Annotated in this window: 52 protein-coding genes, 2 tRNA genes and 1 riboswitch (1 of these 55 running past the window's edge); of the genes, 16 read left to right on the forward strand and 38 right to left on the reverse strand. The window is 69.6% G+C overall.

Annotated elements, in window-relative coordinates; translation table 11 throughout:
• Window positions 1-60 precede the first annotated feature (60 nt).
• Window positions 61-660, reverse strand: a complete 600-nt coding sequence (gene leuD, locus BWI15_RS03630) for a 3-isopropylmalate dehydratase small subunit (RefSeq protein ID WP_077012835.1) — start codon at window positions 658-660, stop codon at window positions 61-63.
• Window positions 661-673: 13 nt separating this feature from the next.
• Window positions 674-2116 (reverse strand): 3-isopropylmalate dehydratase large subunit, encoded by a 1443-nt coding sequence (gene leuC, locus BWI15_RS03635; RefSeq protein ID WP_077012836.1) that lies wholly within the window; start codon window positions 2114-2116, stop codon window positions 674-676.
• Between the two features lie 109 nt (window positions 2117-2225).
• Here leuC and BWI15_RS03640 point away from each other — a divergent pair, with 109 nt between their 5' ends.
• The gene (locus BWI15_RS03640) at window positions 2226-2945 is read left to right on the forward strand and encodes an IclR family transcriptional regulator (protein WP_012922430.1); all 720 of its coding nucleotides are present in this window, start codon (window positions 2226-2228) and stop codon (window positions 2943-2945) included.
• 123 nt (window positions 2946-3068) lie between these two features.
• On the opposite strand, the gene BWI15_RS03645 is transcribed toward BWI15_RS03640, so the two are convergent.
• From BWI15_RS03645 to BWI15_RS03665, 5 genes are all read right to left on the reverse strand, one after another.
• Window positions 3069-3144, reverse strand: a tRNA-Glu gene (locus tag BWI15_RS03645).
• An 81-nt stretch (window positions 3145-3225) separates the two neighbouring features.
• A tRNA-Gln gene (locus BWI15_RS03650) sits at window positions 3226-3297 on the reverse strand.
• A gap of 118 nt (window positions 3298-3415) precedes the next feature.
• Window positions 3416-4372 carry a CPBP family intramembrane glutamic endopeptidase gene (locus BWI15_RS03655; RefSeq protein WP_077012837.1) on the reverse strand — a complete coding sequence of 319 codons (957 nt, stop codon included), beginning with the start codon at window positions 4370-4372 and terminating at the stop codon, window positions 3416-3418.
• A gap of 4 nt (window positions 4373-4376) precedes the next feature.
• Window positions 4377-5921 (reverse strand): glutamate--tRNA ligase, encoded by a 1545-nt coding sequence (gene gltX / locus BWI15_RS03660; protein WP_077012838.1) that lies wholly within the window; start codon window positions 5919-5921, stop codon window positions 4377-4379.
• Window positions 5914-6702 carry a fumarylacetoacetate hydrolase family protein gene (locus tag BWI15_RS03665; RefSeq protein WP_077012839.1) on the reverse strand — a complete coding sequence of 263 codons (789 nt, stop codon included), beginning with the start codon at window positions 6700-6702 and terminating at the stop codon, window positions 5914-5916. Before BWI15_RS03665 ends, gltX begins: the two co-directional genes overlap by 8 nt.
• Window positions 6703-6813: 111 nt before the next feature.
• Between BWI15_RS03665 and BWI15_RS03670 the strand changes: the two genes are divergently transcribed.
• Window positions 6814-7338 (forward strand): GNAT family N-acetyltransferase, encoded by a 525-nt coding sequence (locus BWI15_RS03670; protein WP_077012840.1) that lies wholly within the window; start codon window positions 6814-6816, stop codon window positions 7336-7338.
• Entirely contained in the window at window positions 7335-8198 is an 864-nt protein-coding gene (locus tag BWI15_RS03675) for a 3-methyladenine DNA glycosylase (RefSeq protein ID WP_077012841.1), read from the forward strand. Before BWI15_RS03670 ends, BWI15_RS03675 begins: the two co-directional genes overlap by 4 nt.
• Here the strand turns inward: BWI15_RS03675 and BWI15_RS03680 are convergent.
• Complete coding sequence (locus tag BWI15_RS03680; RefSeq protein WP_077012842.1) at window positions 8185-9009, reverse strand: class I SAM-dependent methyltransferase; 825 nt, start codon at window positions 9007-9009, stop codon at window positions 8185-8187. The genes BWI15_RS03675 and BWI15_RS03680 overlap by 14 nt on opposite strands.
• A gap of 465 nt (window positions 9010-9474) precedes the next feature.
• Here BWI15_RS03680 and BWI15_RS03685 point away from each other — a divergent pair, with 465 nt between their 5' ends.
• The 3 genes from BWI15_RS03685 (at window position 9475) to BWI15_RS03695 (ending at window position 13965) form a co-directional block, all read left to right on the forward strand.
• On the forward strand, window positions 9475-10056 hold the full coding sequence (locus BWI15_RS03685) for a DinB family protein (RefSeq protein ID WP_077012843.1): 582 nt from the start codon (window positions 9475-9477) through the stop codon (window positions 10054-10056).
• Between the two features lie 58 nt (window positions 10057-10114).
• A riboswitch (cobalamin riboswitch) is annotated at window positions 10115-10271 on the forward strand.
• 131 nt (window positions 10272-10402) lie between these two features.
• Window positions 10403-12901, forward strand: coding sequence for a ribonucleoside-diphosphate reductase subunit alpha (locus tag BWI15_RS03690; RefSeq protein WP_237771111.1), 2499 nt, complete (start codon window positions 10403-10405; stop codon window positions 12899-12901).
• Entirely contained in the window at window positions 12898-13965 is a 1068-nt protein-coding gene (locus tag BWI15_RS03695) for a ribonucleotide-diphosphate reductase subunit beta (RefSeq protein WP_077012844.1), read from the forward strand. Before BWI15_RS03690 ends, BWI15_RS03695 begins: the two co-directional genes overlap by 4 nt.
• A 114-nt stretch (window positions 13966-14079) precedes the next feature.
• On the opposite strand, the gene BWI15_RS03700 is transcribed toward BWI15_RS03695, so the two are convergent.
• From BWI15_RS03700 to BWI15_RS03715, 4 genes are all read right to left on the reverse strand, one after another.
• A complete protein-coding gene (locus tag BWI15_RS03700; RefSeq protein WP_202817563.1) occupies window positions 14080-15051 on the reverse strand; it encodes an ROK family protein in 972 nt (323 codons plus the stop codon).
• Between the two features lie 188 nt (window positions 15052-15239).
• A complete protein-coding gene (locus tag BWI15_RS03705; RefSeq protein WP_077012845.1) occupies window positions 15240-16106 on the reverse strand; it encodes a carbohydrate ABC transporter permease in 867 nt (288 codons plus the stop codon).
• 115 nt (window positions 16107-16221) lie between these two features.
• A complete protein-coding gene (locus BWI15_RS03710) occupies window positions 16222-17214 on the reverse strand; it encodes a carbohydrate ABC transporter permease (protein ID WP_077012846.1) in 993 nt (330 codons plus the stop codon).
• Between the two features lie 7 nt (window positions 17215-17221).
• Window positions 17222-18613, reverse strand: a complete 1392-nt coding sequence (locus BWI15_RS03715) for an ABC transporter substrate-binding protein (protein WP_077012847.1) — start codon at window positions 18611-18613, stop codon at window positions 17222-17224.
• Window positions 18614-18728: 115 nt separating this feature from the next.
• Between BWI15_RS03715 and BWI15_RS03720 the strand changes: the two genes are divergently transcribed.
• From BWI15_RS03720 to BWI15_RS03730, 3 genes are read left to right on the forward strand one after another with little or no spacing between them, the layout of a single operon-like run.
• Entirely contained in the window at window positions 18729-19757 is a 1029-nt protein-coding gene (locus BWI15_RS03720; protein ID WP_077012848.1) for a zinc-binding dehydrogenase, read from the forward strand.
• A complete protein-coding gene (locus tag BWI15_RS03725; protein WP_202817564.1) occupies window positions 19757-20551 on the forward strand; it encodes a sugar phosphate isomerase/epimerase family protein in 795 nt (264 codons plus the stop codon). The genes BWI15_RS03720 and BWI15_RS03725 overlap by 1 nt, the downstream gene beginning before the upstream one ends.
• Window positions 20548-21822, forward strand: a complete 1275-nt coding sequence (locus BWI15_RS03730; protein ID WP_077012850.1) for an MGH1-like glycoside hydrolase domain-containing protein — start codon at window positions 20548-20550, stop codon at window positions 21820-21822. Before BWI15_RS03725 ends, BWI15_RS03730 begins: the two co-directional genes overlap by 4 nt.
• A 24-nt stretch (window positions 21823-21846) precedes the next feature.
• On the opposite strand, the gene BWI15_RS03735 is transcribed toward BWI15_RS03730, so the two are convergent.
• From BWI15_RS03735 to BWI15_RS03745, 3 genes are all read right to left on the reverse strand, one after another.
• The gene (locus BWI15_RS03735; protein WP_077012851.1) at window positions 21847-22104 is read right to left on the reverse strand and encodes a hypothetical protein; all 258 of its coding nucleotides are present in this window, start codon (window positions 22102-22104) and stop codon (window positions 21847-21849) included.
• On the reverse strand, window positions 22101-23690 hold the full coding sequence (gene cimA, locus BWI15_RS03740; RefSeq protein WP_077012852.1) for a citramalate synthase: 1590 nt from the start codon (window positions 23688-23690) through the stop codon (window positions 22101-22103). Before cimA ends, BWI15_RS03735 begins: the two co-directional genes overlap by 4 nt.
• Before the next feature lie 234 nt (window positions 23691-23924).
• Complete coding sequence (locus BWI15_RS03745) at window positions 23925-24323, reverse strand: hypothetical protein (protein WP_077012853.1); 399 nt, start codon at window positions 24321-24323, stop codon at window positions 23925-23927.
• A gap of 133 nt (window positions 24324-24456) precedes the next feature.
• Between BWI15_RS03745 and BWI15_RS03750 the strand changes: the two genes are divergently transcribed.
• Window positions 24457-25611 (forward strand): polysaccharide lyase family 7 protein, encoded by a 1155-nt coding sequence (locus tag BWI15_RS03750; RefSeq protein WP_077012854.1) that lies wholly within the window; start codon window positions 24457-24459, stop codon window positions 25609-25611.
• 49 nt (window positions 25612-25660) lie between these two features.
• Here the strand turns inward: BWI15_RS03750 and BWI15_RS03755 are convergent, their stop codons facing one another.
• From BWI15_RS03755 to BWI15_RS39220, 3 genes are all read right to left on the reverse strand, one after another.
• A complete protein-coding gene (locus BWI15_RS03755; RefSeq protein ID WP_077012855.1) occupies window positions 25661-26752 on the reverse strand; it encodes a branched-chain amino acid aminotransferase in 1092 nt (363 codons plus the stop codon).
• A gap of 90 nt (window positions 26753-26842) precedes the next feature.
• Window positions 26843-27895, reverse strand: coding sequence for a 3-isopropylmalate dehydrogenase (locus BWI15_RS03760; protein WP_077012856.1), 1053 nt, complete (start codon window positions 27893-27895; stop codon window positions 26843-26845).
• Window positions 27892-28056 carry a hypothetical protein gene (locus BWI15_RS39220; protein ID WP_168197254.1) on the reverse strand — a complete coding sequence of 55 codons (165 nt, stop codon included), beginning with the start codon at window positions 28054-28056 and terminating at the stop codon, window positions 27892-27894. The genes BWI15_RS03760 and BWI15_RS39220 overlap by 4 nt, the downstream gene beginning before the upstream one ends.
• Before the next feature lie 150 nt (window positions 28057-28206).
• On the opposite strand from BWI15_RS39220, the gene BWI15_RS03765 reads away from it, so the two are divergent.
• Window positions 28207-28773, forward strand: a complete 567-nt coding sequence (locus BWI15_RS03765; RefSeq protein ID WP_077012857.1) for an O-methyltransferase — start codon at window positions 28207-28209, stop codon at window positions 28771-28773.
• 350 nt (window positions 28774-29123) lie between these two features.
• Here the strand turns inward: BWI15_RS03765 and serA are convergent, their stop codons facing one another.
• The 12 genes from serA to BWI15_RS03825 form a co-directional block, all read right to left on the reverse strand.
• The gene (gene serA, locus BWI15_RS03770) at window positions 29124-30731 is read right to left on the reverse strand and encodes a phosphoglycerate dehydrogenase (RefSeq protein ID WP_077012858.1); all 1608 of its coding nucleotides are present in this window, start codon (window positions 30729-30731) and stop codon (window positions 29124-29126) included.
• Window positions 30732-30828: 97 nt separating this feature from the next.
• Complete coding sequence (locus tag BWI15_RS03775; protein WP_077012859.1) at window positions 30829-32079, reverse strand: S1 family peptidase; 1251 nt, start codon at window positions 32077-32079, stop codon at window positions 30829-30831.
• Between the two features lie 112 nt (window positions 32080-32191).
• Window positions 32192-33211: a ketol-acid reductoisomerase gene (gene ilvC, locus BWI15_RS03780; RefSeq protein ID WP_077012860.1), complete on the reverse strand. Its 1020-nt coding sequence runs from the start codon at window positions 33209-33211 to the stop codon at window positions 32192-32194.
• 82 nt (window positions 33212-33293) lie between these two features.
• On the reverse strand, window positions 33294-33965 hold the full coding sequence (gene ilvN, locus BWI15_RS03785; protein WP_077012861.1) for an acetolactate synthase small subunit: 672 nt from the start codon (window positions 33963-33965) through the stop codon (window positions 33294-33296).
• Window positions 33965-35788, reverse strand: coding sequence for an acetolactate synthase large subunit (locus tag BWI15_RS03790; protein ID WP_077012916.1), 1824 nt, complete (start codon window positions 35786-35788; stop codon window positions 33965-33967). Before BWI15_RS03790 ends, ilvN begins: the two co-directional genes overlap by 1 nt.
• Window positions 35789-36011: 223 nt before the next feature.
• Entirely contained in the window at window positions 36012-37694 is a 1683-nt protein-coding gene (ilvD, locus tag BWI15_RS03795; protein WP_077012862.1) for a dihydroxy-acid dehydratase, read from the reverse strand.
• A 19-nt stretch (window positions 37695-37713) separates the two neighbouring features.
• Complete coding sequence (locus tag BWI15_RS03800) at window positions 37714-38688, reverse strand: hypothetical protein (RefSeq protein WP_077012863.1); 975 nt, start codon at window positions 38686-38688, stop codon at window positions 37714-37716.
• Window positions 38689-38765: 77 nt separating this feature from the next.
• Window positions 38766-39305, reverse strand: coding sequence for an AAA family ATPase (locus tag BWI15_RS03805; RefSeq protein ID WP_077012864.1), 540 nt, complete (start codon window positions 39303-39305; stop codon window positions 38766-38768).
• Window positions 39306-39359: 54 nt separating this feature from the next.
• The gene (locus BWI15_RS03810; RefSeq protein WP_077012865.1) at window positions 39360-39644 is read right to left on the reverse strand and encodes a ubiquitin-like small modifier protein 1; all 285 of its coding nucleotides are present in this window, start codon (window positions 39642-39644) and stop codon (window positions 39360-39362) included.
• Between the two features lie 28 nt (window positions 39645-39672).
• Entirely contained in the window at window positions 39673-40764 is a 1092-nt protein-coding gene (locus BWI15_RS03815) for a WD40/YVTN/BNR-like repeat-containing protein (protein ID WP_077012866.1), read from the reverse strand.
• Between the two features lie 16 nt (window positions 40765-40780).
• On the reverse strand, window positions 40781-41710 hold the full coding sequence (locus BWI15_RS03820; RefSeq protein WP_077012867.1) for a 2-hydroxyacid dehydrogenase: 930 nt from the start codon (window positions 41708-41710) through the stop codon (window positions 40781-40783).
• A 9-nt stretch (window positions 41711-41719) separates the two neighbouring features.
• The gene (locus BWI15_RS03825) at window positions 41720-42265 is read right to left on the reverse strand and encodes a TIGR03086 family metal-binding protein (RefSeq protein WP_077012868.1); all 546 of its coding nucleotides are present in this window, start codon (window positions 42263-42265) and stop codon (window positions 41720-41722) included.
• A gap of 140 nt (window positions 42266-42405) precedes the next feature.
• Here BWI15_RS03825 and BWI15_RS03830 point away from each other — a divergent pair, with 140 nt between their 5' ends.
• Together BWI15_RS03830 and BWI15_RS03835 are read left to right on the forward strand one after the other, a co-directional pair.
• A complete protein-coding gene (locus tag BWI15_RS03830; RefSeq protein WP_077012869.1) occupies window positions 42406-43755 on the forward strand; it encodes an FAD-binding oxidoreductase in 1350 nt (449 codons plus the stop codon).
• The gene (locus BWI15_RS03835) at window positions 43752-45038 is read left to right on the forward strand and encodes an SAM-dependent methyltransferase (RefSeq protein WP_077012870.1); all 1287 of its coding nucleotides are present in this window, start codon (window positions 43752-43754) and stop codon (window positions 45036-45038) included. Before BWI15_RS03830 ends, BWI15_RS03835 begins: the two co-directional genes overlap by 4 nt.
• Window positions 45039-45077: 39 nt before the next feature.
• Here BWI15_RS03835 and BWI15_RS03840 read toward each other — a convergent pair whose 3' ends face one another.
• Complete coding sequence (locus tag BWI15_RS03840; RefSeq protein ID WP_143465387.1) at window positions 45078-45563, reverse strand: hypothetical protein; 486 nt, start codon at window positions 45561-45563, stop codon at window positions 45078-45080.
• A 624-nt stretch (window positions 45564-46187) separates the two neighbouring features.
• On the opposite strand from BWI15_RS03840, the gene BWI15_RS03845 reads away from it, so the two are divergent.
• Together BWI15_RS03845 and BWI15_RS03850 are read left to right on the forward strand one after the other, a co-directional pair.
• Window positions 46188-47129 carry a PQQ-dependent sugar dehydrogenase gene (locus BWI15_RS03845; protein ID WP_237771113.1) on the forward strand — a complete coding sequence of 314 codons (942 nt, stop codon included), beginning with the start codon at window positions 46188-46190 and terminating at the stop codon, window positions 47127-47129.
• A gap of 69 nt (window positions 47130-47198) precedes the next feature.
• The gene (locus tag BWI15_RS03850) at window positions 47199-47663 is read left to right on the forward strand and encodes a hypothetical protein (protein ID WP_077012873.1); all 465 of its coding nucleotides are present in this window, start codon (window positions 47199-47201) and stop codon (window positions 47661-47663) included.
• 63 nt (window positions 47664-47726) lie between these two features.
• Here the strand turns inward: BWI15_RS03850 and gatB are convergent, their stop codons facing one another.
• From gatB to gatC, 3 genes are read right to left on the reverse strand one after another with little or no spacing between them, the layout of a single operon-like run.
• Window positions 47727-49223, reverse strand: coding sequence for an Asp-tRNA(Asn)/Glu-tRNA(Gln) amidotransferase subunit GatB (gene gatB, locus BWI15_RS03855; RefSeq protein WP_077012874.1), 1497 nt, complete (start codon window positions 49221-49223; stop codon window positions 47727-47729).
• Complete coding sequence (gene gatA, locus BWI15_RS03860) at window positions 49220-50725, reverse strand: Asp-tRNA(Asn)/Glu-tRNA(Gln) amidotransferase subunit GatA (RefSeq protein ID WP_077012875.1); 1506 nt, start codon at window positions 50723-50725, stop codon at window positions 49220-49222. Before gatA ends, gatB begins: the two co-directional genes overlap by 4 nt.
• Window positions 50725-51024 (reverse strand): Asp-tRNA(Asn)/Glu-tRNA(Gln) amidotransferase subunit GatC, encoded by a 300-nt coding sequence (gatC, locus tag BWI15_RS03865; protein ID WP_077012876.1) that lies wholly within the window; start codon window positions 51022-51024, stop codon window positions 50725-50727. The genes gatA and gatC overlap by 1 nt, the downstream gene beginning before the upstream one ends.
• A 245-nt stretch (window positions 51025-51269) precedes the next feature.
• Here gatC and BWI15_RS03870 point away from each other — a divergent pair, with 245 nt between their 5' ends.
• Complete coding sequence (locus BWI15_RS03870) at window positions 51270-51914, forward strand: ACT domain-containing protein (protein ID WP_077012877.1); 645 nt, start codon at window positions 51270-51272, stop codon at window positions 51912-51914.
• 67 nt (window positions 51915-51981) lie between these two features.
• Here the strand turns inward: BWI15_RS03870 and BWI15_RS03875 are convergent, their stop codons facing one another.
• The 4 genes from BWI15_RS03875 to BWI15_RS03890 all read right to left on the reverse strand — a co-directional run.
• Window positions 51982-52206, reverse strand: a complete 225-nt coding sequence (locus BWI15_RS03875) for a hypothetical protein (protein WP_077012878.1) — start codon at window positions 52204-52206, stop codon at window positions 51982-51984.
• Between the two features lie 24 nt (window positions 52207-52230).
• Complete coding sequence (locus BWI15_RS03880) at window positions 52231-53652, reverse strand: hypothetical protein (RefSeq protein ID WP_077012879.1); 1422 nt, start codon at window positions 53650-53652, stop codon at window positions 52231-52233.
• A 151-nt stretch (window positions 53653-53803) separates the two neighbouring features.
• Entirely contained in the window at window positions 53804-55933 is a 2130-nt protein-coding gene (ligA, locus tag BWI15_RS03885) for an NAD-dependent DNA ligase LigA (protein ID WP_143465388.1), read from the reverse strand.
• 58 nt (window positions 55934-55991) lie between these two features.
• Window positions 55992-56695, reverse strand: the 3' portion of a protein-coding gene (locus tag BWI15_RS03890) for a methionine synthase vitamin-B12 independent (RefSeq protein WP_077012880.1). Its footprint extends 283 nt past the window's final position; 704 of the gene's 987 nt are visible here — the last part of the coding sequence; its start codon lies beyond the right edge, outside the window; it ends in the stop codon at window positions 55992-55994.

The raw sequence follows: 56695 nt of genomic DNA on the forward strand, positions 1-56695 counted from the left end.
GGGAGCACGCACCGTAGCGAGCGCCAGCGAGCGGAGGAGCGTGCGTGGGAAGAAAAACCCTTAGGCCTTCGCAGGCAAAGTAGCCGGCTTGAACGCCGGCCGCGTCGCCTCGTACGCCTCGATGTCGTCCGCGTGCGACAGCGTGATGCCCACGTCGTCCAGCCCGTTCAGCAGCCGGTAGCGCGTGTAGTCGTCGATCTCGAACGGCGCGGACAGCGCGCCGGCGGAGATTGTCTTGGCCTCGAGGTCGACCGTCACCTTCGTGCCCGGGTCGTTCTCGATCGTCGTCCACAGCTGCTCGACGACATCTTCGGTGACAAGCGCCGCGAGCAACCCCGCCTTGCCCGAGTTGCCCCGGAAGATGTCGCCGAACCGCGACGAGATGACGACGCGGAACCCGAAGTCCATCAGTGCCCACACCGCGTGCTCGCGCGACGAGCCGGTGCCGAAGTCGGGGCCGGCGACGAGCACCGACACCCCCTCGTACTCGGGCTGGTTGAGGACGAAGGCCGGGTCGTTGCGCCAGGCCGCGAACAGCCCGTCCTCGAACCCGGTCCGGGTGACCCGCTTCAGGTAGACCGCGGGGATGATCTGGTCGGTGTCGACGTTGCTGCGGCGCAGCGGGGCCGCGGTGCCGATGTGCTGGGTGAAGGCGTCCATGATTCCTTTGTCCTCAGACGTTCTCGGGTACGGCGACTGCGGAAGTGTCACCGACCGGCGGCAGGTCAGCCGGCGCGGCCAGGGTTCCGGTGACGGCGGTGGCGGCGGCGACCAGCGGCGACACCAGGTGCGTGCGCCCGCCCTTGCCCTGCCGGCCTTCGAAGTTGCGGTTCGACGTCGACGCGCTGCGCTCGCCCGGCGCCAGCTGGTCGGGGTTCATCCCGAGGCACATCGAGCAGCCCGCGCCACGCCACTCGGCGCCGGCGTCCTTGAAGATGACGTCCAGCCCTTCGGACTCGGCCTGCAGCCGGACCCGCCCGGACCCCGGTACGACGAGCATCCGGGTGCCGTCGGCAACCTTCCGCCCGGCCAGTACGCCGGCGGCGGCGCGCAGGTCCTCGATCCGCCCGTTGGTGCAGGAGCCGAGGAAGACCGTGTCGACCTTGATCTCGCGCAGCGGCGTACCGGCGGTCAGGCCCATGTACTCCAGCGCCCGCTCGGCCGCGATCCGGTCGGTCTCGGACTCGAAGTCGTCCGGCGACGGCACGTTGGCCGACAGCGGCAGGCCCTGACCGGGGTTGGTGCCCCAGGTGACGAACGGCGCGATGTCCTCGGCCCGCAGCACGACCTCGCGGTCGAAGCTGGCGTCGTCGTCGGTGGCCAGGCTCTTCCAGTACTCGACCGCGGCTTCCCAGTCCGCACCCTGCGGGGCGTGCGGCTTGTCCTTCAGGTACGCGAAGGTGGTCTCGTCCGGCGCGATCATGCCGGCCTTGGCGCCCCACTCGATCGACATGTTGCAGATCGTCATCCGGGCTTCCATGCTCAGCGCGCGGATCGCCTCGCCGCGGTACTCCACGATGTAGCCCTGGCCGCCGCCGGTGCCGACCTGCGCGATCAGCGCGAGCACCAGGTCCTTGGCGGTGACACCGTCGGGCAGTACGCCGTCGACGGTGACCGCCATCGTCTTGGGCCGGGCCTGCATCAGGGTCTGGGTGGCGAGCACGTGCTCGACCTCGCTGGTCCCGATGCCGAAGGCGATCGCGCCGAACGCGCCGTGCGTCGAGGTGTGGCTGTCACCGCAGACCACGGTCATGCCGGGCTGGGTCAGGCCGAGCTGCGGCCCGATCACGTGCACGACGCCCTGGTCGGGGTCGCCCAGGGTGTGGATCCGGATGCCGAACTCCTCGGCGTTGCGGCGCAGCGTCTCGACCTGGGTGCGCGACACCGGGTCGGCGATCGGCTTGTCCACGTCGAACGTCGGGACGTTGTGGTCCTCGGTCGCGATGGTCAGGTCCGGGCGGCGGACCTTGCGGCCGGCCAGCCGGAGTCCGTCGAAGGCCTGCGGACTGGTCACCTCGTGGACGAGGTGGAGGTCGATGTAGAGGAGGTCGGGTTCCCCGTCGGCGTGACGCACGACATGTGCGTCCCAGACCTTTTCCGACAACGTCCTGCCCATCAGACTTCTCCTTCGGGTGGTGTACTGAGGTGCGCTCTCGCTCACAGTGCGCCGAGAAGGGGCGTACAAGCGACTTGCGTTCCACGATTCGAGACGGCAATATCGTCCCATGGACAACTCTAGCGGAGTCGGCGTTCTCGACAAAGCAGCTCTCGTTCTGTCCGCGCTCGAGTCCGGACCGGCGACCCTGGCCGGACTGGTGGCGGCGACAGGGCTGGCCCGGCCGACGGCGCACCGGCTGGCCGTCGCGCTCGAGCACCACCGTCTGGTGGGGCGTGACATGCAGGGCCGCTTCGTGCTCGGCCCCCGCCTGAGCGAGCTCGCCTCCGCTGCCGGTGAGGACCGCCTGCTGGCGACCGCCGGTCCCGTCCTGGCCCGGCTGCGTGACATCACCGGTGAGTCGGCACAGCTCTTCCGCCGCCAAGGTGAGTACAGAGTGTGTGTCGCCGCCGCCGAGCGCCCGTCCGGCCTCCGCGACACCGTCCCGGTCGGCAGCCAGCTGACGATGGCCGCCGGGTCGGCCGCGCAAATACTGCTGGCCTGGGAGGACCCGGAGCGCATGCACCGCGGCCTCCACAACGCGACCTTCAACGCCGCCGCCCTGGCCGGCGTACGGCGGCGTGGCTGGGCGCACTCCGTCGGCGAACGCGAGCAGGGCGTCGCCTCGGTCTCCGCCCCGGTCCGCTCCCCCTCCGGCAAGGTGATCGCCGCCGTCTCGGTCTCCGGCCCGATCGAGCGCCTCTCCCGCCAGCCCGGCCGCATGCACGCCCCCGCCGTGATGGCCGCCGCCGAACGTCTCTCCGAAGCTCTGCGCCGCGCCTCGGAGTGAGCACGGACACACAGAAGGCCTGACCGCACACCCTCGCGGTCAGGCCTTCTTCTTTTGGTCCTCCGGAAGAACTGCTCCGGAAACCAGAAGCGCCTCTCACCTGGAGGTGAGAGGCGCTTTCTCTGGTAGCCCCGACGGGATTCGAACCCGCGCTACCGCCTTGAGAGGGCGGCGTGCTAGGCCGCTACACAACGGGGCCAGAGGGTTGTTGCGCGGTCCTTGCGGACCTGGCAACGAGGAAGGACTCTACCGATTTTCATCGGCCGGGTCCAATCGCTCGCTGGGGTACTAGGACTCGAACCTAGACTAACTGAACCAGAATCAGACGGGCTGCCAATTACCCCATACCCCAAAGGCATTTCACCGGTTTCGTGAGCTTGTTTCCGCCCTCACGACCTGGCTCAGAGAGCATACCGAAGTCCGGGCCCAGACACCAAAACGAGTCCCCGCCGGAGCAGATGTCACTCCCGTCACACCAGTCTCCGGCCCGGTCCGCCCACCACCGGCGCCTGCACCAGCGGGAGATCACACGTGGTCGCCAGGTTCTGCTTGCGCGCCAGCAGCACCGCCACAGCCCCGAACAGGACGAACTTCGACACGTCCACCGCCACCAGCCCCCAACCCGCGTCGGAGGCGTTCAGGCTGGCGCTCACGCTGTTCGTCAGAGCGGCGTAGATGAACGTCACCACGTTGTTCGCCGCGTGCGCCGCGATCGACGCCTCAAGGCCACCGGTCCGCACCGCCAGGAACCCGGCCACCAGCCCGAAGGCGAAGCGGTCCAGGAACAACGCCGGGCTCTCCCACGGCCACACGCCGTGCGCCATCGTGAACAGCACGGTCGTGACCACCACGGCGACCACGGAACTGCGGACGAACGAACCGACCGCCTGCAGCAGGTAGCCGCGGAAGAAGTACTCCTCCCCCGCCGCCTGCAGCGACGAGGTGAGCAGCACCACAGCGATCACGCCCGCGGCGTCAGCGGCCGCGCCGTCGCCTCCGGCGATCAGCTCGACCCCACCGACCTTGATCACCCCGAGCATCAGCAGCTCGACCACCACGGCGGCCAGCCCGAACCACAGCATCGGCCGCCATCGGATCCGGCCGACCACCGACGACAGCAGTCCGGGCGTCTGGTGGTTCAGCCGGGTCGCGACGACCATCGCCAGCGGGATCAGCACGATCAGCGTGAGGTTCGTCGTCAGCAGCCCGAACCACGAGATGGTTCCCTCGGGATCCTTGCGGATGCCGAACGAGATCAGCTGGATCACCAGGCTGAGGAACATCCAGCCGGCCAGGATCGCGAACGCGCCGAGCGCCACGGTCCAGCCGGCCGTCGCCGGGTTGCGCAGCAGCCGGTGGTACGGCTGCGGCCCCGCGTCCCGGGGATCCACGGTGGACCCGGGACGCGGCGTCGCGTCGTACGCCATCAGCTCAGTCCGCCGGCAGCAGGGTGCGCGCCTGCTCGAGCCGGTGCAACGACCGGTCCCGGCCGAGCAGCTCGAGCGACTCGAACAGCGGCGGCGAGATCCGCCGGCCGGAGATCGCCACCCGGACCGGGCCGAACGCGTTCTTCGGTTTCAGTCCCAGGCCCTCGATCAGCGACGAACGCAGCGCGGCCTCGATCGCCTCGGTGGTCCAGTCGGACAGATCCGACAGAGCCTTCACCGACGCCTCCAGTACGGCGCCCGCGTCGCCGGTCAGCACCTTGGCGGCCGCATCGGGGTCGACCGTGAACGCCTCGTCCGGGACGAACAGGAAGGCGAGCATGTCGACCGACTCCGACAGCGAGTTCATCCGCTCCTGCACCAGCGGTACGGCGGCGGTCAGCAACCGCTGCTGCTCCTCGGTCGGCTCGGCCGGCAGCACGCCCGCCTTGGCCAGGAACGGCACCACGCGGCGGCCGAACTCGGCCGGCTCGAGCAGCCGCATGTGGGAGGCGTTGATCGCCTCGCACTTCTTCGGGTCGAACCGGGCCGCGTTCGAGTTCACCTTGCGGATGTCGAAGGCCTCGATCATCTCGGCCATCGTGAACACGTCACGGTCCTCGGCGATCGACCAGCCGAGCAGGGCCAGGTAGTTCAGCAGGCCCTCGGGCAGGAAGCCGCGCTCCATGTACTCGCCCAGACCGGCGCCCGGGTCGCGCTTGGACAGCTTCTTGTTGCCCTCGCCCATCACGAACGGCAAGTGCCCGAACCGCGGCGTGCGGCCGGTGCCGACACCGATCTCGGCCAGCGCCTCGTAGAGCGCGATCTGCCGCGGCGTCGACGGCAGCAGGTCCTCGCCGCGCAGCACGTGGGTGATCTGCATCAGCGCGTCGTCGACCGGGTTCACCAGCGGGTACAGCGGGAAGCCGTTGGCCCGCACCAGCACGTAGTCGCCAAGGTTCTCGGGCAGGAAGGTGATCTCGCCGCGGACCAGGTCGGTGAAGGTGATCGGCCGGTCCGGCATCCGCAGCCGGACAACGGGCCGCCGGCCCTCGTCGACGTACGCCTTGACCTGCTCCTCGGTCAGCGTGCGGCAGTGACCGTCGTACCCGCTGTGCTGGCCGGCCGAGCGAGCCGCCTCGCGGCGCTGGTCGAGCTCCTCCTGCGAGCAGTAGCAGTGGTAGGCCTTGCCGGCCTCCAGCAGCTTGGCGACGACGTCGGCGTAGATGTCCATCCGCTGGGTCTGCTGGTACGGACCGAAGTCGCCGCCGACCTCGGGGCCCTCGTCCCAGTCGATGCTCAGCCAGCGCAGCGAGTCCAGCGTGTACTGCAGCGCCTCGGGGGTGTTGCGGGCCGCGTCGGTGTCCTCGATCCGCAGCACCAGCTTGCCGCCGTAGTGGCGGGCGAAGGCCCAGGCGAACAACGCCGTGCGGATGTTGCCGACGGTCAGCAGACCGGTCGGGGAGGGAGCGAAACGCAGGCGGACCTGGTTGGGCTCGAGGCCGCCGAGGACGTCGTCGTCTGTGGATGCAGCGGCTGCCTGGTCAGTCACGCACGATCACCTTGTTCGTCAGAGTTCCGATTCCTTCGACGCTGACCGCGACCTCGTCGCCGGGCAGCATCGGGCCGACACCCGCGGGGGTGCCGGTGAGCACCACGTCGCCGGGCAGCAGCGTGGTGAAGGAGGTGATGTAGGCCAGCACCTCCGGGATGTCGAAGATGAACTGCGAGGTCCGCCCGTCCTGCTTCGGTTCGCCGTTCACCTGCGTGCTGACCCGGACGTCGGAGACGTCCAGGTCGGTGGTGATCCAAGGGCCGAGCGGGCAGAACGTGTCGTAGCCCTTGGCCCGGGCCCACTGACCGTCGGTCTTCTGCAGGTCGCGGGCAGTCACGTCGTTCGCGATCGTGTAGCCGAAGATCACTTCCTCGGCCCGCTCGCGCGGCAGGTCGCGGCAGATCCGGCCGATCACGATCGCCAGCTCACCCTCGAAGTGCAGGTTGTTGGTCTGCTCGGGATAGACGATGCCGTCGCGCGGGCCGATCACCGACGTGTTCGGCTTGAAGAAGATCATCGGCTCGGCCGGTACGTCGTTGCCGAGCTCGGCGGCGTGGTCGGCGTAGTTGCGCCCGACACAGACCACCTTGCTGCGCGGGATCACCGGCGCGAGCAGCCGGACGTCGGCCAACTGCAGGGTCTCGCCGGTGAGCTTGACCGGCCGGTAGAGCGGGTCGGAGTCGAGCACCGCGACGGTGCCGACGAGGCCCTCGGGGTCGTCGGTCTCGACAAGCCCGTACTTCGGTTCGTCGTCGACGGAGAATCTGGCGATACGCACGGCTGGCCTTCAGTCGGTGGGATGAACGGCCCGAGCCTACCGCCGCACCGGCGTGACCCCGCGACAACGGCGGCTTTTCCGGGTGCGCGCGCGGAGTGAGACAGTGGTCGGGTGACGACCGACCCCACCGCGCCGGACGCAGCAGCCCGTCCGGTCACGATCCGCCTGGCCGCGCCCGACGAGTACGCCGCTGTCGGCGAGCTGACCGCCGAGGCGTACGCCAACGACGGTTTCATCCCCGCGGGCTCGGACTACGGCGACACCCTGCGTGCCGCGGCGGACCGCGCCGAACGGGCCGAGCTGTGGGTCGCCACCGACGGCACCGATCTGCTGGGCACTGTCACCTACTGCGGTGCGGGGTCGTTCTACCGGGAGATCGGCCAAGACCACGAGGGCGAGTTCCGGATGCTCGGCGTCTCCGCGAAGGCCCGCGGTCTGGGCGTCGGCACCGCGCTGACCGAGCACTGCATCACCCGCTCGCGCGAACTCGGCTTCAGCCACCTGGTCCTGTCGAGCGCCGACTACATGGTCCCCGCGCATCGGATCTACCAGCGCCTCGGCTTCGTCCGGGTCCCCGCGCGCGACTGGTCCCCTCGTCCTGGCGTCAACCTGTACGTCTTCTCGCTCGAGCTGTGACCACTGTCCTTTCTCCCGCCGAGTGGGAACCGCTGGCTGCCGCGCACGCCGCTCGCGTCGACGAACTCGTCGCCGGCCACCTTGCGCGGAAGAGCCGCCGCGAACCACATCCGGTCGAGGACTTCCTCTTCACCTACTACCCCACCCGCCCCAACCAGCTTCGGGTCTGGCACCCCGGCCCCGGCGTCACGCTGCTCGGCGCCACGGCGTACGAAGGTCGCAAGGGCTACCTGTACGCCGACGGCGCCGCCCGCCTCGATCCTGAGCAGATCGAGCGCCGTGCCGACTCCATCAGCTGGATCCGGCGCCTGCTCGCGCTCACGCTCGACCGGCAGCCGCAGTTCGGCTGCTTCGGCCTGCACGAGTGGGCGATGGTCTATCGCCTGCAACCCGGCGAGGTCCGGCACGAGAAGTGGCCGCTGCGACTAGGTGCCGAGGGCACCGACCAGGTCGTCGACTCGCACAAGATCGCGTGCTCGCACTTCGACGCCTTCCGCTTCTTCACCGAGCCGGCCCGCCCGCGCAACGCCCTGCAGCCGACCCGCGACCTCCAGCCGCAGCTGGAACAGGGCGGCTGCCTGCACGCCAACATGGACCTCTACAAATGGGCCACCAAGCTGATGCCCTTCGCCCCGAGCTCGTTGCTGCTCGCCTGCTTCGAACTCGCCCGCGACATCCGCACCCTCGACATGCGCGCGTCGCCGTACGACCTGGCGCCGCTGGGCTACACCCCGGTCCCGATCGAAACCCCTGCCGGCAAGGCCGAGTACGCCGCAGCTCAACGTGCCTTCGCCACTCGCGCGAGGCCGCTGCGCGAACAGCTCGTCTCCCTGTGCGACGAGCTGATCAGACCTTCGTAGCTTTCAGCGCGAACAGCAGCGGGATCCGTGGCGCTTCGTCGGGCAGGCGCCACCAGCCTTCGGGAGTCTGGATCATCGAGGGCCAGCGCGGCCACTGCAGGACCTCGGATTCGCGCAGGCTGTCGATCCGGAGACCCGCGGCCGCGAGCGTGGTGACGAGCTCACCGAGGCCGTGCATCCACTCGTAGCTGGTGTTGCGGCCGGGGACCTCGTCGCCGGTATAGGTGACGGTCGACTCGTGGGCGATCGCGCCGCGGCCTTCCAGGTAGTCGTTGCGCAGCACGAGGTCGTCGGACTCCCCCGGCAGGCCGACCGGGCGCAGCGAGTTCAGCAGTGGGTGGAACTCGACCACGTAGACGAACCCGCCGGGCTTGAGCAGCCGCGAGACGACCTCCGCCCACTTCGGTAGGTCGGGCAGGTAGCACAGCGCGCCTTTCCCGGTGTAGACGACGTCGAACTGCCGTCCCCCGAGCGCCTCGACCGCGTCATACACGTTGGCATGCACGTAGTCGATTCCGACGTCGGCCACCCTCGCGATCCGTCGAGCCTCGTCGAGCGACCGGGCCGACAGATCCAGGCCGGTCGTCCGCGCACCTCGCCGAGCGAACGCGATCGTCTCCGTCCCGAGGTGACACTGCAGATGGACGACGTCACGCCCGTCCAGCTCCCCCAGGTCGTCCCACTCGTAGTCCGCGAACCAGAACTCCGCCGGCCGCTCGTAGAACGAACTCGCCGCATGCAACGGCGCCCGCGCGTCCCAGTCCGCCTCGTTGGCCGCCACTTGCGCCAACTCGTCCACGCCCAACCCCATCGAGTGCTCCTTCCGCCGCCTGCTCTGGTCCTCCTCCCAGTCTCGCCAGGCCCAGGTCCACACGTCACCACTCAAGCTCATCATCGAATCCGCTCACCCTGCGTCACGCAACAGACGGCTACAGCGATCGACGGCGGGCAGGTCTCTGCCCCACGGTGTGCCACGAGTTTCCCCCTCGGAAACGATCCCGCGAGCGCACGTCACGCCACCGGTCCGCCCCGGAAGCGTCTCCCCCGCCCTGCTCACTGAGCGTGACTCTACTCTGGTCGGCCACGCTGAGTAATCACGATTCGGTCTCACTCCGCACCAGCTCCCCTGGTCGCGCCGCATTAGCAGTCGAACACCGGGAGGTCCAGCACCGACACGCTGTGCTGATTGACTTCGCGGCGTTCGCTCGACCACAATTCGAACACATGTTCGAGGCAAGGCCAAATGCACGGGAATCGGGGAGCGTGAGGATCTGTGATGCCGGAACCGTTCGACTGGAACATCCTGGAGCGACCGTCGGCGATGGCGATGGTGCGGGGCCAGCTCGGTTTCAGCTGGATGGTGCTGGCCGGGCGGCTGGCGACACTGACCGACGACGAGTACTTCTGGCGGCCGAGCTCGGACGCGCTCACCGTCGTCCGCCGCCGGTACGCCGGCCGCTTCCGCGCGCTCGGGTCGGGCGAGTGGGTGGCGCAGTGGCCGGACGAGCCGGACCATCGCGGGCCGCGCACGATCGCCTGGCTGATCGCACATCTGACCGAGACGTTCTTCGAGCGCTGGGAGTGGACCTTCGGCGAGAAACTCCAGGGCCGCAGCGACATCACCCTGCACGGCAACGCCCGCGACGCGGTCGCCTGGCTGACCCATTGGGTCAACGCCTGGCAGGAGTCGATCGCCGGACTGGAGGAGGACCAGGTGATGACGGTCGGCCTCAGCCAGGCCTCCGAGCTGGACGCCGCCGAGCCGTTCGGCCACGTCGTCCTGCGCCTCAACCGCGAGCTGATCCATCACGGCTCGGAGATCATGACGCTCCAGGATCTGCATGCTCTCGCGGCGTGAAACCACAACATGTGCGACACGCGGCGCGTCGCTGCACTACATGTGGGGGTTGGGCGCTAGTGTTCCCCGTGCTGGTGGTTCTGCCCGGACGACGCGACCAAGGTCGGCCGGGCGGAGGCAAGAGGGGAATCCGGTGCGAGTCCGGAGCTGCCCCGCAACGGTGAGCGGACACGGTGTCCGCGAGTCCGAGTACCTGCCACCGGTACGCGTACCGCCGGTACGCGTCGGTCCGAGACCTCGTGGGTGGGTCGACGGGCGAGCAGGCAGCCGTACTCGCCGTGCTGCCTCTCGTCGTGCGCGCTGCCACGGGTCACGGTCCCCCGAGATTCGCGTGGAGAGAGCGCCTGTGACCATCGTTTCGTCTTCGTCGCCGACCGCGACGGGCACCCCGCCCGCCGCGCCGGCCTCCCATCTCACCGTCGTCCGCCGCGACGGCGGCACCGCGCCGCTCGACGTCGGCCGGCTGCGGCTGATCATCGCCGAGGCCGCCGCCGGCCTGGACGCCGTCGACACCGAGCAGATCCTCGGCGAGACACTCGGCTCCTGCTACGACGGCATGCCCGAGCACGAGGTCGAGCTCGCCCTGGTGATGGCGGCCCGCTCGTACGTCGAGACCGAACCGCAGTACAGCCAGGCCGCCGCGCGCCTGCTGCTCGACCAGATCCGCCGCGAGGCGCTCGGCCGCGTGCACGGCGAGCCCCGGCAGGCGAGTCAGGCCGACATGAGCACGGCGTACGCCGAATACTTCCCCCGCTACGTCGCCACCGGGATCGCGGCCGGTCTGCTCGCCCCTGAGCTGGCCACCTTCGACCTGGACCGGCTGGCCAAGGCGATCAAGCCCGAGCGCGACCTGGACTTCGCGTTCCTCGGCCTGCAGACCCTCTACGACCGCTACCTGCTGCACATCGACAAGGTCCGCTTCGAACTGCCGCAGGCCTTCTTCCTGCGCGTCGCGATGGGCATGGCCCTGAACGAGGACGACCGCGAGGCCCGCGCGCTGCAGTTCTACGACTTGCTCAGTTCGTTCCGCTTCATGTCGTCGACACCGACCCTGTTCAACTCCGGCACCACCCGGCCGCAACTGTCGTCGTGCTTCCTGACCACGGTCGACGACGACCTGGCCGGCATCTTCACCGGCATCCGCAACAACGCCCTGCTGGCCAAGTACTCCGGCGGCCTCGGCAACGACTGGACCCCGGTCCGCGGCATCGGCGCGAAGATCCGCGGCACCAACGGCGAGTCCCAGGGCATCGTCCCGTTCCTGAAGATCGCCAACGACACCGCCGTGGCCGTGAATCAAGGCGGAAAACGCAAGGGCGCGGTCTGTGCCTACCTCGAGACCTGGCACATCGACGTCGAGGAGTTTCTCGACCTGCGTAAGAACACCGGTGACGAGCGGCGCCGGACGCACGACATGAACACCGCGAACTGGGTGCCCGACCTGTTCCTGCAGCGGGTCGAGGCCGACGGGGACTGGACGCTGTTCTCGCCCGACGAGGTGCCGGACCTGCACGACCTGTACGGCGCGGCGTTCGCGGCGGCGTACGAGAGGTACGAGGCGGCGGCCGCGCGGGGTGAGATCCGGGTGTTCCGCCGGGTCAGGGCGGTCGAGCTGTGGCGGCGGATGCTGACCGTGCTGTTCGAGACCGGGCATCCCTGGATCACCTTCAAGGACGCGTGCAACCTGCGGTCGCCGCAGCAGCACGACGGCGTGGTGCACTCCTCCAACCTGTGCACGGAGATCACGCTCAACACCACCGTCGACGAGACCGCCGTGTGCAACCTCGGCTCGGTCAACCTGGCCGCGCATCTGACCAACGGTGCCGACGGGCCGGTCCTGGACGGCGAGCTGCTGCGCGACACGGTGAAGACCGCGGTCCGGATGCTCGACAACGTGATCGACGTGAACCTCTACACCACGCCCGAGTCCGAGCGCGCCAACCAGCGGCATCGCCCGGTCGGCCTCGGCCTGATGGGCTTCGCCGACGCGCTGTTCACGCTGCGCATCCCGTACGCCTCCGACGCGGCCGTCGAGTTCGCCGATCGCTCGATGGAGCAGATCAGCTACCACGCGATCGAGGCGTCGGCCGATCTCGCCGCCGAGCGCGGCACCTACCAGTCGTACGACGGATCGCTGTGGAGCCGGGGCATCCTGCCGATCGACTCGCTCGAGCTGTTGCGCGAGGCCCGCAACGGCGACGTCCGGCTGGACACCATGCAGCGCCTCGACTGGAACGCCGTGCGCGCCAAGGTGCTCCAGCACGGCATGCGCAACTCCAACGTGCTGGCGATCGCGCCGACCGCGACGATCTCCAACATCTGCGGCGTCAGCCAGTCGATCGAGCCGACGTACAGCAACCTGTTCGTGAAGTCGAACATGTCCGGTGAGTTCACCGTCGCGAACCCGTACCTGGTCGCCGACCTGAAGGCCCACGGACTCTGGGACCGCACGATGGTCTCGGACCTGAAGCTGCACGACGGTGTCCTGGCCGATATCGAGCGGATCCCGGCCGAGCTGCGCGCGCTGTACGCGACGGCGTTCGAGATCGAGCCGTCCTGGCTGGTCAAAGCGGCGGCCCGGCGGCAGAAGTGGATCGACCAGGCACAATCGCTCAACCTCTACGTGGCGGCACCGTCGGGCAAGGCACTCGACGAGCTCTACCGATCGGCCTGGCGGCACGGCCTGAAGACGACCTACTACCTGCGGTCGCAGTCCGCGACGCATGTGGAGAAGTCGACACTGCAAGGCACGGACGGCCGCTTGAACGCGGTGCCGGTCACACACCCCGAGCCCGACGGCGCCTTCTGCCGCATCGACGACCCCGATTGTGAGGCCTGCCAGTGACCGCCACCGGACTGGGTGAGATCTCCGTCGGCGCCGGCCGCGTCGAGGTCGCGGACAAGGCGATGATCAACGCCCGCGCCGACGTCAACCAGCTGCTGCCGCTGAAGTACCAGTGGGCCTGGGACAAGTACCTTGCCGCCTGCAACAACCACTGGATGCCGACCGAGGTCTCGATGCAGGCCGACATCGCGCTGTGGCGGCGCCCGCCGGGAGCGCGCGACGGCCTGACCGACGACGAACGCCTGATGCTCAAGCGCAACCTCGGCTTCTTCGCCACCGCGGAGTCCCTGGTCGCGAACAACATCGTGCTCGCGGTCTACCGCCGGCTGACCAATCCCGAGTGCCGGCAGTACCTCCTGCGCCAGGCGTTCGAGGAGGCCGTGCACACGCACACCTTCCAGTACATCTGCACCTCGCTCGGCCTGGACGAGGGCGAGCTGTTCAACATGTACCGCGAGGTCCCGTCGATCGCCGACAAGGACGCCTGGGCGCTGAAGTACACCCGGCACCTCGACGACGGCGACTTCGAGACCGGTACACCGCAGGCCGATACCGACTTCCTGCGCGACCTGATCGCGTTCTACGTGGTGTTCGAGGGAATGTGGTTCTACACCGGCTTCGCGCAGATCCTCTCGCTGGGCCGGCGCAACAAGATGGTCGGCATCGCCGAGCAGTACCAGTACATCCTGCGCGACGAGTCGATCCACCTGAACTTCGGCATCGACTGCATCAACCAGATCAAGCTGGAGAACCCGCACCTGTGGACGCCCGAGTTCCAGGCCGAGGTCCGCAAGATGCTGACCGAAGCCTGCGAGCTCGAAGTCGCCTACGGCCGCGCCACGCTGCCCAACGGCATGCTCGGCCTGACCGCCGAGCTGTGCGAGCAGTACATGCACTTCATCACCGACCGCCGCGCCGAACAGCTCGGCCTCGCCCCGATCTTCGGCGAGACCCGCAACCCGTTCGGCTGGATGTCGGAAGTGATGGACCTGAACAAGGAGAAGAACTTCTTCGAGACCCGCGTGATCGAGTACCAGTCGGCCTCGGGCCTGAGCTGGGACTGATCGCATCGAACGGCGAGCCGTCCTAGGCCTCGCACAGTTCGGCAGGGTCCACTCGACCTGGACGGCGCCGGCGAACCCTGGTTCGCCGGCGCCGGCGCCGGCGTCGTACCGGAGCTAACAGGCCCCGGCCAGCCGAGCATCGACCGCCGCGGGCGAGTAGACCTCGTTCACGACCAGCCGCGCCATCCCGTCCAGCGCGGCGTGATCCGCGAGCTGTCCGGTGGCGACCGTCAGATGACGAGTCGCCCGCGGCAGCGTCGCCTGGTACAGCACCTCGTGCACCCCGGCGACAAAATCCGTGTGCGCCAAATCCCCCGCGATCATCAGCACGCCAGGGTTGATCACGCTGACCACCGTCGCCAGCACCTCTCCCACCCGGCGGCCGGCCTCCCGTGCGAGCCGCAGGGCATCCGGCTGCCCCGACTGCAGCAACGCCCGTACGTCGGCGCCGGACCGTGCAGGCACTCCGAGCTCGGTCAGCGCCGTCGCGATCGCGCGACCACTGGCGACCGCCGCGAGGCACCCGATCGACCCGCACTGGCACTTCGCGTCACCGGCGTCCCGGACCCGGATGTGCCCGATGTCCCCGGCGCCACCGTCGATCCCGCGGAACACCGAGTCGCCGATCACGACCCCGGCGCCGATCCCGGTCGAAACCTTGACCAGCACGAACGCCGGGCAGTCCGGATGACCCGCCGACTGCTCGCCGAGCGCCATCGCGTTCGCGTCGTTGTCGACCAGCACCGGTACGTCGTACCGGCGGCGCAGGTGGTCGCGGATCGGGTACTCGTCCCAGCCGGGCATGATCGGCGGCCGCATCACCAGGCCGGTCTCGAACTCGACCGGTCCCGGCACGGAGATGCCGATCCCGGCCAGCTCGTCCGCGGACCGGCCGGCCTTCGTGAGCAGCGCCTCGAACCAGTCGGACAACGTGTCGAGCACGACTTCGGGGCCGTCGGCAATGACCAGCTCCGCGGAGTGCTCGGCCAGGACGCCGCCGGCCAGGTCCATCAGCGCGGCCCGGGCGTGCCGGGTGTCGAGGTCGGCGGTGAGCACGACCGCGTGCTGCTCGTCGAAGCGCAGCACGACCGGCGGGCGGCCGCCGGTCGAGGCGGTGGAACCCCGCCTCGACCAGCCAGCCGTTGCTCAGCAGCGGTTCGAGCCGCTGGCCGAGCGTCGAGCGGGACAGGCCGGACAGCTCCTGCAGCTCACCCCGGGTCCCGGCCTGGCCGGTCCGGACAAGATGCAGCAGCCGTCCTGCCGACGTCGTCGCGTCAGCCCTTGTCAGCCCCACTCGTCAGCCCCTCCGTCAGCAACCGTTCAGCACCGTAGAACATCAGTACCACCGGCAGTGTCAGTACAACCGATCCTGCCATCAGCACGGTCTTCGGCACCTCGACACCGTTGGCCAGCTGCTGCAGGCCGAGGGACACCGTCCAGTGGTCCGGCTCGGCGGCCAGGAACAGCAGCGCGAACAGGAACTCGTTCCAGGCGATCATGAACACGTACAGTGCGGTCGCCATCACCGACGGCGCCGCCAGCGGCAGCACCACCTTGCGCAGGATCTGGAACCGCGAGCAGCCGTCGAGCGCGGCGGCCTCCTCGATGCTGACCGGCACCGTGCTGAAGTAGCTGCGCAGCATGTAGATCGCCACCGGCACGGTCTGCGCGATGTAGACCACGATCAGCCCGAACAGACTGCCCTGCAGACCGACCTTGGCGAACATCACGAACAGCGGCACCGCGAGCAGCGTCGCCGGGAACAGGTAGACGCCGAGGAACAGCGCGCCGACCTTGCGGTGCCCGGTGAAGCGCAGCCGGCTGACGGCGTACGCGCCGGGGATCGCGACCAGCAGGGTCAGCAGCATCGCGCCGATCGAGACGATCGCGGAGTTGCGCAGCATCAGCGGGAAGCCCTGCCCGCCGTTCTCCACCGAGGTCAGCACCGACCGGTACGAGTCGAGGCTGAACTCCTTGGCCGACACCCAGATCCGCCCGGGGTCGAGCAGCAGCTCGTCGATCGGCTTCACCGACAGCAGCACCATGTAGTAGAAGGGGAACACCGTGGCGACCACCAGCACGGCGATCACCACCCACCGCATGATCCCGAAGAACCGGATCTGGAAACCGTCCCTGGTCATGGGGCCTCCTGGCCTGGACTGAGGAGTGGAGGGAGCGAAGCGACCGGAGCGACGAGGGAAGGCCAGGAGTTGAAGCCCCATGACCCGCCGAGCCGGAGGCGAGGCATCAGTAGAGTCATGCCTGCTCCTCCTGGACCTTGCGGCCGAAGAACCTGAAGTACAGCCCCAGCAGCACGATCAGTACGACGGCCAGCACGACCGCCTGCGCGGAAGCCAGCCCGACGTCGAACCGCGCCGTCAGGAACCGGTACACCCGGACCGCGACCACGTCCGTGCCCGCGCCACCACCGGTGAGCAGGTACACGTCGTCGAACTTGTTGAACGTGAAGATGAACCGCAGCACCGTCAGCAGCGCGACGACCGGCATCAGCTGCGGCAGCAGGATGAAACGGAACCGCTGCCACGGCGTGGTCCCGTCGACCACGGCCGCTTCCTCGAGCACCGGCGGAACGGCCTGCATCCGGGCGATCAGGAACAGGAACGCGAACGGGAAGTACCGCCACGTCTCGAACGCGATCACCGTGAACAGCGCCATCGGCACCGGGACACCCAGCACCTCGTACGAGCGCTGGGTCAGGAAGGCGATCGGCCGGTCCCAGCCCAGCCACTCGACACCCCAGTGGTTCACCACGCCGAGGTCAGGGCTGAGCAGCACCTGCCAGACGAACGCGACGGCCACCACCGGAGCGACGTACGGGAGCAGCATCGCGCCGCGGATCAGGGCCCGGCCGCGGAACGGCTTGCGCAGCGCGAGCGCCGCGATCAGGCCGACCACGATCGAGCCGAGCGTCGAGCCGATCGTGTAGACCAGCGTGGTCCACAGCGACGACCAGAAACCGGGCGAGCTGAAGACGCGTTCGAGGTTGCGCAGGGTCCAGTGACCCCACAGGCCCTGGCTCTGGATGTCGACCAGGCGGACGTTCTGGAACGCCAGCATCACCGTCCACAGGATCGGCAGCACGACGACGACCAGCACGATCACCAGGGTCGGCGAGACCAGCGTCAGGCCGGCCCGGTTCTCCTCCCGGCGCAACGGGCTCTTCGAGCGGCGCCGCTTCGGCGTCGGAGCCGGGTCGGCGGCAGGGGGTCTTTCGGTCACGGTTGTCATCTCTGCCTCACCCGAGCGAGTCCTGGATCGCGGCGACGTCGTCGGTCGCCTGCTTGGCGGCCTCGTCGGCGTCCACCTGCCCACTGGCCAGCGCACTGATTGCCTTCGGCACCGGGAGTTCACCGAGCGTGGCGCCCACCAGCGCGCCCTGTCCCTCGGTGATGCCCCAGCGCTGCATCTTGCCGACGCCGTCGCGCAGTTCGTCGATCACCGGAGCCGGGTAGATCGCGGCCAGCGGTTTGCGCGTGTCGACGCCGATGTCGGCCTTGTCCCAGGCCTGGTCGAACTTGTCCGGATCGGCCGCCGTCCCGTGCCGAACCGGGAACTTGCCCTCGGCCGCCATCCCGAACCAGTCCTCGTAGCCCTGGTCGAGCATGTACTGGACCAGCTGCTTGGACGCGTCGGCCTTCGCCGTCTTGGTCACCGTCCAGCCGGTCACCTCGCCGAACTGCGCGGGCTCCGCGCCGTCCGGGCCCTGGACCGCGGTCACCACACCGGTGTTGCGGGCCAGCCAGCCCTTGTCCTTGGCGCACGGCTCGCAGCTCGGCAGCGCGTCCTCGCGCAGGCCGGCCAGCTCGTCGAGCAGGAACGACGACCAGACCACCATCGCCGACTTGCCGGCGAAGTACGAGGCGCGGGTGGAGTCGACGGTCTGGGTCCCGGCGGCGGAGTACTTGGTCGCCAGGTCGCCGTAGAAGCGGAACGCCTCCTGGCAGGCCGGACTGTCGAGGGTGATCTTGCCGCCACCGTCGACGAGCTGGCAGTTGTTCGCCAGCGCGAAGTACTCGAAGCTCTGCTGGGTGAACGGGTCGGCGGGATCGGTGGCCACCGAGATGCCCTCGGTGTCGCCCTTGTTCAGGGTCTGCGCGGCCTTCTCGATCGCCGCGTACGTCGTGGGCTCGGCCAGGCCGGCCGCGGCGAACAGGTCCTTGCGGTAGTAGAGCAGCTGGGTCCAGCTGTCCGACGGTACGGCGAGCTGCCGGTCACCGTCGCGGGTCAGGTCGAGCGCGCGCTGGTCGAAGGTCTTCGGACCGAGCTCGTCGACGACCTGGCCGGCGGCGTCCGGGTTGAGCAGGCCGTTGCTGGACAGCTGCTGGATCGCGGCCAGGGGCACCGCGCCGATCACGTCGGGCAGCTTGCCGGCCGCCGCGGCGGACATCACCAGCTGGCTCAGTTGTGGCTCGTCGACCCCGACCAGCTTCACCTGGATGCCGGTCTCGGCGGTGAAGCGCTGGAAGATCGCGCGGGTGGTCTCCAGCCGCCCGGAGACGTTCTCCAGCGACCAGACGGTGATGCTGCGGTCGTCACCGGCGGTGGAATCGTTGCCGCAGGACGTGAGCACTCCGGCCGCGAGCAGGAGCGCACTCGCCGTCGAGAGCGCCCTGGTGAAGCGTGACATACATCCTCCTCAGGGGAGCTGACATACGCATAACATCAGGACTATTGTCTTTTGACAAGACCTAAGTCTGGTGCTTGTCTCGTCTTGGCCCTTGTTTTCGTCGCTGGAGGTTCCCGTGGCTCGCGTCGTGCAGTTCTCCGCTCCCCGCCTGGCCGAGGTGGTGGACTTCGATCCGCCGCCGCTGCCGCCCGGGCACGTCCGGGTCCGGACGGCGTTCTCCGGCATCTCGGCCGGCACCGAGCTCACGGCGTACCGGGGCACCAACCCGTATCTGACCCGCTCGTGGGACGCCGACGCGCGGATCTTCCGCGACAGCGAGGCCGGAGTCGCGTTCCCGGTCGTCGGCTGGGGCTACTCGGAGTCCGGTGAGGTCGTCGAGGTCGCCTCCGACGTCACCGCGCTGTCGGTCGGCGACCAGGTCTGGGGTATCTGGGGCCACCGCAGCGAGGCCGTCCTCCCGGTCGAGAAGCTCGCCGGACACCAGCTCCCGCCCGGCGTCTCGCTGGCGGCGGCGTCCTTCACCCGCGTCGGCGCGATCGCCTACAACGCGATCCTGTCGGCCCGGATCACGCTCGGCGACCTCGTCGCCATCTACGGCCAGGGCGTCATCGGCCTGCTCGCCACCCGCCTGGCCACCCTCTCGGGCGCCCAGGTCCTCACCGTCGACGGCGTGGAGTCGCGCCGGGCGGAGTCGCTCAAGTACGGCGCTCTGGAGTCCTTCGCCCCCGGTACGGCGGCCGAGCAGATCCGCGCCTTCGGCCGGCACGGCGCCGCCGACACGGCGATCGAGCTGTCCGGCGTCTACCCCGCTCTGCACGAGGCGATCCGTTCCGTCGGCGTCGGCGGCCGCGTGGTTGCCTCCGGCTTCTACCAGGGCGACGGCAACGGGCTCCGGCTCGGCGAGGAGTTCCACCACAACCGGGTTGAGCTGATCAGCTCGCAGATCGGCGGGGTCCCCGCCGAGCTGGCCGGCCGCTGGACCGTGGATCGCCTGCAGACCGGCTTCCTCGACCTGGTCGGGCGCGGCGCGATCGACCCCGAACCGCTGATCACCCACCGCGTCCCGGTCGAAGAAGCCGCCGACGCCTACACCCTGCTCGACACGCGTCCCGGTGACGCCCTGCAAGTAGTACTGGAGTTCTGATGAAGATCGCATGCCAGGAGCAACTGTTGCCAGGGGCGACGTTGCAGGAGAAGTGGGAGTTCGCCACCGCCGCCGGGTACGACGGGATCGAGCTGCGCGGCAAGGGCGACCGGAGCTTCCGCGACCGGCTGCCGGAGCTGCGTCAGGCCAAGGCCGACGGCGTCGTGATGCCGACGGTCTGTGTCGACATGCTGCACTTCTTCGGCGCCTTCGACCCCGACCAGCGCGCCGACGCGATCGTCCAGATGAAGGACGAGCTGTCGGTGATCGGCGAGCTCGGCGGCCTCGGTGCGCAGACGCCGGCGTCGTACGGGATGTTCTCGCGCCGGCTGCCTCCGTTCGAGCCGCCGCGCGACGAGGCCGGTGACCGCGAGGTGCTGCTCGACGGGCTGCGTCAGCTCGGCGAGCACGCGGCCGCCGAGGGCGTCGAGCTGTTCCTCGAGCCGCTGAACCGCTACGAGGACCACATGGTCAACCGGCTCGACCAGGCCGCCGAGCTGATCCAGGCGGTCGGCCTGGACTCGGTCCGGATCGGGATCGACAGTTACCACATGAACATCGAGGAGACCGACCCGTCCGCCTCGATCGTCGCCCAGGCGGCGTACATCGGGCACGTGCAGCTCAGCGACTCCAACCGGTTCCAGCCCGGCGCCGGTCACCTCGACTGGGCCGCGTTCCTCGGCGCCCTCGACGCCATCGGCTACGACCGCTACCTGGCCGTCGAGTGCCGCCTCACCGGCGACCCGGTCGAGGCCGTCCGCTCGATCCCGGCCGTCGTCAGGCGGTACGTGTGACGACGTCCCCCCAGCCAAACCTCCGGCAGGCCGCCGAGCGCGTGCTGCTCGGCAACTGGATCGGCCATTCGACGGTCCCGTCGCGCTCGCTCTACCCGCACCAGTGGAGCTGGGACTCGGCCTTCATCGCCATCGGCCTGCGGCACCTGTCCCCGCGCCGGGCACAGGTCGAGCTGGAGTCGCTGCTCGGTTCGCAGTGGGCCGACGGGCGGATCCCGCACATCAGCTTCTCCCCCGCCGTGGCCCGGGACGCCTACTTCCCGGGCCCGGACTTCTGGCAGGCGAGCACGGCCGGCGGCGTCGAGACCTCCGGCATCATCCAGCCGCCGGTGCACGCACTGGCGGCCTGGCTCACCCACCGGGCCGACGAAGCCGAGTCGGTACGCCGTGGCTTCCTGGCCCGGATCTACCCGAAACTCGTTGCCTGGCACACCTACTTGCGCACCCGCCGGGACCTCGGCGGCCGAGGACTCGTGGCGATCGTGCACCCGTGGGAGTCGGGCATGGACAACAGCCCGGCCTGGGACGCGGCGCTGGCCCGAGTCACTCCCGCGCCGCTCGACTCGTTCACCCGGCGGGACACCGACCACGCCAGCACCACCGATCGCCCCACCGACCTGGACTACGGGCGCTACGTGCAACTGGCCGCGACGTACCGGGACCACGGCTACGACGACTCCCGGACTCCGTTCGAGTTCGCCCTCGAGGACCCGGCGTTCAACGCGCTGCTGATCACCTCCGAGCACGCGCTCGCCGACATCGCGGAGGCGCTCGGGCTTGATCCGGCACACCACCTGAAGGCCGCCGAGGAACTCACCGGCGCTCTCGGCGCACTCTTCAGCGAAGGTCTCTTCCACGCCCGCGACCTGCGGGGAGAGGGCTTGGTCGACGCGGGCACGATCTCGGGGCTCATCCCGCTCATCGTCCCGGAGTTGCCGCAGGCAACCGAGTTGCTGGCGACCGCGCGGGGCGAGCGGTTCGGGCTGGGACGGGTTCACCTGGTGCCGAGCTACGACCTGACCGGGCCGGAATTCGAGCGCAAGCGCTACTGGCGCGGGCCGAGCTGGTTCAATACCGCCTGGCTGATCCATCGCGGCCTGGTCTGCCGAGGGGAGCAGGAACTGGCGGACAAGCTTCGCGCCGACCTGCTGGAACTCGCCGGCAGCACCGACTTCGCCGAGTACGTCGACCCGTACGACGGATCGCCGCGCGGCGCCCAGACGTTCAGCTGGACAGCCGCGCTGGCGCTGGACCTGCTCAGCTGCAGCTGATCTGCCCGCCTGCAGCCGACTTGCTCAGCTGTAAGTGACGTCCAGCACGCCGACGATCTTGTCCAGCCGCGCGGCGACCCGGCCGACGTCGAACCCGTTGCCCTCGACGACGATCCGGAGCTCGCCGCGGTCCAGGCAGAGGCTGAGCTCCCGGACGTCGTACGGGTTGAGCAGGACGGCGATCCGGGCCAGCAGACCGCGGGTCTCGACCACCTCGGCGGTGAACACGGTCTGCACCCGGTCGACCAGCGCGGGCGCGGCGTACTCGGCGACGGCGGTCATCGCGCGACCTCCTTGTGGCGCAGCAGGCCGAAGGTGACGCCGTCGACCAGCGCCTCCCAGGATGCCTCGACGATGTTGTGCCCGACGCCGACCGTCACCCACGAGCCTTCGCCGTCAGCGGTCTGGATCAGCACTCTGATTACGGCGTCGGTGCCGTGCCCCTGGTCGAGGATCCGCACCTTGTAGTCGACCAGGTCGAACTTGTTCACCACCGGGTAGGCCCGCTCGATCGCGGCCCGCAGCGCGTGGTCCAGGGCGTTGACCGGGCCGTTGCCCTCCCCGGTCACGATCTCCCGCTCACCACCGGCGACCAGCTTCACCGTCGCCTCCGAGACCGCCTCGCCCTCGGCGCGCGACTCGGTGATCACCCGCCACGACTCGACGTCGAAGAAGCTCGCCCGCTCCCCGGTGACCTCCTCGGTCAGCAGCAGCTCGAACGACGCGTCGGCCGACTCGAACGTGTAGCCGCGGGCCTCCATCTTCTTGACCCGCTCGGTGACCCGCCCGACCAGTTCCTTGTCGTTGCCGAGGTCGAAGCCGAGCTCGCGGCCCTTCAGCTCGACGCTGGCCCGGCCGGCCATCTCGGAGACCAGCATCCGCATGTCGTTGCCGACCAGCGCCGGATCCGTGTGCTGGTAGAGATCCGGGTCCACCTTGATCGCGCTGGCGTGCAGCCCCGCCTTGTGCGCGAACGCCGACAGGCCGACGTACGGCTGGCGGGCGGACGGCGGCACGTTGGTCACCTCGGCGATCGCGTGCGCGATCCGGAACGACTCGGCCAGCCGGCCCGGCGGCAGCAGCTCCATGCCGCGCTTGAGTTCGAGGTTCGCGACGACGGCGAGCAGGTCGGCGTTGCCGGTGCGTTCGCCGTACCCGTTGATCGTGCCCTGGACGTGCGTCGCGCCGGCCTCGACCGCGGCGATCGAGTTCGCCACCGCGCAGCCGCCGTCGTTGTGCGCGTGGATGCCGAGCCGCGCGCCGGTCGTCTCGAGGACGTCGCGCACGACGTCCTGCAGCTCGCGCGGCAGCGTGCCGCCGTTGGTGTCGCAGAGCGCGACCACGTCGGAGCCGGCCTCGGCCGCGACCCGAACCACCTCGAGTGCGTACGCCTTGTTGGCCCGGTAGCCGTCGAAGAAGTGCTCGGTGTCGAGAAAGACCCGCTGGCCGTGCTCGCGCAGGTGCCGGACGGTGTCGGCCACCATGCGCAGGTTTTCGTCCAGCGTCGTGCGCAGCGCCCGCTCGACGTGCGCGTCGTGGCTCTTGGCCACCAACGTGACGACGTCCGCGCCGGACTCCCGCAGCGCCGCGACCTGCGGGTCGTCGGCAGCGGCCGCGCCCGGCTTGCAGGTCGCCCCGAACGCCGCGAAGGTCGCGTGGCGCAGGTGCAGCTCGGTCCGTGCCCGCGCGAAGAACTCCGTGTCCTTCGGTACGGCGCCCGGCCAGCCGCCCTCGATGAATCCGACGCCCAGGTCGTCCAGGTGCTGCGCGATGGCGATCTTGTCGGCCACGGACAGCGCCAGACCCTCCTGCTGCGCACCGTCGCGCAGGGTGGTGTCGTAGACGTGGAACTCGTCGGATCTGCTCACGGGAGTCGCCTTCCGGTGGATGGGGGCATCAGGCAAACAAAAAACCTCTCGCAAGGTGCGAGAGGTCTGCGCGCTCAGGTACTGCTTGCTGAGCGCGCCTAGCCAATAATGACCCGGAAGTTCTTCATGACATTTTTCAGTCTGCCACAGCGAGCCGTGAGCAGAGCTGAACGTCTCGAAAAGCGAACATCCAGTACGCCGATCAGTACTACGGCGTGCGCCGCAGTTCAGTTCTCAGGCGGTGAGCGACCATTCCGGGGTGTCCCAGGCGGCGTAGAAGTCGTCGCGCTCCAGCGGCCGCAGGCCCCACTGCTCACGGTCCAGCGCCTGGTCGGTCAGCCGGCCGTGCTCGTCCTCCATCCGCTGCCACCAGTACCGGGTGATGGTCCCGTCCTCGGTGACGTGCAGCTCGCGCACCACGACCCACTCGCGCTCGTGCCAGACGGCCTCGAACAACCGGTCCGTCCCGTCGTCGTCGGCCCGCGCCCCGAAGGTCCGCGCCGCGGTCCCGCGATCCAGGTCGCGGATCAGCTCGACCGAAGCCCGAAAAGCCTGCTGCGTCTCCGCACTCCACTCTCGCTCCCGCGCGAGCTGTGCGTAGTACGCCTCGACGTCGTCCGGAAAGCCGTTCATGGCGGTGACCCTACCGAAGCCGGCTGAGAGCTTGCTGTGAAAACGACTGTCCTGATCGTGCCACCGAGGCCACCACAGGTTCGCCGCGCAGCACACTGGCCGCGCCCACCCCTTGTCACCGAGAGGCTGACCGATGAGACTACTCGCCCTCCTGGCCGTCGTCCCGCTGATCGCCGGCGCGACCACCGCCGCTCCGGCGACCGCTGCCGGTACCGAGATCACCCCACCTGCCGCCTCCGTCACGGCCGATACCAGCGACGACAACATCGCGGCGAACGTCGTCGACAACGACTACTCGACCCGCTGGTCGGGCAACGGCGACGGCGCGACCCTGCAGCTCGACCTCGGTGGCGTGCGGACGGTGTCGCAGCTGAAGGTTGCCGTCTACCACGGCGACGAGCGGCGCAACGACTTCGAGCTCCAGCTCTGGAACGGCACGAGCTGGGTCACCGTCTTCGACGGCCTCAGCAGCGGGACCACCACCGGCTTGCAGACCTTCGACTTCGCCGACCGGCCCGCGTCGAAGGTCCGGTACATCGGCCACGGCCACCAGCTGAAGGACGGCGGAACCGGGACCTGGAACAGCCTCACCGAGATCGAGGTCTGGGGCACCGGCGGCAGTTCTGGCGGCGGCGTACCGGCTGACGTGCTCGATCTGCGGAACTGGAAGATCACCCTGCCGATCGGAGCGGAAGGCAAGCCGACCGAGGTGAAGCAACCGGCGCTGGCGACGTACTCCCACGACAGCTACTTCACCGTCGTCGGCGACGCGGTGCGGTTCCGGGCGCCGGTCAACGGCGTCACCACCAGTGGATCGAGCTACCCGCGGTCCGAACTTCGGGAAATGACCAGCAACGGCACCGCCAACGCGGCCTGGTCGTCGACCTCGGGAACCCACACGCTGACCGTGCGTGAGTCGTTCGACCGGTTGCCCGCGGACAAGCCGCACCTGGTCGGCGCGCAGATCCACGACGGCGAGGACGACGTCACGGTCTTCCGGCTCGAGGGCAGCAAGCTGTACGTGACGAACGGCGACAACGCCCATCACAAGCTGGTCACCAGTTCGTACCGGCTGGGCACGGTCTTCGAGGCGAAGTTCGTGGTCAGTGGCGGCCAGGTCAAGGCGTACTACAACGGGACCCTGCAGACCACTCTCGGCAAGAGCTTCTCCGGCGCCTACTTCAAGGCCGGCGCGTACACCCAGGCCAACTGCTCGAACTCCTCGCCGTGTGCCGGCACGAACGTCGGCGAAACCACCATTCACTCGCTGAACGTCACGCACAGCTGAAACAGCGCTGCGCCCGGGGATGCTGGGATCTCCGGGCGCAGCGGGCCGATCAGCAGATGCGGGTCATCCAGCCGTGGGTGTCCTTGGCCCGGCCGTACTGCAGGTCGAGCAGGGCGCTGCGGACGGCCGCGGTGATCGGGCCACCGTTGCCGTCGGCGACCTGGACCTCGCCGCCGTTCCACTTCAGGGACGCCACCGGGGTGATCACTGCCGCCGTACCGCAGGCGAAGACCTCACGGATCCGGCCGGACGCCGCGCCCTCGCGCCACTCGTCGATCGAGATCTTGCGCTCGGTGACGGTGTGGCCGAGGTCGGTGACCAGCTTCAGGATCGAGTCCCGGGTGACGCCCTCGAGGATCGTGCCGGACAGTTCCGGGGTGATCACGGAGTTGTCGTCGAGCACGAAGTACAGGTTCATCCCGCCGAGCTCTTCGATCCACTTCTTCTCGACCGCGTCCAGGAAGGCGACCTGGTCACAGCCCTGCTCGATCGCCTCGGCCTGGGCCAGCAGCGACGAGGCGTAGTTGCCGCCGGTCTTGGCCGCGCCGGTCCCGCCGGGCGCCGCGCGGGTGTACTCCTCGCTGAGCCAGATCCGGACCGGCTTGACGCCGTTCGCGAAGTAGGAGCCGGCCGGGGACGCGATCACGCAGTACGTCACCTGGGCCGACGGCCGGACGCCGAGGAACGGGTCGGAGCCGAACATGAACGGCCGCAGGTACAGCGAGGTCTCCCCCCCGCTGGGCACCCACGCCTTGTCGATCTCGACCAGCTTGGTCAGCGAGTCCAGGAACGCCGCCTCGGGCAGCTCCGGCAGCGCGAGCCGCCGGGCGGACCGGTTGAACCGGGCCGCGTTGGCGTCCGGGCGGAAGGTGTGGATCGAGTCGTCGGGATGCCGGTAGGCCTTCATCCCCTCGAAGATGGTCTGGGCGTAGTGGAACACCGAGGTCGCCGGAGACAGCTCCAGCGGTCCGAAGGCGGTGATCCTCGCGTCGTGCCAGCCGTCTTCCCGGTTCCAGGTGGCGATCGCCATGTGGTCGGTGAAGTGTTGCCCGAATCCCGGGTTCGCCAGGATCGTGGCGCGCTGGTCGTCGCTGGCCGGCTGGGTGTTGGGCTCAACGGTGAACTGCAGATCGGCGCTCATGAGCGCACCGTACCTCTCTGCCCAGTGGTCAGGCGAGCGCGTGAGCGACCGCCTGAGGCCGGTGTCCGGCAGGCGAGCGAAGCCATCTCATCACCCGGCCGCGCGCTTGGCGATCGCGTCACCGATCTCCGCGGTGCTGCGGCTGCCACCGGCGGTGCGCTCCTCGATGTCCGCGGTCACCGCGGCCTCGATCGCGGCCGCCGCCTCGGTCAGCCCGAGGTGGTCGCACAGCAGCGCCGCCGACAGGATCGCCGCGGTCGGGTCGGCCTTCTGCTGACCGGCGATGTCCGGCGCCGACCCGTGCACCGGCTCGAACATGCTCGGCGCGGTGCGGTCCGGGTTGATGTTGCCGCTCGCGGCCAGCCCGATGCCGCCGGTGACCGCGGCCGCCAGGTCGGTGATGATGTCGCCGAACAGGTTGTCGGTGACGATCACGTCGAACCGGGCCGGGTCGGTGACCAGGAAGATCGTCGCCGCGTCCACGTGCAGGTAGTCGACGGCGATCTCGGGGAACTCGGTCGCGACCGCGTCGACGGTCCGCTTCCACAGGTGGCCGGCGTGCACGAGCACGTTGTTCTTGTGCACCAGCGTCAGCTTCTTGCGCGGCCGGGCCTGGGCCCGCGCGAACGCGTCCCGGACGACCCGCTCCACGCCGTACGCCGTGTTGACCGACACCTCGGTGGCGATCTCGGCCGGGGTGCCGACGCGCAGGGCGCCGCCGTTGCCGACGTACGGGCCCTCGGTGCCCTCGCGGACGACGACGAAGTCGACCTCGCCGGGGTTGGCCAGCGGGGATCCGACCGAGGGGTAGATCTTCGACGGCCGCAGGTTCACGTAGTGGTCGAGGGCGAACCGCAGCTTGAGCAGCAGACCACGCTCGAGCACGCCGGACGGCACCGTCGGGTCGCCGACCGCGCCGAGCAGGATCGCGTCGTGACCGCGAATCGCCTCGAGCTCGGCGTCCGGCAGCGTGTCGCCGGTCGCGTGCCAGCGCTTGGCGCCCAGGTCGTACTCGGTCCGCTCGAAGGTCACGCCGTGGACCGCGCTGACCGCGTCGAGCACCTTGAGTGCCTCGGTGGTCACCTCGGGCCCGATTCCGTCACCGGGGACGACGGCCAGCGTGAACTTCTTCTTCTCGGTCACTTCTTGGGTTCTCCCCCGTTGTCGCGGCGGTTCATGGCCTCTTGGACAGCCCGGGCCTCGGACGCGGTCTCGCTCGCCGGGCGGACCGGGCGACGGCGCCGGGCCGCCTTCCGTTCCCGGCCGTCGATCGCGGGCCAGTTGGCTGGATACATGTCGTACATGCTGCTCCTTGCGAAAAAGGGTCTCGCGGGCGGCAGGGTGAAGCCGAATTTACTCTGGCGTCCGACTATTTCACCACTATGCGGGCATCCTGTCCCGAAATGTGAGATGCCGGTGACGCCGCTGGACCGAAGCTGTGCAACTCTCACCGAGTGAGCGCTCCTCCAGAACTGCCCCCGCTGGTCTCGGCGGCCCTCAGCCTGTCCGGCCGGCGCGGATTCGTCAGCTCGACCCGTAACGAGACCGGCCGGCTGCTCGCGACGCTGGCGGCGTCGCGCACCGGCATGCTCGGCGAACTCGGCACCGGCTGCGGAGTCGGATCGGCTTGGCTGCGCAGCGGCGCGGCCGAGGGAACCCGGATCGTCACCGCCGAAAGCGATCCCGAACTGGCCAAGGCGGTGGCCGAACTGTTCGCCGACGACGAGCGGATCGAGGTCGTCGAGGCGGACTGGACCGCGCTGATCGAGCGCGGCCCGTTCTCGTTGCTGTTCGTCGACGCGCGCGAGGCGAAGCTGTCGGCCCGCGACGTCGTCGCCGAAGCGGTCGAGCCCGGTGGTTTCGTAGTGCTCGACGACTTCACGCCGTCCGCGGTCTGGCCGCCGATGTACGAGGGCCGGGTCGACACCCTGCGCCAGGAGTGGCTGCAGGACAAGCGCTTCACCACCGTCGAGGTGATGGTCGCCCCCGACGCCTCCGTCCTGCTGGCCACTCGCCGCTGATCCCCTCCGCATTTGGCCGGTTGACCCGCGGGATGGTGGGTTCTACCGCTGCATGCCGCCATCGAACCCACCATTTGATGGGTCAACCCGTGAACTGGCCCGTCGGCCCACCTGAATCCGGGTGGCCAACGGGCCATTTCGTGGGTTGACCCACGAAATGCACCTCGGGCGGCGGGCGGGGTGGGGCGGTTGTGGTGGAGCAAAAACAGGTGGGCCCGAGCCACAGCTCCCGGGTGGGAGGGGCTCGGGCCCTGGCCGGCCGCCATGCGCCTGCGGGCGGCAGGCCGGTCCTGCTCTACCAGTGTGACATTCCCGGCGTCAGTACGCCGCCCGGAAGGTCACACTCAGGCTCAGGCCTCCAGGTCGACCGTCCGCGCGGTGTCGGCCTGTACGGCGGAAGCGATGTCGTCCAGCTTGGCCGGCGGGATCGAGGAGTCGACGCTCAGCGCGACCAGCGCCTTGCCGCCCTTGCGGTCCCGGCTGACCTGCATGCCGGCGATGTTGATGTCGGCCTCGCCGAGGATCCGGCCGACCGCGCCGACGATGCCCGGGCGGTCCTCGTAGCTGAGGAACGCCAGGTGCGCGGACAGCTCGATCTCCAGGTCGAACCCGTCGATCTCGACCAGCCGCTCGGACTGCTTGACGCCGACCAGCGTGCCGGACACCGACACCTGACCGCCGTCGGCCAGCGTGCCGCGCAGCGTGATCAGGTTGCGGTGCTCGGGGCTGTCGTGGTCGGTGACGAGCCGGACCTCGAGGCCCCGCTCGGCCGCGAGCAGCGGCGCGTTCACGTACGACACGTTGTCCTCGACGACGTCCGCGAAGACACCCTTCAGCGCGGCCAGCTCGAGCACCTTCACGTCGTACTGAGTGATCTCGCCGCGGACCTCGACGTCGAGCTGCTGCGCGACGCCACCGGCCAGCGCGGTGAAGATCCGGCCCAGCTTCTCGGTCAGCTGGATGCCCGGGCGGACGTCCTCGGCGATCACGCCACCCTGGACGTTGACCGCGTCCGGAACCAGCTCGCCGGACAGCGCGAGGCGGACGGACTTGGCGACCGCGATGCCGGCCTTCTCCTGCGCCTCGTCGGTGGACGCGCCCAGGTGCGGGGTGGCCACGACGTTCTCGAACTCGAACAGCGGGGAGTCGGTGCACGGCTCCTTGGCGAACACGTCCAGCCCGGCGGCCGCGACCCGGCCCTCCTTCAGCGCGGAGTACAGCGCCTGCTCGTCGACGATGCCGCCGCGGGCCGCGTTGACGATGATCACCTCGGGCTTGACCTTGTGCAGCTGCTCGTCGCCGATCAGGCCGATCGTCTCCGGCGTCTTCGGCAGGTGCACGGAGATGAAGTCGGACGCGGCCAGCAGCTCGTCGAGCGAGGCGAGCCGCACGCCCATCTGCGCGGCCCGGCCGGCCTGTACGTACGGGTCGTAGGCGATTACGTTCATGCCGAAGGCGGCCAGCCGCTGGGCGACCAGGACACCGATCTTGCCCAGGCCGACGATGCCGACGGTCTTCTCGAACAGCTCGACACCGGAGTACTTGCTGCGCTTCCACTCGCCGTTCTTCAGCGACTGGTCGGCGGCCGGGACCCGGCGGGCCGCGGCCAGCAGCAGCGCGACCGCGAGCTCGGCGGCGCTGACGATGTTCGAGGTCGGGGCGTTCACGACCATCACGCCGGCCTGGGTGGCGGCCTTGACGTCGACGTTGTCCAGGCCGACCCCGGCCCGGGCGACGACCTTCAGCTTCTTCGCCGCGGCCAGCGCCTCGGCGTCGACCTTGGTGGCGCTGCGGATCAGGATGGCGTCGACGTCGGCGATCGCGGGGATCAGCTCGGCGCGGTCGGCGCCGTTGGCGTGCCGGATCTCGAAGTCCGGCCCGAGGGCCTCGACGGTGGCGGGAGACAGCTCTTCGGCGATCAGAACGACGGGTCGGCTGGCGGCTGCTGTGTCAGGCATGACAGACAACTCCTGCAGAAGCGGTAGGGGGCTCGATGGAACAGAGCACCGCGCTGTGCCCGCTGGACCCGATGCTACCAGTCGCTCGGTGTGACGTTCAGTCGGTATCACACCCAGACTTGTTCTCGGCGGTGAAGGCACTGTCGATCCGCAGCCGCTGCTGCTCGCGGACCAGGTGGTAGCGGATCTTCAGCCGCCCGCAGGTCTTGCGGTTCGCGCCGGCGCTGTCCGGCGAGAACAGCACGGTGAAGCTCAGCAGGGCGTCCGCGTCGTTGTCGGGCCCGGCCGAGGCGACCGACTCGATCACCGGGCGGAACGCGTACGACGTACCGTGCTTCTTCGCGTCCTCGGCCGGGTCGCTGCGCGCCCGCAGCCGGCTGGAGTAGGTGGCTTGCATCGCGGCGAAGTCGTGCTTGTTGAGCGTTTGCAGGTACTCCGCGAGGGCCTGCCGGACCTCGCCGGCCAGCGGAGTGTTGGCGACCGCGAGTTCGGGCTCGACCGGGCTCTGCGGCCCGCGGGCATTGCGGCAGGCGCCGATCGGCTCCGGCGTCAGGGGCGGCGAGCCGCCCGCGAAGTCGCGCAGCTCGTCCAGGCTGATGATCCTGCTCCCGGCCATGGTCTCGCCGGTGAGCAAGCCGATCACCCGCCCGTGCTTGTCGACCAGCGGCGCGCCGAGCAGGCCGGTGTCGTCGATCTCGCTGAGTTCGCGGGGCTGCTGCGTCGTACCGATCGGGAGCGAGACCTGCTCGCCGTCCAGGCGGTGGCCGACCAGACCCCGTTCGGCAGCGGGTTCGGGCAATTCGTGCGCGAGCGTGGCCGTCGGCAGGCCGGCCCAGCCCGGCATCCCCAGGACGGCGATGCCGTTGGCGTTCACGCCGCGGACCTCGACCCGGCGGACCTTGCCGTCCTGGGTGACCACGGCGGCCGAGATCGGCTCGCGGATCGCGGACGCGGCGGTCAGCACGACCCCGCCCGGCAGCAGTACGCCGGTCGCCTGGCCGGTGCCCGCGCACGTCGTCGCCAGCACCTGGACGACGGCCGGCCCCGCTTTGTCCATCACCTCGTCGGTGTCCAGGCTCAGCCGATCCGCCCGCACCAGCCAGCCGGCCGCCGCCCCGAGCACCAGCACGAAGACGACCAGCGGCCAGACGAAGCGCAGCCGGAACTTCGGCGGCAACGCCCCCGGACCGTCGTACCGGGTTGCGCCGGACGACTCGCCCGGTGTCCGGCGGCGCGGCTCGATCGTGGTCCGCGGACCGCTCGGCGCGCGGGCGTCGTCGTGCTCGACGGCCCAGCTCGGGATGCGGCGGGGCGGGCGCGGCAGCTCGCTGCGGCCCTGCTCAGCCATCCCAGCCCTCCCCTGTCCGGTCCAGTCCGATTCTGTCAGACAACGCGGCGGCGCCCAGGCTCCACACGATCACAGCGTGGGGCCTGGGCGCCGGTACGGCGTACAGCGGGACTCAGCGAGCGGCGGTGCCCTCGACGTAGTCCTCGTCGTGCGACTTGACCCACGCCATCAGCGCGCGCAGGTCCTTGCCGACGGCCTCGATCGGGTGCGACTCGCTGGCCTTGCGGAACTCCGCGAACTCCGGCGCGCCGGCGTCCTGGTCGGCGATGAAGCGGGCCGCGAAGGTGCCGTCGGTGATGTCGTTCAGCACGTCCTTCATCCGGGCCTTGACCGACGCGTCGATGATCCGCGGGCCGGACACGTAGTCGCCGTACTCGGCGGTGTCGGAGACCGACCAGCGCTGCTTGGCGATGCCGCCCTCGTACATCAGGTCGACGATCAGCTTGAGCTCGTGCAGGCACTCGAAGTACGCGACCTCCGGCTGGTAGCCGGCCTCGGTCAGCGTCTCGAAGCCGGCCTGGACCAGCGCGGAGACACCACCGCAGAGCACGGCCTGCTCACCGAACAGGTCGGTCTCGGTCTCCTCGGTGAAGGTGGTCTTGATGCCGCCGGCACGCAGGCCGCCGATGCCCTTGGCGTAGGCCAGCGCGAGGTCCCAGGCCTTGCCGGTCGCGTCCTGCTCGACCGCGACCAGGACCGGAACGCCCCGGCCCTCGGTGTACTCGCGACGGACCAGGTGACCCGGGCCCTTCGGCGCGACCATGAAGACGTCGACACCGGCCGGGGGCTTGATGTAACCGAACCGGATGTTGAAGCCGTGCCCGAACACGAGCGCGTCGCCGTCGACCAGGTTGGGCTCGATCGCCTCGGTGTAGAGCTTGCGCTGGGCCGGGTCCGGCGCCAGCACGACGATCACGTCGGCCTCCTCGCAGGCCTCGGCCGGGGTGACCACCCGCAGGCCCTGCGCCTCGGCCTTGGCCCGGCTCTTGGAGCCTTCCGGCAGGCCGACCCGGACGTCGACGCCGGAGTCGCGCAGCGACAGCGCGTGGGCGTGGCCCTGGGAGCCGTAGCCGAGAACGGCCACGTGCCGGCCCTGGATCACGCTCAGGTCGGCGTTGTCGTCGTAGAACATTTCTGCTGCCACTGGGAGCTCGTCTCCTAATTTCTGGGTGAGGGGGTCGGCGGGTGCCGGCCGAGTTTCGGGGGTGGTCCGCTCAGCCGTGCCGGGCCGGCGCGGCGGGACGGGTACCCGGCGGCGGCGCCGGCACCGGGTGGGACTGGGTGGCGGCCGGACCGCCGGGGGTGGGCGCGGACTGGCCGGCCGGGCGGGCCTGCAGCGCCGGAGCGCCGGAGGCCACGTGCGGCGGCGGGACCGGCACCGGACGCAGCGAGCGGTCCGAGATGGACCGGCCACCGCGGCCGATCGCGACCATGCCGGACTGGACCAGCTCGCGGACGCCGAACGGCTCCAGCACCCGCATCATCGCCTCGAGCTTGTCCGGGTTGCCGGTCGCCTCGATGGTGATCGCGTCCGGAGCCACGTCCACCACCTTCGCACGGAACAGCTGGACGGTCTCCAGCACCTGCCCGCGGGTCAGGGTGTCGGCCTTGACCTTGACCAGCACCAGCTCGCGCTGCACAGTCTGGGTCGGCTCGAGCTCGACGATCTTGATCACGTTCACCAGCTTGTTCAGCTGCTTGGTGATCTGCTCCAGCGGCTGTTCGTCGACGCTGACCGCGATCGTCATCCGGGAGATCTCCGGGTGCTCGGTCGGGCCGACCGCGAGCGAGTCGATGTTGAAGCCGCGGCGCGAGATCAGCGCGGCCACCCGGGCCAGCACGCCGTGCTTGTTCTCGACCAGGATCGACAGTGTGTGCTTGCTCATCACAGCTCCTCGGAGTCCCAGTTCGGCGCCATGTCGCGGGCGATCTGGATGTCGTCGTTACTGGTGCCGGCGGCAACCATCGGCCAGACCATCGCGTCGCGGTGCACGACGAAGTCGACCACCACCGGCGCGTCGGTGACCGCCATCGCCTTCTCGATCGTCGCGTCGACCGACTCACGGTCGGAGCAGCGCAGCCCGACGCCGCCCATCGCCTCGGCCAGCTTGGCGAAGTCCGGGATCCGGGCCGAGTGCAGGTCGGTGTTGGAGTAGCGCTTGTCGTAGAACAGCGTCTGCCACTGCCGGACCATGCCGAGCGACTGGTTGTTGATCACCGCGACCTTGATCGGGATGCCCTCCAGCGCGCAGGTGACCAGCTCCTGGTTGGTCATCTGGAAGCAGCCGTCGCCGTCGATCGCCCAGACCGTCGCGTCCGGCCGGGCCACCTTGGCGCCCATCGCGGCCGGCACCGAGTAGCCCATCGTGCCCAGGCCGCCGGAGTTCAGCCAGTTCAGCGGCTTCTCGAACGGCAGGTAGTGCGCGGCCCACATCTGATGCTGGCCGACGCCGCTGGTGTAGATCGCGTCCGGTCCGGCGATCTGGCCGATCCGCTGGATCACGTACTGCGGGGACAGGCTGCCGTCCTCCGGCTCGTCGTACCCGACCGGGTACTTGGCCTTGACCGAGTCCAGCAGGCCACGCCACGCGGAGTAGTCCGGGGTCTTGCCGTTGCCGGCGATCTCGGTCTTCAGCGCGCCGATCAGGTCGCCGATGACCTCCTTGCAGTCGCCCACGATCGGCACGTCGGCGTGCCGGTTCTTGCCGATCTCGGCCGGGTCGATGTCGGCGTGGATCACCTTGGCGTCCGGGGCGAACGAGGACAGCTTGCCGGTCACCCGGTCGTCGAACCGCGCGCCGAGGGCGATCAGCAGGTCGGACCGCTGCAGCGCACCGACGGCCGAGACCGAGCCGTGCATGCCCGGCATGCCGAAGTGCAGTTCGTGGGTGTCGGGCAGCGCGCCGCGGGCCATCAGCGTGGTGACCACCGGGATGCCGAGCAGCTCGGCGAGCTCCTTGAGCTCGGCCGACGCCTTGGCCCGGATCACGCCGCCACCGACGTACAGGACCGGCTTCTCGGCGGCGGCGATCAGCCGGGCCGCCTCGCGCACCTGCTTGGGGTGCGGGCGGGTCACCGGGCGGTAGCCGGGCAGCGAGAGCTCGGTCGGCCACTGGAAGTCCACCGTGGCCTGCATCGCGTCCTTGGTCACGTCCACCAGCACCGGGCCGGGCCGGCCGGTGGAGGCGATGTGGAACGCCTCGGCGATCGTCGAGGCGATGTCGTTCGGGTCGTTGACCAGGAAGTTGTGCTTGGTGATCGGCATCGTGATGCCGCGGATGTCGGCTTCCTGGAAGGCGTCGGTGCCGATCGAGGCGCTGGCCACCTGGCCGGTGATCGCGACCATCGGGACCGAGTCCATGTAGGCGTCGGCGATCGGGGTGACCAGGTTGGTCGCGCCCGGGCCCGAGGTCGCCATGCAGACCCCGACCTTGCCGGTGGTCGAGGCGTAGCCCTGGGCCGCGTGGCCGGCGCCCTGCTCGTGACGTACCAGGATGTGGCGGATCTGGGTCGAGTCGAGCATCGGGTCGTACGCCGGGAGGATCGCGCCGCCCGGAATGCCGAAGACGGTGTCCACTCCGGCGTGTTCCAGTGCGCGGATCAGAGCCTGTGCCCCGGTCAGCTGCTCACTCATGAGTGCCTTCCCTTGTCCAGTCACGATGTTTGGCTTCTCAGCGACCGATCCATCCTCGCTCGTGGTCGTCGTCAGGTGGCGTCCGGGTCGCGGACCGTCGCCCTGGCAACAAAAACGCCCCTCCTGCCGGGTTGGCTGAAGGGGCGCGCTCGACTCGGTGGTCGCGTCAGTCGGCGCGCCGCACAAGTACGAGGAGAATCGATCGCATGCAGGTAACAGTCCCCGACCGGCGACGGCCGGTCAAGTTTCAGGACGGTCTATCTCATTTACTGAGATCCCCGTCTTAGATATCACCGGCTCAGATGCAGACGGCGCCTTCGGAGGCCGAACGCACCAACCGGGTGTACTTGCCGAGCACTCCGCGGGTGATGGCCGGCTCCTTCGGCGTCCAGCCCTGCCGGCGGCGCTCCAGCTCGTCGGGCTCGACGTGCAGCTCGAGCGTCCGGTTCTTCACGTCCAGCGTGATCCGGTCGCCGTCGCGCACGAACGCGATCGGCCCGCCGTCGACGGCCTCGGGCGCGACGTGGCCGACGCAGAGTCCCGTCGTACCGCCGGAGAAGCGTCCGTCGGTGAGCAGCAGCACGTCCTTGCCCAGGCCCGCGCCCTTGATCGCGCCGGTGACGGCGAGCATCTCGCGCATGCCGGGACCGCCCTTCGGGCCTTCGTACCGGATCACCACGACGTCGCCGGCCTGCAGCGAGCCGTCCTCGAGCGCGTCCATCGCGCCGCGCTCGCCGTCGAAGACCCGAGCGGTGCCCTCGAACACGTCGGAGTCGAAGCCCGCGCTCTTCACCACCGCACCCTCGGGCGCCAGCGAACCGTGCAGGATGGTGATCCCGCCGGTGCCGTGGATCGGCCGGTCGAGGGCCCGGATGATCACGCCGTCGACGTCCGGCGGCGCGATGTCGGCCAGGTTCTCGGCCATCGTCTTGCCGGTGACGGTCAGGCAGTCGCCGTGCAGCAGGCCGGCGTCCAGCAGCGCCCGCATCACCACCGGGATGCCGCCGACCCGGTCGACGTCGGTCATCACGTACCGGCCGAACGGCTTGAGATCGCCCAGGTGCGGGACCTTGTCGCCGATCCGGTTGAAGTCGGCCAGCGTCAGGTCGACCTCGGCCTCGCGGGCGATCGCGAGCAGGTGCAGTACGGCGTTGGTCGAGCCGCCGAGCGCCATCACCACGGCGATCGCGTTCTCGAACGCCTCCTTGGTCAGGATCTGCCGGGCGGTGATGCCCTGCTGCAGCAGGCCGACGACCGCCTCGCCGGACTTGCGGGCGTAGCCGTCACGCCGCCGGTCCACCGCGGGCGGCGCGGCCGAGCCGGGCAGGGACATTCCGAGCGCCTCGGCGGCCGACGCCATCGTGTTCGCGGTGTACATGCCGCCGCAGGCGCCCTCGCCCGGGCAGATCGCGCGCTCGACGGCGTCGACCTCCTCGCGCGTGATCAGGCCCCGCGCGCAGGCGCCGACCGCCTCGAACGCGTCGATGATCGTCACGTCCTTGTCGCCGAGCCGGCCGGGCATGATCGACCCGGCGTACAGGAAGACGCTGGCCAGGTCGAGTCGCGCGGCGGCCATCAGCATGCCGGGCAGCGACTTGTCACAGCCGGCCAGCAGGACCGAACCGTCCAGCCGCTCGGCCTCCATCACGGTCTCGACCGAGTCGGCGATGATCTCGCGGCTGACCAGCGAGTAGTGCATGCCGACGTGGCCCATCGAGATGCCGTCGGAGACGCTGATCGTGCCGAACTCCAGCGGGTACCCGCTGGCCGCGTGCACGCCGTCCTTGACCGCCTTCGCGAGACGGTCCAGGGACAGGTTGCACGGGGTGATCTCGTTCCAGCTGGACGCGACGCCGATCTGCGGTTTGGCCCAGTCGTCGTCACCCATCCCGACCGCGCGGAGCATCCCGCGCGACGCGGTCGCCTCCAGCCCGTCGGTCACCGTCCGGCTGCGCGGCTTGATGTCAGGAGTGCTGTTCATGCTCCTGACTGTATAGATCTCAGCGCCGGTACTTCTCGGCGAAGGCCTCGAGCGGGTCGCCGCTGTAGGCCCACGGCAGCGTGCTGACCCGGTTGAACATCGCGTCCGCCGACGCCTGGCCCTCCCCGCTGTGGACGTTCTTCAGCAGGTAGGCGTAGTAGTTGTGGGCGTCCAGATCCGGCGCCTCCGGGGCCCGGCCGGGCTGCAACCACTTCTGTCGCGAGGCGAGCAGCGGGTCGGCCCACTTGTTGGTCAGCTTGGTGGCCGCGGCGACCTTCTTGACGGCATTGGCGTCGGTGAAGGAGAAGACGTGCAGCCGCGCCTCGGCCACCGCCTTGGCCAGGACGGCGCTCAGCACGCTGCCCGGCGCCGCCCGGTCGGCGGTCTCGGCCGCGAAGGCGAGCATCTCGTCGAGGCTGGTCCCGTACCACTTCGGCGCGATCGCGTGCACCTTGTTGCCGTGCGCCGCGTAGCTGGCCGGATGCCGCGCGATCGCCTCCTGGAACAGCGCCTCGTGCGTCTCCAGGTCGGCACCGAGCCCGATCGCCACCCACTGGTAGACCGTCCACGGCGTCGCGTCGTCCGGCGCCGTCTCGATCGCCAGCCCCACCACCTCGTACGCCGTACGCAAGATGTCGTGGAACGTCGCGAACTGCTGCTCGGACACGTACTTGGCCTGCTGACCGCTGCGGATCCGCCAGCCTTCGAGGACCAGCGTCTGGGCGAGCCACAGCAGCAGGTCGGGGTCGCGGCCGCCGAGCTCCTCCAGCCTGGCCTCGAGCTGCTCCGAGCGACCGATCGCCGCCTCTGCCAGCCCGCCGTTCCAGACCGCGCGCCGGTCGCCGGTCTGCGCCTTGAATCCGGCGAGCGCCGTGTCGAAGTCCCCCACCTCGACGGCGGCCACGGCGGCGTCGAGGTCGCGATCGGACCAGGTCCGGTCGAGCACCAGACCGTCGGTCCGCGGAAGGCGGCTCTTCCGCGTGAAGATTCCCATCGGGAAAGGGTAGGTCCGCTTCTCGGGGCCGACCGCGGTTTTGCAGGTTGCTGCGAACGGCCTTGACACGTTGGGGTTCAGGCCAGCCGGTACTGCTGCGACGCGACGGCCTTGCGAACCTCGGCCGCGGTCCGCTCCGGGTCCAGCGCGCTCGTGTCGATCACGTGCCGCTCCAGCTCGCCGAGATCGGCCAGCGCCTGGTACATCCCGGTGACCGCCTCGACGTCCTTCAGTTCACTGTCGGCTCTGTTCACGGCACGCGCGAGCGTCGTGTCCAGATCGGGCCGCAGTACGACGTACGACATCGTGACGCCGTCCCGGCGCGCGGCGGCGCGGAACGGGTCCAGGAACCACGGCCCGATGATCCCGTCCACGACGACGTCGTAGCCACCCCGCGCGTACGTCGTGGTGGTCGCGACGATCGCCTCGACCACCACCTCGTTCTGCCGCTGCGCGCCCGGCAGGTACGGCGGGACGAAGCCGGTCCGGATCGCGCGGTAGTACAGGTCGGTCGTCAGGTGCACGGTGGGGCCGGCCGCGCCGGACGCGACCAGCTCGGCCACCGTCGTCTTGCCCGCGCCGGGCGGGCCGGTCAGCAGGATCACTTCACCGGTCATGCCCGCGAGGCTATCCAGGCACCTCCTCGAACGACACTGCTTTCTTTCGCATCATCAGCCGCCCGCGACACTCGGCAGGACCAGCAACTCGCACCCGTCGGGCAACTGGGTCTCCAGGCCGTCGAGGTCGCGAATGTTGTCGTTGCCGAGATAGACGTTCACGTGCCGCCGCAGCGCGCCCTGCTCGTCGGTCAGCCGTCGCCGCAGCGCCGGATGCTGTTGCTCCAGCGTCGCGAACACCGCGCCGACCGTCCTCTCGCCCGGTGTCTCGACCGCGACCTTCTCGGCGCCGCCGGCGAACGGCCGCAACACTGTCGGCAGCTTCACCTGGACCGGCATGGGGTCACCTCGTCTCTCGGTCCGCGGCTCAGCCGACGACCGCGGCGCGAACGGTCAGCACGTCCGGCAGGTGCCGGGCGACCTCGGTCCACGAGTCGCCCGCATCGGCGCTCGCGTACACACAGCCGTCCCGCGTCCCGACGTACACGCCCGCAGGAGTCCCGGCGTCCGTGCAGAGCGCGTCGCGCAGCACCGGCGCGTACGACGGTACGTCGGGCAGCCCCTTGGTCAGCGGCTCCCAGGTCGCGCCGGCGTCGCGCGACCGGTAGACCCGGCACTTCGCGTCCGTCGGAATCCGGTTGCCGTCGGCCACCAACGGGAACACATACACGGTCTCCGGCTCGTGCGGGTGCACCACGATCGGGAAGCCGAAGTCCGACGGGAGTCCGTCCGCGATCGATTTCCAGATCGCGCCACCGTCGTCGGAGCGGTAGACGCCGTGATGGTTCTGCGCGAACAGCCGCTCCGGTACGGCGGGATGCCCGGCCAGCTTGTGCACGCACTGCCCGAACTCCGGATCCGGGTCGGGCAGGAAGTAGGCCTTGATGCCGTGGTTGGCCGGACTCCAGGTCTGCCCACCGTCCGCGGTCTGGTAGACGCCACCGGTCGACATGGCGACGCTGACCCGGTCCGGATCGGTCGGATGCGGCAGCACGGTGTGGATCGCCTGACCACCGAACCCGGCGCCCCAGTCCTTGCGGTGCGGGTGGTCCCACAGGCCGCGGACCAGCTCGAAGGTCACGCCGCCGTCGGTCGACTTCCACAGCGAGGACGGCTGCGCGCCGGCGTACACGACGCCGGGCTGGTCCTGCGGTGCGGGCTGGATCTGCCAGACGCGCTCGAGCGAGGCTTCGGCGTCCTTGGGGAAGCCGATCGACCCCTCCGGCGGCTCGGCCCAGCTCTGGCCGAGGTCGTCGGAGTGGAAGACCGCCGGACCCCAGTGCTCGCTCGTGCCACCGGCGAACAGGCGCGGACGGTCGCCGCGGGTGTCGACACCGACGGAGTAGATCCCCTGCATCTCGAAGTGCGGCCCGTCGAGCGTCCATTGCCGGCGCTCGGCGTCGCTGCGCCCGATCCAGAGCCCTTTCTTGGTACCGATCAGCAGTACTGCTTCGGACATCGTTGTCCTCCAGTTGTCAGCGTGGCGGCCCCGCCACCACATTGATCAGGGGTTCGCCGGTCACGTAGCGCTCCAGCTGGGCCCGGACGAGCCGTGCCACCCGCGGCGGGAACGCCGTCGAGGCACCACCGCGGTGCGGGTTGACCAGCACGTTCGGCGCCGACCAGAGCGGGTGCCCGGCGGGCAGCGGCTCGGGATCGGTCACGTCGAGCGCGGCGCGAATCCGGCCCTTGCCGAGCTCGGCGACCAGGTCGCCGGTGTTCACCACGACGCCGCGGGCCACGTTGACCAGCAGGGCGCCGTCCTTCATCCGGCCCAGGAACTCCGCGTCCACCAGGCCCTTCGTCTCTTCGGTCGCCGGCGTCAGCAGGACGACGACGTCGGCGCGCGGCAGCAACGCCGGCAGCTCGGTGATCGGCGCGACGCCGTCCCGGGCCCTGCGGGCGACCCGGATGATGTCGCACTCGAACCCGGCCAGCCGCCGCTCCAGCGCCTCGCCGATCGAGCCGTACCCGAGGATCAGCACGGTCCGGTCGGCCAGCGAGTCGTCGATGCCTGGATCGGCCGGCCAGACACCCTGCTGCTGGTTGGCGACCGCGGTCGGGATCCGCCGGTACGACGCCAGGATCAGCGCGACCGCGAGCTCGGCGGTCGACGCGTCGTGCACGCCGCGCGCGTTGCACAGCGTGACGCCGTCCGGCAGGTAGGGCAGCACGTTCTCGAACCCGGCGGTCTGGGTCTGCACGACCTTGAGGTTCGGCATCTCGGCGATCACTTCGACGACCCGCGAACTGCCCATGTAACTCGGCACGTAGAACTCGACCTGGTCAGGGTCCTGGTCGAGCTCTCCACCCGCGTAGTACGTCGTCCGGACACGCTCGGGAAGCCCGCCGAGAAAGCTCTGCGGGTCCTTCCAGGGCAGCCATGTGTTCACCGAATCAGCCATGCGCTGAACCTACTCGCCACCACCGACACCAGGCGACCGCCCGGTGATGCCGACCACTCGATCGAGCAGACTCGCGTCGTCGGGTACAGCGACCGGCGGACCCCACATTCCGGGGACCGGCGGCGCGGTCAGGAGCCCGGCGACGTGCTCGTAGCAACTCCGTACCGTCTCGTCCGGTAGCTCGAGCTGCTGGCCCGTCGCCCGGGCCAGGTCCCACCCGTGGACCACGAACTCGGTCAGCGCGATCCGGCCCCACTCGGCGTTGCTGAACTCGAGCCCGGCCAGCTCCGACGAACCTTCCCAGGCCGCCGGATCGGCCCAGGCCACCCCGACCCGCTCCACCCGGCTGGTCAGCGTCGCTCGCCAGGTCGGGGAATTCAGGTCGAGTGCCTCAGCGCTGCTCTCCCCGCCGAACGCCCGTGCGCCTTCGTCCACGTGCGCGAGCAACTCCCCCACCGAGTACTTCTCACACGGCGTCGGTCGGCCGAGATCGTCCGGCCCGATCTGCGCCACCACCGCGCTCAGCGCGCGGCCGGCCGGCTTCAGGTCGATCATCTGGTTCCTCCTCGTCTTTACCGCGACGTCGGAGCCGCCGACACCGTCTCGACATTCAGTCGCAGAAAAATCTTCGGCACTTCGCCCGGCGGCCGTCGTACTCTGATCAGGTGCCTTCGACATCGGGTTCGACTTCGACTGTGGAACACGATCAGGCGGTCGGGCGTCTCCGAGCGTCCTACCAGCGCATTCCCCCGGGCGATCCCGTCCGGCTGGCGAAGCGCAGCTCGAACCTGTTCCGCCCCCGAACCGCCCTCGACACCCCCGGCCTGGACGTCTCCGGCCTGACCGGTGTCGTCTCGGTCGACCCCGACGCCCGGACCGCCGACGTCCAGGGCATGTGCACGTACGAGGATCTGGTCGCCGCCACCCTGCCGTACGGGCTGACCCCCATGGTCGTCCCGCAGCTCAAGACGATCACCCTCGGCGGCGCTGTCACCGGTCTCGGCATCGAGTCGTCGTCGTTCCGGGCCGGGCTGCCGCACGAGTCCGTGCTCGAGCTCGACATCCTGACCGGGGCCGGTGAGCTGGTCACGGCACGACCGACCGGCGAGCACGCCGACTTGTTCCGCACCTTCCCGAACTCCTACGGCACCCTCGGCTACGCCACCCGGCTGCGGATCGAGCTCGACCGCATCTCGCCGTACATCGCCGTGCGGCATGTTCGTCTGGGCCTCGACGAGCTGGCCCCGGCGATCGAGGGCATCGTTGCCGACGGCACGTACGACGACGAGCCGGTGCATTTCGTCGACGGAGTCGCGTTCAGCCCGAGCGAGGCGTACCTGACGCTGGGCCGCAACAGCGACGCCGCCGTGCGGACCAGCGACTACACCGGTCAGCAGATCTACTACCGCTCGATCCAGCAGCGCCCGACCGACTTCCTGACCGCGCACGACTACCTGTGGCGCTGGGACACCGACTGGTTCTGGTGCTCGGCCGCGTTCGGCGCGCAGAACCGCTGGGTCCGCCGGGTCTGGCCTTCCAAGCTGCGGCGCAGCGATGTCTACCACCGCCTGGTCGGGCTGGAGAACCGCTACCAAGTTGCCGCTCGCATCAATCGGCGGCGCGGGCTGCCCGACCGTGAGCGAGTGGTCCAGGACGTCGAGATCCCGGTCGACCAGCTGGCCGGCTTCCTGCGCTGGTTCGACGCCGAGGTCGGGATGCGGCCGGTCTGGCTGTGCCCGCTGCGGCTGCGCGGCTCCGAGACCTGGCCGCTCTACCCACTGGCGCCTTCCACGACGTACGTCAACGTCGGTTTCTGGGGCACCGTCGCCATCGCGCCCGGCGCCGCGGACGGCGACGTGAACCGCCGGATCGAGGCCGCGGTCGCCGACTTCGGCGGCCACAAGTCGCTGTACTCCGACGCCTACTACGACCGGGACACCTTCGACCGGCTCTACAACGTCCCGGCCCTCACCGAAGTCAAGCAACGCTACGACCCCGACGCCCGCCTCACCGGGCTCTACGAGAAGGCGGTGACTCGCCGATGACGACAGTGGCGACCCAGATCTCGATCGCCGACGCCCTGACCACGGTGACCCCCGGCGGCCTGCCGTTCCGCTTCACCGCCTACGACGGCAGCGCGGCCGGCCCCGAGGACTCCCCGATCCACATGCATCTGGCCACCGAGCGCGGGCTCTCCTATGTTTTGACCGCTCCGGGCGACCTCGGCCTCGTCCGCGCCTACGTCCAGGGTGACCTGGAGATCGAGGGTATCCACCCCGGGAACCCGTACGGCCTGATGCGGATGATGCTCAACCACCTGCACTTCGAGCGCCCGACGCCGTCCGAGGCTTTGCGGATCGTCCGAGGCCTGGGCTGGTCGCACCTGAAGCCTCCGCCTCCGCCGCCGCAGGAACACCTGCCCAAGTGGCGCCGCACCTTCGAGGGCCTGCGCCACTCCCGCACCCGCGACAAGGCCGCGATCCACCACCACTACGACGTCTCGAACACGTTCTACGAGTACATCCTCGGCCCGTCGATGACGTACACCTGCGCGGTCTTCCCGACCGAGTCGTCGACTCTGGAAGAAGCCCAGTTCGAGAAGTACGACCTGGTGGCCCGCAAGCTGGACCTGAAGCCCGGCCAGCGCCTCCTCGACGTCGGCTGCGGCTGGGGCGGCATGGTCCGCCACGCCGCCCGCGAGTACGGCGTACAGGCTCTTGGCGTCACCCTGTCGGCCGCGCAGGCGGAGTGGGCCACCGAGGCGATCAAACGAGAAGGCCTCGAACACCTCGCCGAAGTCCGCTTCCTCGACTACCGCGACGTGACCGAGACCGACTTCGACGCGATCAGCTCCATCGGCCTCACCGAACACATCGGCGTCCGCAACTACCCGGCGTACTTCGGCTTCCTGCTGGACCACCTGAAGCCCGGCGGCCGGTTGCTGAACCACACCATCACCCGCCCCGACAACCGCTACCGCTCCACCGGCGCCTTCATCGACCGCTACATCTTCCCCGACGGCGAACTCATCGGCTCCGGCCGCATCATCGCCGAGGCGCAAGACGCCGGCTTCGAGGTCCGCCACGAGGAAAACCTCCGCGAGCACTACGCGCTCACTCTCGCGGGTTGGTCCGAGAACCTGGAAACCCACTGGGACGAGGCGGTCGCCGAGGTCGGCTACCCCACCGCCAAGATCTGGGGCCTGTACCTAGCGGCCTGCCGAGTCGGCTTCGAACGCAACAACACCCAACTCCACCAGATCCTCGCGGTGAAACTGGACGACGACGCCAACGCGCACTTCCCGTTGCGTCCTACTTGGGGCAGCTGAGCCCAGCAGACAGAAGATCGCCGGGGCGGCCGCCCCTGGCTACTGGCTGATCCGGAGGTCGACCGTGGTGGCGTCGCTCGGGTTACCGGCCCGGTCGTGGCTCCACGCTGACAACGGGATCGGACCGGCGAAGGGCAGGACGAGTTTCGCCGTGGTGACACCGGCGGGCAGGCTGGTCGTCTCGCTGCCGAAGAAGCCGTAGCCGTACCTGACGACATCACTCGATCCGCCGTCGCTGAACTGCAGGGTGATCTCCTGGCCGACCCTGTACGGGCCTTCGGGAGTGACAGTCAGCCCGGGCGGATTGGGCCGGTCGATGTCGACGGTGAACTCGCACCTTCTGGACCAGTCCGAGTACGTCGTACCGTCGAAGACCCGGGCCTGCCAGCTGTAACTTCTGCCACTGGTGAGCTCGGGAAGCGGCGTTTCGGGCTCGAACCAGACACCGGTGACCATCGTCGGGCTGCTCGCGGTGAAAACCCGTTGGCCGCTGGCGAGGTCGACCATCCGGAACTGAACGCTCACCGATGGCGGGTTCTCGCCAGCCGGCACGAAAGCCCGCAGGCGTGGGGTCGTGCCGGCCAGAGACGGACGAGCCTCACCGCGGACACAGGTGCTCGCCGGGTCGATGGTCGCCAGCTGGTCGACCGTCGGTCTCGGGAACGTGGCGTGCGCCACGCTGGTCCCACCCAAACCACTCATGACCAACCCGAGAGCAGCAGTCAGTAGACGTTTACGCATGAAATCCTCACGGCAGAAGGCGGTCCCCGAGCACGAGGAGGTTATGTGCGGTCACCAGAGGCGGCAACCGTCAAAAGCTGCAATGGGGCGCGCGACAGGTCGTCACTGCCTCGAAGGAGCGGGACCGGCGTGGCTTTCGGGTGGTTTTCGGGGGTCGTGCGGGACAGTCGGGTGGGTACCGTGGCGGGGACTTGTCGACTCGGAGGAGATGGCGTGCGTACTGCGGCTCTGGTGGTGGCGGTCGGGTTGTTGGCTGCTGGGTGCTCGGACGGGGAGGGCCAGGCGGCGCCGACTCCTTCGGCGTCGGTGGGGAGCAGTGGGACGCCGTCGACGACGCCTGCGCCGTCTGCGCCATCGAGTAGTAGTGCCGCGCCTCAGGGGCCGGTGAAACTGCAGGTGGCGGGGACCGTGGCTACCGGGATCGAGGTGCCGTGGGGGCTGGCGTTTCTGCCGGACCGGAGTGCGTTGGTGACTGAGCGGGACTCGGGGAAGGTGAAGCGGGTCGCAGGTGGGCGGGCGACCGAGGTGGGGTCGGTGGATGGCGTGGATGCCTCGTCCGAGGGCGGGCTGCTCGGGATCGCGGTGGATCCGCAGTACCCGACGCGGCCGTATGTCTATGTCTACTACTCGACCGGCGACGACAACCGGATCGCCCGGATGACGTACCAGGGCGGCCGGCTGTCCGGGCAGCAGACCATCCTCGACGGGATCCCGATGGCCGCGGTGCACAACGGTGGCCGGTTGGAGTTCGGGCCCGACGGCTTCCTGTACGCCGGGACGGGCGACGGCGGGGATCGGCCGAACTCTCAGGACGACAACTCGCTCGGCGGCAAGATCCTGCGGATCACCACCGACGGGAAGGCCGCGCCGGGCAACCCGGGCGGGAAGCCGTGGTTCTCCAAGGGCCACCGCAACGTACAAGGTCTCGCGTTCGACGGAAGTCAGCTCTACGCCGCGGAGTTCGGCCAGGACACCTGGGACGAGTTGAACGCGATCGACAACGGCGCCAACTACGGATGGCCGGCCGCCGAGGGGGTCAGCCGGCTGGACGGCATGGTGGATCCGATCGCGCAGTGGAACACCGACGACGCGTCGCCGTCGGGGATCGCCGCAGCCCAGGGACACGTGTTCATGGCCGGGCTGCGCGGCGCCCGGCTGTGGGCGATTCCCGTTGCCGACGGCAAGCGTGTGGGTGAGCCGGTGGCGTTTTTCACCAACGAGTACGGGCGGTTGCGGACCGTCGAGGCGGCGCCGGACGGCTCGTTGTGGGTGACGACGTCGAACACCGACGGGCGCGGCGACGTGCGTGACGGCGACGACCGGATTCTTCGCGTGACGATTACTCGCTGACGACGCATGCAATTACCCCGCACCTGGTACTAGTGGAACCACACCACACACTCAGGGAGGGGAGACGTCGTGCCTCACCAGGCGCCACTGGACACCAGCGTGATCACGTCGACGCAGCAGTACGAGGACGCGTTGCGGACCGTCGAACAGCTGAGGGCCTACGGAATGACCGGGCTCGAGATCACCGGAGCCGGGTTGCGGATGGTGGACAGACGGACCGGGGACGTCGCGCGGGCCAGTGGGCTCAGCGCGCTGACCGGTGCCGCGCTGGGGCTGGCGCTCGGGGTCTTCGTCACACTGGTGGCCGAGACCAGCATGACCGGGCTGGCGGTGGTCTTCTGGGGTCTCGTGTACGGCGCGATCCTGGGCGCGCTGGTCGGCTTCTTCAAGGCGCTGGTGCGCAACCGCCCGGAGGCGGCGACGACCGAGGTGCACCCGACGGAGTACGAGGTGCGCTGCGCGCCGGCCGACGTGGTGGTGGCGAAGAAGCTGCTCGCCACTCCCCCGGACCTGCACCACCAGCAAGCCGCCTGACCCCGAACGACGAAGGCCCCAGGGAGACAATCCCTGGGGCCTACAGCCGAGCCGTCGTACGGACTAGATGCCGAGCTTCGCGTTCAGCAGCTCGCGGACCTTCGCCGCGTCGCCCTGGCCACGCAGGTCCTTCATCACGGCGCCGATCAGCGCGCCCGCCGCGGCGGGCTTGCCGGAGTTGACCTTCTCCACGACATCCGGGTTCGCCGCGATGGCGCGGTCGATGGCTTCGATCAGCGCCGAGTCGTCGGAGACCAGCGCGAGCCCGCGCGACTCGATGATCTCGTCGATGCTGCCTTCGCCCTTGAGCAGACCGTCGAAGACCTGACGGGCCAGCTTGTCGTTCAGCTCGCCCTTGTCGACCCGCTGCTGCACGTTGGAGACGTCGACCGGTCCGACCCCGAGGTCGGCCAGGTCCTTGCCGGACTCGTTCGCGGCCCGGGCCAGCTCGCCCAGCCACCACTTCTTCGCCGCGGCCGGGCTGACGCCGAGCTCGACGGTCTTCACGATCGGTTCCAGCGCGTTGCCGTTGATGACGTCGCGCATCTCCAGGTCGGTGAAGCCCCACTCCTCCTGCAGCCGGACGCGCCGCGTCGACGGCGCCTCGGGCAGCGTTGCGCGCAGCTCCTCGACCCACTCACGCGACGGTGCGACCGGGACCAGGTCAGGCTCGGGGAAGTACCGGTAGTCGTCGGCGTCCGACTTCTCCCGGCCCGAGGTGGTGACGCCGGTGTCCTCGTGCCAGTGCCGGGTCTCCTGCAGGACCTTGCCCCCCGACGCCAGTACGGCGGCCTGCCGGGTGATCTCGTAGGTCACCGCGCGCTCGACCGAGCGGAACGAGTTCACGTTCTTCGTCTCGGTCCGCGTGCCGAGCACCTTCGAGCCGCGCGGCTTGAGCGACACGTTCGCGTCGCAGCGCAGCGAGCCCTGGTCCATCCGGACGTCGGAGACGTCCAGCGCGAGCAGCAGGTCACGCAGCATGCTCACGTACGCGCGGGCGACCGCCGCGGCCTTGTCCGGCGCGACCTCGATCGTCTTGGTGACGATCTCGATCAGCGGGATGCCGGCCCGGTTGTAGTCGACCAGCGAGTGCGACGCACCGTGGATCCGGCCGGTCGCGCCACCCACGTGGGTCGACTTGCCGGTGTCCTCCTCCATGTGCGCGCGCTCGATCTCGATCCGGTACGTCTCACCGTCGACGACGACCTCGGTCCAGCCGTTGAACGCGATCGGTTCGTCGTACTGGGAGGTCTGGAAGTTCTTCGGCATGTCCGGGTAGAAGTAGTTCTTCCGGGCGAACCGGCACCACTCGGCGATCTCGCAGTTCAGCGCGAGACCGATCTTGATCGCCGACTCGACCGCCCGGGCGTTGACGACCGGCAGCGCGCCGGGCAGGCCGAGGCAGACCGGGCAGGTCTGCGTGTTCGGCGGGGCGCCGAACTCGGTCGGGCAGCCGCAGAACATCTTCGACTTCGTGTTCAGCTCGACGTGCACCTCGAGGCCCAGCACCGGGTCGTACTGCGCCAGCGCGTCCTCGATCGCGAAAACCTCAGCCGTCATCGGGACACCTCCAGCTCCGGAGCCTTGGACATCAGTACGCCGCCCCACTGCTCGGCCAGCGCGGCCTCGAGCGCGCCGCCCACCTGGTAGAGCAGGTCGTCGCGCATCACCGGGGCCATCACGTGGAAGCCGACCGGCAGGCCGTCCTCGTCGGCCAGGCCGCACGGGAACGACGCGGCCGCGTTGCCGGCCAGGTTGGACGGGATCGTGCACAGGTCGTTCTTGTACATCGCGATCGGGTCGTTCACCCGGTCGCCGATCGCGAACGCGGTCGTCGGCGTGGCCGGCGAGACCAGCACGTCGACCTGCTCGTAGGCCTTGGTGAAGTCCCGCGCGATCAGCGTGCGGACCTTCTGCGCCTGGCCGTAGTACGCGTCGTAGTAACCGCTCGACAGCGCGTGCGTGCCGAGCATGATCCGGCGCTTCACCTCGGCGCCGAAGCCGGCCTCGCGGGTCAGGTTCATCACCTTCTCCGCGCTGTTCTCGCCGTCGTCACCGACCCGCAGGCCGTAGCGCATCGCGTCGAACTTCGCCAGGTTGGACGAGGCCTCGCTCGGCAGGATCAGGTAGTACGCCGGCAGCGCGTACTCGAAGTGCGGGCAGGAGACCTCGACCACTTCGGCGCCGAGCTTGGTCAACAGCTCGACCGCCTCGTGGAAGCGGGCCTCGACGCCCGGCTGGTACCCCTCGCCGCCGAGCTCCTTGACGACACCGATCCGCAGACCGGCCACGTCGGCGCGACGGGCCGCGTCGACCACCGCCGGGACCGGCTGGTTGATCGAGGTCGAGTCCATCGGGTCGTGCCCGGCGATGACCTCGTGCAGCAGCGCCGCGTCGAGCGTCGTACGCGCACACGGACCAGGCGTGTCCAGGCTGGAGGCCAGCGCGATCAGCCCGTACCGCGAGGTGCCGCCGTACGTCGGCTTGACGCCGACCGTGCCGGTGAACGCACCGGGCTGCCGGATCGAGCCACCGGTGTCGGTGCCGATCGCCAGCGGCGCTTCGTACGCCGCGAGGGCCGCCGACGAACCACCGCCGGAGCCGCCGGGGATCCGGTTCAGGTCCCACGGGTTGTGCGTCGTCCCGTACGCCGAGTTCTCGGTGGACGAACCCATCGCGAACTCGTCCATGTTGGTCTTGCCGAGGATCACCACGCCGGCCGCCTTCAACCGCTGCACCACGGTCGCGTCGTACGGCGGCTTCCAGCCCTCGAGCATCTTCGAACCGGCGGTGGTCGGCACGCCGTCCTGGGTCAGCACGTCCTTCAGCGCCAGCGGTACGCCGGCCAGCGGGCCGAGCTTCTCGCCGGCGGCACGCTTCTGGTCGACGGCGGCGGCCTGCGCCAGCGCGCCCTCGGTGTCGACGTGCAGGAACGCGTGCACGGCACCGTCGACGGCACCGATCCGGTCCAGGTGCGCCTGGGTGATCTCCACCGCGCTGGCCTCACCGGACGCCATCAGCTCCGACAGCTCGACCGCCGTCTTGCGGATCAGGTCACTCATCACGCCTCCTCGTCCAGGATCCGCGGCACCCGGAATCGCTGCTCCTCCGCGGCCGGCGCGCCGGACAGGGCCTGCTCCGGCGTCAGGCACGGCACGTTCACGTCCTCGCGCATCACGTTGGTGATCGGCAGGGCGTGCGAGGTCGGCGGGATGTCGTCCGCGGCCACCTCGCTGACCTGCCCGACCAGAGCGATGATCTGGTCCAGCTGCGGTGCGAGGTGGTCGAGCTCCTCGTCGGAGAGCTCGATCCGCGCCAGTCGCGCAAGGTGCGCGACCTCTTCGCGGGTAATCGATGGCATGAAGGGCATCCAATGTGTGCGGTTACTGACCAGCACCACCCAAAGGTTTTGAGTGGCACCTGAGCCATCCTAGAGGTCCGCTGTGACAGCTGTGTTGCCTGCTGCCCGACGCTGTGGACACAGCGAAAGCGGCACCGGATCGAAGCCGCTGGCGTGTCACTTTGTGCCGCTCTGTAACATGGGCGGCGACAGGGCGTGACTTGCCGTCCACCAACGCAGTTTTGGGGCTGGGAGATGATCGTTCGGTGTTCCTGCTGCGACTGATCCTCCCGGACCGCCCCGGTTCGCTCGGCACCGTGGCGACCGCCCTCGGCGAGGTCGACGCCGACATCCACGCGATCGAAATCGTCGAGCACCGCCGCGAGAACGGCACGGCCGTCGACGACGTCGTGGTCGACCTTCCGCCGGGCGTGCTGCCCGACCGGCTGGTCTCGGCCTGCAACGGCGTGGACGGCGTCGAGGTGATCTGGTTCTCCCGGTACGGCGCCGGCGGTGGCCTGCACATGGACCTCGAGGCCGTCGAGCAGATGACCTCCGCTCCGGCCGAGGCGATCGACATCCTGGTCGAGCAGGCGCCTTCGGTGCTGCACGCCGACTGGGCCGCGCTGCTGGACGGCACGGGCAGCGAGGTGAAGGTCGCGCTGGAGACCAGTGCGACGCCGGAGTTCGGCGACCTGGTCGAGAAGTGGCTTCCGCTGGAGAAGGCGACCACGCTGGCCGCGCCGGACCACAAGGGCCTGGTGGAGTCGGTGCTGGTCGCGGCGCCGCTGGAGTCCGACCGCCGGGTGCTGGTGATCGGCCGCCGCGGCGGGCCGGAGTTCCTCGGCTCCGAGGTCGCCCGGCTCAGCTACCTGGCCAACCTCGCCGTCACCATCCGCGCGACCGCGTAGAAGCCCCACCGGACAAGACGAAACCTCCTCCCCCGCACAGCGGGTGAGGAGGTTTCGTTCGTGCAGGTCAGCGGAGCTCGAAGTACGCCAGCGCTCCCAGGCCGACGATGGCCAGCAGGACGAGCCCACCGGCCAGCGCGGTCAGCAGGATCGCGACGGTGTTCTTGCCGTCCCGGGCCGGGAGTTCGAACTGGGTCGGCCCCCAGGCGCCGCCACCGTCGATGCGCTGGACCGCCTCGGGCGGTGGCTTGACCACCGCCCGCTGCTCACGCTTCTCGGGCTGGAACTTCACCTGGTCCTCACGAAGGTCGATCGGTCAGACGTAGAACGACTCGTAGGTGAACTCGACCGTCTGCGAGCCGTAGCTCTCCCTGGTGTCGGTGAGGATCTCGACCCGCCAGCCGGACACGTAGCCAGTGTACGACTTGCCGTCGTTGCGAGCCTGGACGAACGCCTTCAGCGCGGCCACGTCCGGACCCTGCAGCACCGCCAGCCCGTCGGCGACCACGGCCGCGGAGCCGGCCTTCAGGTCCGCGGTGTCACCCGAGGCCCGCATCTGGAACGAGCGCAGCCCGCCGCCCTGCGAGGCGAAGCCGTAGATCGACTGCGACCCGTACTTGCCGAGCGTCTTGCGGCAGGTGATGCCGTTGCGGCAGTCGTACTTCTTCGCCTTCAGCCCGGCCACCATCGCGGCCTGGGTGGTCTGGAACTCCTTGCGCGGCAGGTCGAGCTCGTCCGCGCCGGACTTCTTGCCACCGACCTGGATGTTGTCGCCGTTGTTGCGCAGGGAGAACTCGCCCCAGGTGCTGCCGACCTTCTGCGACTTCTGCCCGTTCTTCACCGCCTGCTGCACCTTGGCGACCTCGGAACCACCGAAGGTGTCGTTGCCGATCGCCTGCAGCGCGGCGTCGAAGGTGACCGCGGCGTTGTTGACGTTGTCGTCGTTGGACGACTTGATCAGCACCGCCAGGATCGTGCCGTCGGGCTGGAACTGGAAGACCGTCTCGGCCTCGCTCGCACCGTCGAGCTTGAAACAGCCGCGGTGTGCACCCTGCGCCCCGTTGAACAGGTCGCTGCACTGGTACCCGTCGGCCTGGAGCTTGTCGGTCGCGGTCTTGGCCTGTCCGGTCGCGTTGCCCAGCTCACCGGCCGGCGGCGCGCCGGTCGGGTCACCGGTCGGGTCGCCGTTCGGAGACTCGGGGCCGGTGGTCGGCTCCGTGGACGTCGTGGTCGTCGGCTGCGTGGTCGGCTCGTCGTCACCGCCGAGCGCCTTGATCCCGACGAACACCAGCAGACCGATCAGCAGGATGCCGACGATACCGCCACCGATGAACAGCGGCATCTTGTCCTTGCCGCCGCCCGAGCCACCCGGACCGTTGGGCTGCCAGGGCTGCTGACCGCCCTGCTGCTGGTGCCAGCCGGCCTGCTGCTGGGGCTTCTGTCCCCACGGCTGCTGCTGGTACCCACCAGTCTGCGGCGGAGTCTGCTGACCCCAGCCGGTCTGACCCGGCTGCTGCGGCGGCTGCCCGGGCTGCTGTCCCCAGCCACCACCCTGCGGCGGCGTGCCTTGAGGAGGTTGACCCTGCGGGGGCTGGCCCTGCTGCGGCGGCCGCTGACCCCAGCCACCACCCTGGCCGGGTTGCTGTTGTCCCCAGCCACCCTGGTTTTCCCCGTTCGGCCCGCCCGGCTGGCCCCCCGGCTGCCCAGGACTCCACGGTCCTTGTGGCGGCGTCGTCATAGTCGCTCCTTAGAAACCCACGTGTGGACGTGCAAAGTTAACAGTCGGACGGGCCAGCTCCCGCCACGGATCCATTCGGTAAGAAACTCGTGCGCCGAACCGCTCGTACGCCGTACCGAGCTAGGCCGGAATCCCTTGTGCCACGGCCGATCTACGCCTGATCGGGCTCGGGCCTGGTCGCCACTTCGGCCGCCGCGTCGGCGCCGGAGTCGAGCAGCACCTGGAAACCGGCCGCGTCCAGAATCGGTACGCCGAGCTGCACCGCCTTGTCGTACTTCGACCCCGGAGAGTCACCGACCACCACGAACGACGTCTTCTTCGACACCGAACTGGCCGCCTTGCCGCCACGCGACACGATCGCCTCGGTCGCCTCGTCGCGGCTGAAGCCCTCGATCGTGCCGGTCACCACGATCGACAGCCCGGTCAGCGTCTGCTCGACGGTCGGTCCGGTCCGCTCCTGGCGCAACTGGACGCCGGCTGCCTTCCACTTGCGCACGATCTCCTGGTGCCAGTCGACCTGGAACCACTCGATCACCGCGTGCGCGATGGTCGGCCCGACGCCCTCGAGCTGCGCCAGCTCCTCCTCGCTCGCCGCCTGCACCTCGTCGATGTCCTCGTACGCCGCCGCCAGCGCGGCCGCCGCGGTCGGACCGACGTGCCGGATCGACAGCGCGACCAGTCCTCGCGACAGCTGCTGGGTCTTGGCCGCCTCGAGGTTCGCGAGCAGTTTCTGCGCGTTCGCCGACAGTGCTCCGGCCTTGGTGGTGAAGAAGGAGCTTTGCGCCAGCGCCTCCTCGGTCAGCGAGAACAGGTCGCCCTCGTCCGCGATCAGCTCGCTGCCGATCAGCGCGTCGGCGGCCTTGAAGCCGAGCACCTCGATGTCGAACGCCGACCGCCCGGCCAGGTGGAACAGCCGCTCGCGCAGCTGCGCCGGGCAGGTCCGGGAGTTCGGGCAGCGGATGTCGACGTCGCCCTCCTTCATCGGGCGCAATGTCGTGCCGCAGGACGGGCACTCGGTCGGCATCCGGAACGGGTGCGCGTCGTCCGGGCGCAGCTCGATCACCGGACCGAGGATTTCCGGGATCACGTCGCCGGCCTTGCGCAGCACGACGGTGTCGCCGATCCAGACGCCCTTGCGCTCGACCTCCTGGCTGTTGTGCAGCGTCGCGAACTCGACCGTCGAGCCGGCCACCCGGACCGGCTCCATCACCCCGTACGGCGTCACGCGCCCGGTGCGGCCGACGTTGACCTTGATGTCGAGCAGCTTGGTGGTGACCTCCTCCGGCGGGTACTTGAACGCGATCGCCCAGCGCGGCGCGCTCGAGGTCGAGCCCAGCGCGCGCTGCAGATCGACCTCGTCCACCTTCACCACCACACCGTCGATCTCGTGGTCGACCGAGTGCCGGTTCTCCCCGTAGTACGCGATGAACTCGTTCACCTCGGCGAGCGTCTCGACCTTGCGGGCGCGGTCGCTGACCGGCAGGCCCCAGGCCTTCAGCTGGTCGTAGGCCTCGGACAGCCGGCCGATGTGGAAGCCGTCGACCCGCCCCAGGCCGTGCACGACGAACCGCAGCGGGCGTTGCGCAGAGACCCGCGGGTCCTTCTGCCGCAGCGATCCGGCGGCGCCGTTGCGCGGGTTGGAGAACGGGGCCTTGCCGGCCTCGACGAGCTGCGCGTTCAGCTGCTCGAAGTCCTCGACCCGGAAGTAGACCTCCCCGCGGACCTCCAGGAAGGCCGGCAGGTCGCCGCCGTCCAGCTCGTTCGGGATGCTGTCGATGGTGCGCACGTTGAGCGTGACGTCCTCACCGATCCGGCCGTCGCCGCGCGTGGCGCCGGTGACGAGGCGGCCGTTCTCGTAGACCAGGTCGAGGGCGAGGCCGTCGACCTTGAGCTCGCAGAGGAATCCGCTGTCGTGAATCTGCTGGACGGTGACCTCGCGCTCCAGCCGCTTGGCCCAGGCCTCCATCTGCTCGGCGGAGAACGCGTTGGCCAGGCTCTCCATCCGGGTCGGGTGGGTGACCGGCTCGAACAGCGTCGAGATCGGTACGCCGACCTTCTGCGTCGGCGAGTCGGGCGTGCGCAGCTCCTGGTACTGCTCCTCGATGTCCTGCAGCTCGTGCATCAGCGCGTCGAAGTCGGCGTCGGAGATCGTCGAGGTCGCCATGTAGTAGCGGAACCGGTGCTCCTCGATCTCGCGGCTCAGCGCGGCGTGCCGCTCGCGCACCTTCGGCGGCGCGGCAGGCTGGTCGGCGGCGGTCGTCTCGGGGATCTCCGTGCTCATGAGGAGAACTTACCGTCCGCCACCGACGTTTCCGGGGTTATCCACGACCCCGTCCGGCTCACGCTTCGGCGGCTTCTCCGAGCGCGTCCACGACGCCCCGCAGCCGGTCCAGACGAGCCCGGGCGTCGGCCGGCGACGGAGCGGAAGCGAGTCCGCACGCAGGGGTGACGACGACCTGCTTCATCAGCTCCGGGTCCAGTCCGAGGTTGCGCCACGTGCGCACCAGCGGCGCGGCGGCCTGCTCCGGGTCGGGGACAGGCCCGGTGGTGGCGATCAGTCCGGCGTACAGGGTGGTCTTGGCCTCGACTGCCAGAGCGATCTGTTCCCAGGCCGGCTCAGTGAGCAGCGACACGTCTACTGCCACTCCCCCAGCACCTGCCCGGGTGAACACCTCGATAGGCGGCCGAGCCGCACAGCAGTGCACCAGCGTCGTTGCAGGATCAGCAGCGTCGAGCACTCGAGCCAGGAGCTCCACAGCACCCGGGCCGTCGACCGAACGGTGCTTGCTCCACCCACTGGCCGTCGGAACCGCGCCAGCCAGTACGGCGGGCAGCGCGGGCTCGTCCAACTGCACCAGCAAGTCCACGCCCGGCAGCCGGCGCCGTACCTCGGCCACCTGTGCGTTCAGCCCGTGCGCCAGCGCGTCAGCCAAGTCCCGCCGGGCTCCGTGGTCAGCGAGCACCTTGTCCCCGCGCGGCAGCTCCACCGTCGCGGCCAGCGTCCACGGCCCGGTGAACTGGAGCTTGAGCGGCCCGGTGTACC

The sequence above is a fragment of the Kribbella sp. ALI-6-A genome (assembly GCF_001984195.1).
Classification (GTDB): domain Bacteria; phylum Actinomycetota; class Actinomycetes; order Propionibacteriales; family Kribbellaceae; genus Kribbella.

Excerpts from the sequence above, each read along its gene's own strand:
- ilvN (WP_077012861.1), bottom strand. The coding sequence starts at position 33,965 with ATGAGCAAGCACACACTGTCGATCCTGGTCGAGAACAAGCACGGCGTG.
- BWI15_RS03820 (WP_077012867.1), bottom strand. The coding sequence starts at position 41,710 with ATGGCTGATTCGGTGAACACATGGCTGCCCTGGAAGGACCCGCAGAGC.
- BWI15_RS03640 (WP_012922430.1), top strand. The coding sequence starts at position 2,226 with ATGGACAACTCTAGCGGAGTCGGCGTTCTCGACAAAGCAGCTCTCGTT.
- BWI15_RS03705 (WP_077012845.1), bottom strand. The coding sequence starts at position 16,106 with ATGACCAGGGACGGTTTCCAGATCCGGTTCTTCGGGATCATGCGGTGG.
- serA (WP_077012858.1), bottom strand. The coding sequence starts at position 30,731 with ATGCCTGACACAGCAGCCGCCAGCCGACCCGTCGTTCTGATCGCCGAA.
- BWI15_RS03880 (WP_077012879.1), bottom strand. The coding sequence starts at position 53,652 with ATGACGACGCCGCCACAAGGACCGTGGAGTCCTGGGCAGCCGGGGGGC.
- BWI15_RS03685 (WP_077012843.1), top strand. The coding sequence starts at position 9,475 with ATGCCGGAACCGTTCGACTGGAACATCCTGGAGCGACCGTCGGCGATG.
- BWI15_RS03775 (WP_077012859.1), bottom strand. The coding sequence starts at position 32,079 with ATGGCTGAGCAGGGCCGCAGCGAGCTGCCGCGCCCGCCCCGCCGCATC.
- BWI15_RS03655 (WP_077012837.1), bottom strand. The coding sequence starts at position 4,372 with ATGGCGTACGACGCGACGCCGCGTCCCGGGTCCACCGTGGATCCCCGG.
- ilvC (WP_077012860.1), bottom strand. The coding sequence starts at position 33,211 with ATGTTCTACGACGACAACGCCGACCTGAGCGTGATCCAGGGCCGGCAC.
- BWI15_RS03725 (WP_202817564.1), top strand. The coding sequence starts at position 19,757 with ATGAAGATCGCATGCCAGGAGCAACTGTTGCCAGGGGCGACGTTGCAG.
- gatB (WP_077012874.1), bottom strand. The coding sequence starts at position 49,223 with ATGACGGCTGAGGTTTTCGCGATCGAGGACGCGCTGGCGCAGTACGAC.
- BWI15_RS03750 (WP_077012854.1), top strand. The coding sequence starts at position 24,457 with ATGAGACTACTCGCCCTCCTGGCCGTCGTCCCGCTGATCGCCGGCGCG.
- BWI15_RS03735 (WP_077012851.1), bottom strand. The coding sequence starts at position 22,104 with ATGACCGCCGTCGCCGAGTACGCCGCGCCCGCGCTGGTCGACCGGGTG.
- BWI15_RS03710 (WP_077012846.1), bottom strand. The coding sequence starts at position 17,214 with ATGACAACCGTGACCGAAAGACCCCCTGCCGCCGACCCGGCTCCGACG.
- BWI15_RS03680 (WP_077012842.1), bottom strand. The coding sequence starts at position 9,009 with ATGGGGTTGGGCGTGGACGAGTTGGCGCAAGTGGCGGCCAACGAGGCG.
- ilvD (WP_077012862.1), bottom strand. The coding sequence starts at position 37,694 with ATGAACAGCACTCCTGACATCAAGCCGCGCAGCCGGACGGTGACCGAC.
- leuC (WP_077012836.1), bottom strand. The coding sequence starts at position 2,116 with ATGGGCAGGACGTTGTCGGAAAAGGTCTGGGACGCACATGTCGTGCGT.
- BWI15_RS03745 (WP_077012853.1), bottom strand. The coding sequence starts at position 24,323 with ATGAACGGCTTTCCGGACGACGTCGAGGCGTACTACGCACAGCTCGCG.
- BWI15_RS03800 (WP_077012863.1), bottom strand. The coding sequence starts at position 38,688 with ATGGGAATCTTCACGCGGAAGAGCCGCCTTCCGCGGACCGACGGTCTG.
- BWI15_RS03715 (WP_077012847.1), bottom strand. The coding sequence starts at position 18,613 with ATGTCACGCTTCACCAGGGCGCTCTCGACGGCGAGTGCGCTCCTGCTC.
- ligA (WP_143465388.1), bottom strand. The coding sequence starts at position 55,933 with ATGAGCACGGAGATCCCCGAGACGACCGCCGCCGACCAGCCTGCCGCG.
- BWI15_RS03810 (WP_077012865.1), bottom strand. The coding sequence starts at position 39,644 with ATGCCGGTCCAGGTGAAGCTGCCGACAGTGTTGCGGCCGTTCGCCGGC.
- BWI15_RS03825 (WP_077012868.1), bottom strand. The coding sequence starts at position 42,265 with ATGATCGACCTGAAGCCGGCCGGCCGCGCGCTGAGCGCGGTGGTGGCG.
- BWI15_RS39220 (WP_168197254.1), bottom strand. The coding sequence starts at position 28,056 with ATGTACGACATGTATCCAGCCAACTGGCCCGCGATCGACGGCCGGGAA.
- BWI15_RS03805 (WP_077012864.1), bottom strand. The coding sequence starts at position 39,305 with ATGACCGGTGAAGTGATCCTGCTGACCGGCCCGCCCGGCGCGGGCAAG.
- BWI15_RS03755 (WP_077012855.1), bottom strand. The coding sequence starts at position 26,752 with ATGAGCGCCGATCTGCAGTTCACCGTTGAGCCCAACACCCAGCCGGCC.
- gatA (WP_077012875.1), bottom strand. The coding sequence starts at position 50,725 with ATGAGTGACCTGATCCGCAAGACGGCGGTCGAGCTGTCGGAGCTGATG.
- BWI15_RS03815 (WP_077012866.1), bottom strand. The coding sequence starts at position 40,764 with ATGTCCGAAGCAGTACTGCTGATCGGTACCAAGAAAGGGCTCTGGATC.
- gatC (WP_077012876.1), bottom strand. The coding sequence starts at position 51,024 with ATGCCATCGATTACCCGCGAAGAGGTCGCGCACCTTGCGCGACTGGCG.
- BWI15_RS03835 (WP_077012870.1), top strand. The coding sequence starts at position 43,752 with ATGACGACAGTGGCGACCCAGATCTCGATCGCCGACGCCCTGACCACG.
- leuD (WP_077012835.1), bottom strand. The coding sequence starts at position 660 with ATGGACGCCTTCACCCAGCACATCGGCACCGCGGCCCCGCTGCGCCGC.